At 40.9% G+C, this 57,671-nt stretch carries 59 protein-coding genes, 1 tRNA gene and 1 pseudogene (1 of these 61 running past the window's edge); 29 read left to right on the top strand and 32 right to left on the bottom strand.

Features of this window, described 5'->3' with window-relative positions; all coding sequences use genetic code 11:
- The 15 genes and pseudogenes from PHP90_RS01615 to PHP90_RS01545 form a co-directional block, all read right to left on the bottom strand.
- Positions 1–691 (bottom strand): annotated as a pseudogene (locus PHP90_RS01615) (hypothetical protein); its annotated part reaches 448 nt to the left of the window's first position; the annotation flags it as partial.
- Between the two features lie 144 nt (positions 692–835).
- Positions 836–1,342, bottom strand: a complete 507-nt coding sequence (locus tag PHP90_RS01610) for a FixH family protein (protein ID WP_299924237.1) — start codon at positions 1,340–1,342, stop codon at positions 836–838.
- Positions 1,335–2,036, bottom strand: a complete 702-nt coding sequence (locus PHP90_RS01605) for a 3-dehydroquinate dehydratase (RefSeq protein ID WP_299924234.1) — start codon at positions 2,034–2,036, stop codon at positions 1,335–1,337. Before PHP90_RS01605 ends, PHP90_RS01610 begins: the two co-directional genes overlap by 8 nt.
- A gap of 121 nt (positions 2,037–2,157) precedes the next feature.
- Positions 2,158–2,364, bottom strand: coding sequence for a DUF4006 family protein (locus PHP90_RS01600; protein WP_299924231.1), 207 nt, complete (start codon positions 2,362–2,364; stop codon positions 2,158–2,160).
- Positions 2,365–2,375: 11 nt separating this feature from the next.
- The gene (locus tag PHP90_RS01595; protein WP_299924229.1) at positions 2,376–3,305 is read right to left on the bottom strand and encodes a c-type cytochrome; all 930 of its coding nucleotides are present in this window, start codon (positions 3,303–3,305) and stop codon (positions 2,376–2,378) included.
- A gap of 9 nt (positions 3,306–3,314) precedes the next feature.
- Entirely contained in the window at positions 3,315–3,518 is a 204-nt protein-coding gene (locus PHP90_RS01590; RefSeq protein ID WP_299924227.1) for a cytochrome c oxidase, cbb3-type, CcoQ subunit, read from the bottom strand.
- A gap of 10 nt (positions 3,519–3,528) precedes the next feature.
- Positions 3,529–4,221 (bottom strand): cytochrome-c oxidase, cbb3-type subunit II, encoded by a 693-nt coding sequence (ccoO, locus tag PHP90_RS01585; RefSeq protein ID WP_299924225.1) that lies wholly within the window; start codon positions 4,219–4,221, stop codon positions 3,529–3,531.
- Positions 4,222–4,235: 14 nt separating this feature from the next.
- Complete coding sequence (gene ccoN, locus PHP90_RS01580) at positions 4,236–5,717, bottom strand: cytochrome-c oxidase, cbb3-type subunit I (RefSeq protein WP_299924223.1); 1,482 nt, start codon at positions 5,715–5,717, stop codon at positions 4,236–4,238.
- Between the two features lie 289 nt (positions 5,718–6,006).
- Complete coding sequence (carA, locus tag PHP90_RS01575) at positions 6,007–7,134, bottom strand: glutamine-hydrolyzing carbamoyl-phosphate synthase small subunit (RefSeq protein WP_299924221.1); 1,128 nt, start codon at positions 7,132–7,134, stop codon at positions 6,007–6,009.
- Entirely contained in the window at positions 7,134–7,685 is a 552-nt protein-coding gene (locus tag PHP90_RS01570; RefSeq protein WP_299924219.1) for a DUF507 family protein, read from the bottom strand. Before PHP90_RS01570 ends, carA begins: the two co-directional genes overlap by 1 nt.
- A 74-nt stretch (positions 7,686–7,759) precedes the next feature.
- The gene (locus tag PHP90_RS01565) at positions 7,760–8,284 is read right to left on the bottom strand and encodes a PDP protein (RefSeq protein WP_299924217.1); all 525 of its coding nucleotides are present in this window, start codon (positions 8,282–8,284) and stop codon (positions 7,760–7,762) included.
- Positions 8,281–8,703 (bottom strand): flagellar export protein FliJ, encoded by a 423-nt coding sequence (locus tag PHP90_RS01560; protein WP_299924215.1) that lies wholly within the window; start codon positions 8,701–8,703, stop codon positions 8,281–8,283. Before PHP90_RS01560 ends, PHP90_RS01565 begins: the two co-directional genes overlap by 4 nt.
- A gap of 19 nt (positions 8,704–8,722) precedes the next feature.
- A complete protein-coding gene (locus tag PHP90_RS01555) occupies positions 8,723–9,970 on the bottom strand; it encodes an adenylosuccinate synthase (RefSeq protein WP_299924214.1) in 1,248 nt (415 codons plus the stop codon).
- Positions 9,971–9,987: 17 nt separating this feature from the next.
- A complete protein-coding gene (locus tag PHP90_RS01550; RefSeq protein ID WP_299924212.1) occupies positions 9,988–10,833 on the bottom strand; it encodes an ATP phosphoribosyltransferase regulatory subunit in 846 nt (281 codons plus the stop codon).
- Positions 10,834–10,837: 4 nt separating this feature from the next.
- Positions 10,838–11,941 carry an alanine--glyoxylate aminotransferase family protein gene (locus PHP90_RS01545; RefSeq protein ID WP_299924210.1) on the bottom strand — a complete coding sequence of 368 codons (1,104 nt, stop codon included), beginning with the start codon at positions 11,939–11,941 and terminating at the stop codon, positions 10,838–10,840.
- Positions 11,942–12,055: 114 nt separating this feature from the next.
- Here PHP90_RS01545 and PHP90_RS01540 point away from each other — a divergent pair, with 114 nt between their 5' ends.
- The gene (locus PHP90_RS01540) at positions 12,056–12,835 is read left to right on the top strand and encodes an undecaprenyl-diphosphate phosphatase (protein ID WP_299924208.1); all 780 of its coding nucleotides are present in this window, start codon (positions 12,056–12,058) and stop codon (positions 12,833–12,835) included.
- 41 nt (positions 12,836–12,876) lie between these two features.
- Here PHP90_RS01540 and PHP90_RS01535 read toward each other — a convergent pair whose 3' ends face one another.
- From PHP90_RS01535 to rdgB, 5 genes are all read right to left on the bottom strand, one after another.
- Positions 12,877–13,143, bottom strand: coding sequence for a hypothetical protein (locus PHP90_RS01535; protein WP_299924206.1), 267 nt, complete (start codon positions 13,141–13,143; stop codon positions 12,877–12,879).
- On the bottom strand, positions 13,140–13,439 hold the full coding sequence (locus tag PHP90_RS01530; RefSeq protein ID WP_299924204.1) for a toxin: 300 nt from the start codon (positions 13,437–13,439) through the stop codon (positions 13,140–13,142). Before PHP90_RS01530 ends, PHP90_RS01535 begins: the two co-directional genes overlap by 4 nt.
- 211 nt (positions 13,440–13,650) lie before the next feature.
- Positions 13,651–14,190, bottom strand: coding sequence for a hypothetical protein (locus PHP90_RS01525; RefSeq protein WP_299924201.1), 540 nt, complete (start codon positions 14,188–14,190; stop codon positions 13,651–13,653).
- Entirely contained in the window at positions 14,171–14,731 is a 561-nt protein-coding gene (locus PHP90_RS01520) for a hypothetical protein (protein WP_299924198.1), read from the bottom strand. Before PHP90_RS01520 ends, PHP90_RS01525 begins: the two co-directional genes overlap by 20 nt.
- 206 nt (positions 14,732–14,937) lie before the next feature.
- A complete protein-coding gene (rdgB, locus tag PHP90_RS01515; RefSeq protein ID WP_299924195.1) occupies positions 14,938–15,543 on the bottom strand; it encodes an RdgB/HAM1 family non-canonical purine NTP pyrophosphatase in 606 nt (201 codons plus the stop codon).
- A gap of 100 nt (positions 15,544–15,643) precedes the next feature.
- On the opposite strand from rdgB, the gene PHP90_RS01510 reads away from it, so the two are divergent.
- On the top strand, positions 15,644–16,966 hold the full coding sequence (locus tag PHP90_RS01510; RefSeq protein WP_299924192.1) for an MFS transporter: 1,323 nt from the start codon (positions 15,644–15,646) through the stop codon (positions 16,964–16,966).
- A gap of 1 nt (position 16,967) precedes the next feature.
- On the opposite strand, the gene aat is transcribed toward PHP90_RS01510, so the two are convergent.
- The 4 genes from aat to PHP90_RS01490 form a co-directional block, all read right to left on the bottom strand.
- Positions 16,968–17,852 carry a leucyl/phenylalanyl-tRNA--protein transferase gene (aat, locus tag PHP90_RS01505; protein WP_299924188.1) on the bottom strand — a complete coding sequence of 295 codons (885 nt, stop codon included), beginning with the start codon at positions 17,850–17,852 and terminating at the stop codon, positions 16,968–16,970.
- Between the two features lie 230 nt (positions 17,853–18,082).
- Positions 18,083–19,282, bottom strand: a complete 1,200-nt coding sequence (gene glp / locus PHP90_RS01500) for a gephyrin-like molybdotransferase Glp (protein ID WP_299924185.1) — start codon at positions 19,280–19,282, stop codon at positions 18,083–18,085.
- Positions 19,279–19,725 carry a molybdenum cofactor biosynthesis protein MoaE gene (locus PHP90_RS01495; RefSeq protein WP_299924183.1) on the bottom strand — a complete coding sequence of 149 codons (447 nt, stop codon included), beginning with the start codon at positions 19,723–19,725 and terminating at the stop codon, positions 19,279–19,281. Before PHP90_RS01495 ends, glp begins: the two co-directional genes overlap by 4 nt.
- Before the next feature lie 2 nt (positions 19,726–19,727).
- Entirely contained in the window at positions 19,728–19,949 is a 222-nt protein-coding gene (locus PHP90_RS01490; RefSeq protein ID WP_299924180.1) for a MoaD/ThiS family protein, read from the bottom strand.
- Positions 19,950–20,064: 115 nt separating this feature from the next.
- Here PHP90_RS01490 and PHP90_RS01485 point away from each other — a divergent pair, with 115 nt between their 5' ends.
- Together PHP90_RS01485 and PHP90_RS01480 are read left to right on the top strand one after the other, a co-directional pair.
- Positions 20,065–20,745, top strand: coding sequence for an MqnA/MqnD/SBP family protein (locus tag PHP90_RS01485; protein WP_299924177.1), 681 nt, complete (start codon positions 20,065–20,067; stop codon positions 20,743–20,745).
- Positions 20,746–20,884: 139 nt separating this feature from the next.
- Positions 20,885–24,604 (top strand): restriction endonuclease subunit S, encoded by a 3,720-nt coding sequence (locus PHP90_RS01480; RefSeq protein ID WP_299924174.1) that lies wholly within the window; start codon positions 20,885–20,887, stop codon positions 24,602–24,604.
- 55 nt (positions 24,605–24,659) lie between these two features.
- Here PHP90_RS01480 and gltX read toward each other — a convergent pair whose 3' ends face one another.
- Positions 24,660–26,042: a glutamate--tRNA ligase gene (gene gltX, locus PHP90_RS01475; protein ID WP_299924171.1), complete on the bottom strand. Its 1,383-nt coding sequence runs from the start codon at positions 26,040–26,042 to the stop codon at positions 24,660–24,662.
- 90 nt (positions 26,043–26,132) lie between these two features.
- Between gltX and PHP90_RS01470 the strand changes: the two genes are divergently transcribed.
- The gene (locus PHP90_RS01470) at positions 26,133–26,969 is read left to right on the top strand and encodes a peptidylprolyl isomerase (protein ID WP_299924168.1); all 837 of its coding nucleotides are present in this window, start codon (positions 26,133–26,135) and stop codon (positions 26,967–26,969) included.
- A 39-nt stretch (positions 26,970–27,008) separates the two neighbouring features.
- On the opposite strand, the gene PHP90_RS01465 is transcribed toward PHP90_RS01470, so the two are convergent.
- The 3 genes from PHP90_RS01465 to accB all read right to left on the bottom strand — a co-directional run bounded on the left by PHP90_RS01465 (position 27,009) and on the right by accB (position 31,173).
- Entirely contained in the window at positions 27,009–29,141 is a 2,133-nt protein-coding gene (locus PHP90_RS01465) for a methyl-accepting chemotaxis protein (RefSeq protein WP_299924165.1), read from the bottom strand.
- A 236-nt stretch (positions 29,142–29,377) separates the two neighbouring features.
- Positions 29,378–30,718, bottom strand: coding sequence for an acetyl-CoA carboxylase biotin carboxylase subunit (locus PHP90_RS01460; protein ID WP_299924162.1), 1,341 nt, complete (start codon positions 30,716–30,718; stop codon positions 29,378–29,380).
- A 2-nt stretch (positions 30,719–30,720) separates the two neighbouring features.
- Positions 30,721–31,173, bottom strand: a complete 453-nt coding sequence (gene accB / locus PHP90_RS01455; protein ID WP_299924159.1) for an acetyl-CoA carboxylase biotin carboxyl carrier protein — start codon at positions 31,171–31,173, stop codon at positions 30,721–30,723.
- A gap of 73 nt (positions 31,174–31,246) precedes the next feature.
- Between accB and dcd the strand changes: the two genes are divergently transcribed.
- The 4 genes from dcd (at position 31,247) to PHP90_RS01435 (ending at position 33,214) form a co-directional block, all read left to right on the top strand.
- A complete protein-coding gene (dcd, locus tag PHP90_RS01450) occupies positions 31,247–31,807 on the top strand; it encodes a dCTP deaminase (RefSeq protein ID WP_299924157.1) in 561 nt (186 codons plus the stop codon).
- 42 nt (positions 31,808–31,849) lie between these two features.
- Positions 31,850–32,086, top strand: coding sequence for a DUF465 domain-containing protein (locus tag PHP90_RS01445; protein WP_299924154.1), 237 nt, complete (start codon positions 31,850–31,852; stop codon positions 32,084–32,086).
- A gap of 121 nt (positions 32,087–32,207) precedes the next feature.
- Positions 32,208–32,723: a GAF domain-containing protein gene (locus PHP90_RS01440; RefSeq protein WP_299924151.1), complete on the top strand. Its 516-nt coding sequence runs from the start codon at positions 32,208–32,210 to the stop codon at positions 32,721–32,723.
- Positions 32,720–33,214 carry a GAF domain-containing protein gene (locus PHP90_RS01435; protein ID WP_299924148.1) on the top strand — a complete coding sequence of 165 codons (495 nt, stop codon included), beginning with the start codon at positions 32,720–32,722 and terminating at the stop codon, positions 33,212–33,214. The genes PHP90_RS01440 and PHP90_RS01435 overlap by 4 nt, the downstream gene beginning before the upstream one ends.
- A gap of 2 nt (positions 33,215–33,216) precedes the next feature.
- Here PHP90_RS01435 and asnB read toward each other — a convergent pair whose 3' ends face one another.
- Complete coding sequence (gene asnB, locus PHP90_RS01430) at positions 33,217–35,022, bottom strand: asparagine synthase (glutamine-hydrolyzing) (protein WP_299924145.1); 1,806 nt, start codon at positions 35,020–35,022, stop codon at positions 33,217–33,219.
- A 107-nt stretch (positions 35,023–35,129) separates the two neighbouring features.
- Here asnB and PHP90_RS01425 point away from each other — a divergent pair, with 107 nt between their 5' ends.
- The 19 genes from PHP90_RS01425 (at position 35,130) to PHP90_RS01335 (ending at position 54,474) form a co-directional block, all read left to right on the top strand.
- On the top strand, positions 35,130–35,963 hold the full coding sequence (locus PHP90_RS01425) for a hypothetical protein (protein WP_299924143.1): 834 nt from the start codon (positions 35,130–35,132) through the stop codon (positions 35,961–35,963).
- A gap of 2 nt (positions 35,964–35,965) precedes the next feature.
- Positions 35,966–37,237 (top strand): nucleotide sugar dehydrogenase, encoded by a 1,272-nt coding sequence (locus tag PHP90_RS01420; RefSeq protein WP_299924140.1) that lies wholly within the window; start codon positions 35,966–35,968, stop codon positions 37,235–37,237.
- 3 nt (positions 37,238–37,240) lie between these two features.
- Positions 37,241–38,197: a Gfo/Idh/MocA family oxidoreductase gene (locus PHP90_RS01415; protein WP_299924135.1), complete on the top strand. Its 957-nt coding sequence runs from the start codon at positions 37,241–37,243 to the stop codon at positions 38,195–38,197.
- Complete coding sequence (locus tag PHP90_RS01410; RefSeq protein WP_299924132.1) at positions 38,197–38,772, top strand: N-acetyltransferase; 576 nt, start codon at positions 38,197–38,199, stop codon at positions 38,770–38,772. The genes PHP90_RS01415 and PHP90_RS01410 overlap by 1 nt, the downstream gene beginning before the upstream one ends.
- The gene (locus tag PHP90_RS01405; protein WP_299924129.1) at positions 38,769–39,863 is read left to right on the top strand and encodes a DegT/DnrJ/EryC1/StrS family aminotransferase; all 1,095 of its coding nucleotides are present in this window, start codon (positions 38,769–38,771) and stop codon (positions 39,861–39,863) included. The genes PHP90_RS01410 and PHP90_RS01405 overlap by 4 nt, the downstream gene beginning before the upstream one ends.
- Positions 39,857–40,384 carry a DapH/DapD/GlmU-related protein gene (locus PHP90_RS01400; protein WP_299924126.1) on the top strand — a complete coding sequence of 176 codons (528 nt, stop codon included), beginning with the start codon at positions 39,857–39,859 and terminating at the stop codon, positions 40,382–40,384. Before PHP90_RS01405 ends, PHP90_RS01400 begins: the two co-directional genes overlap by 7 nt.
- Positions 40,385–40,497: 113 nt before the next feature.
- Positions 40,498–41,664: a hypothetical protein gene (locus PHP90_RS01395; protein WP_299924123.1), complete on the top strand. Its 1,167-nt coding sequence runs from the start codon at positions 40,498–40,500 to the stop codon at positions 41,662–41,664.
- Between the two features lie 49 nt (positions 41,665–41,713).
- Positions 41,714–42,253, top strand: a complete 540-nt coding sequence (locus PHP90_RS01390) for an acyltransferase (RefSeq protein WP_299924120.1) — start codon at positions 41,714–41,716, stop codon at positions 42,251–42,253.
- A complete protein-coding gene (locus PHP90_RS01385; protein WP_299924118.1) occupies positions 42,246–43,298 on the top strand; it encodes a glycosyltransferase in 1,053 nt (350 codons plus the stop codon). Before PHP90_RS01390 ends, PHP90_RS01385 begins: the two co-directional genes overlap by 8 nt.
- Positions 43,295–44,014, top strand: coding sequence for a hypothetical protein (locus PHP90_RS01380; RefSeq protein WP_299924116.1), 720 nt, complete (start codon positions 43,295–43,297; stop codon positions 44,012–44,014). Before PHP90_RS01385 ends, PHP90_RS01380 begins: the two co-directional genes overlap by 4 nt.
- Entirely contained in the window at positions 43,995–44,777 is a 783-nt protein-coding gene (locus PHP90_RS01375) for a hypothetical protein (protein ID WP_299924114.1), read from the top strand. Before PHP90_RS01380 ends, PHP90_RS01375 begins: the two co-directional genes overlap by 20 nt.
- The gene (locus PHP90_RS01370) at positions 44,771–45,889 is read left to right on the top strand and encodes a glycosyltransferase family 4 protein (RefSeq protein ID WP_299924112.1); all 1,119 of its coding nucleotides are present in this window, start codon (positions 44,771–44,773) and stop codon (positions 45,887–45,889) included. Before PHP90_RS01375 ends, PHP90_RS01370 begins: the two co-directional genes overlap by 7 nt.
- Entirely contained in the window at positions 45,886–46,731 is an 846-nt protein-coding gene (locus PHP90_RS01365; RefSeq protein ID WP_299924109.1) for a hypothetical protein, read from the top strand. The genes PHP90_RS01370 and PHP90_RS01365 overlap by 4 nt, the downstream gene beginning before the upstream one ends.
- Positions 46,718–47,746, top strand: coding sequence for a glycosyltransferase family 2 protein (locus PHP90_RS01360; RefSeq protein ID WP_299924106.1), 1,029 nt, complete (start codon positions 46,718–46,720; stop codon positions 47,744–47,746). The genes PHP90_RS01365 and PHP90_RS01360 overlap by 14 nt, the downstream gene beginning before the upstream one ends.
- Entirely contained in the window at positions 47,743–49,836 is a 2,094-nt protein-coding gene (locus tag PHP90_RS01355) for an STT3 domain-containing protein (protein ID WP_299924103.1), read from the top strand. Before PHP90_RS01360 ends, PHP90_RS01355 begins: the two co-directional genes overlap by 4 nt.
- Positions 49,836–50,432, top strand: a complete 597-nt coding sequence (locus PHP90_RS01350; RefSeq protein ID WP_299924100.1) for a sugar transferase — start codon at positions 49,836–49,838, stop codon at positions 50,430–50,432. The genes PHP90_RS01355 and PHP90_RS01350 overlap by 1 nt, the downstream gene beginning before the upstream one ends.
- Positions 50,429–51,538: a UDP-N-acetylbacillosamine transaminase gene (pglE, locus tag PHP90_RS01345; RefSeq protein ID WP_299924097.1), complete on the top strand. Its 1,110-nt coding sequence runs from the start codon at positions 50,429–50,431 to the stop codon at positions 51,536–51,538. Before PHP90_RS01350 ends, pglE begins: the two co-directional genes overlap by 4 nt.
- Positions 51,535–53,313 carry a nucleoside-diphosphate sugar epimerase/dehydratase gene (locus tag PHP90_RS01340; RefSeq protein WP_299924094.1) on the top strand — a complete coding sequence of 593 codons (1,779 nt, stop codon included), beginning with the start codon at positions 51,535–51,537 and terminating at the stop codon, positions 53,311–53,313. Before pglE ends, PHP90_RS01340 begins: the two co-directional genes overlap by 4 nt.
- 57 nt (positions 53,314–53,370) lie before the next feature.
- The gene (locus PHP90_RS01335; protein ID WP_299924091.1) at positions 53,371–54,474 is read left to right on the top strand and encodes a GGDEF domain-containing protein; all 1,104 of its coding nucleotides are present in this window, start codon (positions 53,371–53,373) and stop codon (positions 54,472–54,474) included.
- Here PHP90_RS01335 and PHP90_RS01330 read toward each other — a convergent pair.
- From PHP90_RS01330 to ilvD, 3 genes are read right to left on the bottom strand one after another with little or no spacing between them, the layout of a single operon-like run.
- Complete coding sequence (locus tag PHP90_RS01330; RefSeq protein ID WP_299924089.1) at positions 54,452–54,976, bottom strand: hypothetical protein; 525 nt, start codon at positions 54,974–54,976, stop codon at positions 54,452–54,454. The two genes, PHP90_RS01335 and PHP90_RS01330, sit on opposite strands and share 23 nt — an antisense overlap.
- Positions 54,954–55,706, bottom strand: a complete 753-nt coding sequence (locus PHP90_RS01325) for a UDP-2,3-diacylglucosamine diphosphatase (RefSeq protein WP_299924086.1) — start codon at positions 55,704–55,706, stop codon at positions 54,954–54,956. The genes PHP90_RS01330 and PHP90_RS01325 overlap by 23 nt, the downstream gene beginning before the upstream one ends.
- Before the next feature lie 49 nt (positions 55,707–55,755).
- On the bottom strand, positions 55,756–57,444 hold the full coding sequence (gene ilvD / locus PHP90_RS01320) for a dihydroxy-acid dehydratase (RefSeq protein WP_299924083.1): 1,689 nt from the start codon (positions 57,442–57,444) through the stop codon (positions 55,756–55,758).
- A 154-nt stretch (positions 57,445–57,598) separates the two neighbouring features.
- Here ilvD and PHP90_RS01315 point away from each other — a divergent pair.
- Positions 57,599–57,670, top strand: a tRNA-Gly gene (locus PHP90_RS01315).
- Position 57,671 lies beyond the last annotated feature (1 nt).

Below are 57,671 nucleotides of genomic sequence, written 5' to 3'. Positions count from 1 at the left end.
GGTTGATATGGAGTGGTTTTTCCTCTATAATCTGAATGTCACTAAGTGATAGTCGATATTCCATCTCCTCTTTTAATTCAAATCCCATCTCCTCAAACCGCGCCGTCATTTTTCGGTTATATGCCGTTGTGTTGTAGTTGAGAATAACCTTTAAATGGACGGCGCATTCTCGAAGCAGAGCTATCTCATATCGACTTAGATACCCTTCGACGATTATTGTTATCTTCTCAAAGTTTCGCAAAAAATCGTGTTGTATTGTCGTGTGCTCTGAATTGAAAATTCTATCCGCCCACCCTTCACGTGAACAAATATCGCCGTATCGTTCACGCAAGCGTCTGAGTATACTAATATGCTCTTCGTATTCACCGTATACATCAACCGACTGAAGGGTTTCAACGGAAACCTGTTCCGAGCTCAACTCTTCAAAAAAACGAAATAAATATTCCGAATTTTGGATGAAACTAAAAAAATTACGCTCGATGTTAAGTGCACTGAAACCTGAAAAGTCACTCGCTTCGTGCATTGCCAAAAGACGTAAATCCTCATCAGGGACCGTTTTGCCGACTGCCACGTACGCACGGGAGAGAAACTCTCCCATGCTCATCATGTGAGAGAGAAAACATTCATCTAAAACAGTTACCGCTTCACGGATGCATCTCGCAGTAGGATAAACAATACACTCTTTATTCACTGCGATGTTCCCTCTCTTTTTCCTAAAAATACCTACTCACAGTTAATATAAAAAAACGTGTAAATTTTGATTTGTTACGATTGTGAATATTGTAGTAAATTTCCCCTAAAGGGGAGAAGTGATAGTAATTATAAAGCAGTTATATTAAAATTCGAACGTATTCGGGTAGCGTGTATCCGCTTTGAGGTTATAATATCGACTGTCTGCACCGACAGTCACCTTTGCTGTAATATCCCAACGTCCTGCTTTTGGAAGATCCACCGGATTAAAAGCATATCTGCCTTCACTCACAACAGGATTGGTAAGATTGATATCGTGTTGATTCACATCAGGGCGCATAAGAACCGCTTCCACCTTTGCATCATTAACAGCGTTACCCGATTTATCCGTTACCTTATACTCGATAACCGTCCCTTTTTCTGATATCTGAGGGGTTAAAAAAGCAATGTTGTATTTTTTATCAAATGCAATTTTAGCTTCAATAATATCATTGATCCCATGATCGTAATCATGATAGCTGTGCATTTCAAAATTAGACATTTCTACCGGGTTATTAGCTGCAATTTTAAGCGTTACAACTGACATCCCTATTACACCGGCGATCGCAAGTGCAATAATAATAGGCCATTTTGTACCGGGATTTTTAAACATTCTTATCCTTCTTAGGACGAAAAAAACGTCCGTATACGTATCGCGAAATACCATACAGAATAATACCGTAAAAAATTAACCGAATAATATCGATAAAGTTTTTACTTCCGTTTCCGGCAGATGAGCTGAGTGTGACCCCTTGTGCCGCCGCGATTTGATCCGCCGTATCGCTGTATCCGTTAAACATCGCAACTGAATACTTCTTAACGGTTTCACCGTCTTTTGTTTTTTCAGCCAAAATAGGCAAAATAGTACCGCCACGGTTAGTGATTAGTTCTTTTGCTTCGTCATAACTGCGTGCAAACATAATCGCACTGACAACGGAGCCAATGAATGTGGCATTCGGGCTTAGAATTTGAGCTTTATTAAAATGTTCGTATAAAGAGACGGGACGAGCTAAAATATCAACTTCCTGCTGAAGCTCTATAAATGTCATAATCACTGCAGGCTCTTTTACCTGTGCAACTACTTGCTTTTCAAAATCCGCAATACTTTGATTCTCATCTAGGTCCCGTACCATTACAAGATAAAGAGAAACGCCTGTTTTCGCTTTAAGCTCAGTACCGATCGCATTGATTTGTTCCGCAAACTTAGGATTATTAACAACATCGTCTTTATATAAATATTCCGCATGAAGGGAGAAAGAAAAAAGTGTGATAAAGGTGAGGGCCGCTAGCCCTCGTGAGAGTAACAAAAGCTACCCTTACCCGACGAAAAGATGATTAGGTGTAACAACTGCCCACAATGTGACAGCTGCTGATATCACCAAAGCGATGGTGATGAGTTTATCCATGATACTTGCCATACTAAACTCCTTATTTTACATCGATCTTATGAGTAGCATTTTCAGTGCTAATCATTTGGATCTCTTTTTCATTTTGAATTTGGTAAAAATTATTTGCACTACCTTGTTGTACACCCAATCCCCAAACGGTCAAACCGACGAGGATAGAGAGGAGCAATACGGTCGCAATTAACATACCAGTGATACCGTCCAATGCAAAAATACTACGATTTTCCATTATGACTCTCCTTATTTGCTAAGGCCGGTGACATAAGCACCAAGCGCTTTTACTTGAACGTCTGTCAAGTTATTAAATGCCGGCATTTGACCGATTACACCTTTTTTACCGTGTTTCAATACATTCGCAATAAGCGTAGGATTAAATTCAGCAATATTTGGTGCAACCATATCCATACCTTTACCGTCAGGTCCGTGACATGCAGCACAAACGCCTGCAAATACATCAGCACCTGCAGTGCCTTTCATTCCGCCTGCAACATATTTTGCTACAGAGTCAATCTCAGCATCCGTAATCAAAGCACCGGTATTAGCATTCATCAAACCGTTACGATCCGGCATTGGCATTTCCATACCGAGAAGTTGATTGTTTGAACCGTTTTGAATAACGTGCTTGACTGACGCTTCAGCGATACGGTGATTCAAGTTTGCCGCTTTTCCGTCCATACCGTCAGCCTGAAGACCGTGACATGGAGCACATTGTACGATAAAGATTGATCCGCCCATCTCTTTGAGAGTAGCATCGTCCATATTAGCATATTGCGCTTCGAATTTTGCATCGTGCGCCGCTACTTCTTCGTTATATTCACCGATTTGTGAATATGCATTAACCGGATATCCTACAAGGAAATACCAGATCGCCCAAATTACAAGACCAAGAAAAATAATTGCCCAACCAAAAGGTAGTTCGTTTTTATATTCTCCGATGCCGTCCCAGTTTTCATCTGCAAGTTTACCGCTTGCACGGTCAAATTGCATTTGTCGAACATATTTGGTTACTACAAATGCTGTAACAATGACAAGGACAACTGCACCGAGAACGGCGAGTTTGTTAACCCAATCACCTTCACCACCCATACCGCCGGCACCACCGACAGCAACGTAAGTGAAGCCAAGCATTGCAATTACAACTATGATAGCAGCAAGTACTGTCTTATTCATTTATGCCTCCTACTTTTTCTCATCATTCTCTGAGATTTTCTCGATCGGATGATCGTCAATCTCATCATGCAGCGCAAGATCTCCGTACTTTTCGTAATCACGCTTCCCTTTCCACTGTGAACTGTACAAATGATAAATGTACGAATACAGTACTACCACCATAAAGGCCGTAAAGAAAAAGTAAGCATAAGCTTGAAATGTACTAATATCCACGCACTGCTCCTTATTTCAAGCTGTTAAGGTACGCAATTAGCGCAACGATCTCAGGGATATTACCCGCTGCTACCGCATCTTTAACATCTTGATCTTTCATATCTGCTGCAATCACTTTTGCCTCTTCGAGAGCATCCGCATGTGCTTCATCTAATGTAGCTGCCAATTTAACAGTCGATTTTGAACCGTCTGCCATTGGAATTTCTGCATTGTATGGAACAGCAAAAACTTTATTTACGGTTACCTGTTCTGCATACGCAGTATCAATATCCGCACTGTTTTTAAACAACCAGCCATATGCCGGCATAATTGAACCTGGAACAACTGCTGCAGGATCTTTCATGTGGTTTTCATGCCAGTCTGTAGTACGGTAGTTTCCTACACGCATCAAATCCGGACCGGTACGTTTTGAACCCCAAAGGAATGGGCGATCATACGCATATTCACCGCTCAAGCTGTAGTGACCGTAACGGTCAGTTTCAGATTTGAATGGACGAACTAATTGTGAGTGACATGCATTACAGCTGTTTTTGATGTAAACATGTCGACCAGCCAACTCAAGTGTGCTGTAAGGTTTCGTACCGATAACCGGTCGAGACGCTTCCGCAAAGTTTGGCAAAATTTCAATAAGTCCCGCAAACGCGATGGTAACGAATACCGCTACCGCGAAAAAGAACGGGTGTTTTTCTAACCAGTGAAACATATTTCCCCCTTCTGTTATGCGCCCATCGGCGATGCTGATTGAAGCTCTGATTCTTCAACACGACGACCACTTGTCATGGTTTTGTACATGTTGTATGCAAACAAGAACATACCTAGGAGATACAATGTACCACCTACCGCACGAATAGTGAAATATGGGTGCAATACAGCAACTGTATCGATGAACGAGTAAGCTAAGTTACCGAATTCATCATGCGCACGCCACATCATACCTTGTGTAATACCGGCAATCCACATAGAAGTGAAATACAATACAACACCTAGAGTTTGAATCCAGAATTGAGTATTCATCAATGATTTAGAATAAATCTCACGTTTGAATACACGCGGAGCCATATGGAACAATGCAGCCATGATCATGAATGCAACCCATCCAAGAACACCATCATGTACGTGACCTACGATCCAGTCTGTAAAGTGAGCAAGTGCATTAACAGATTTGATCGCTTGGATCGGACCTTCAAGAGTTGAGAACATATAGAATGTAGAAGCCAAGATCATGAATTTGATCAATGGACTTGCAGCAACTTGTTGCCATTCACCCTTCATGGTCAAAAGCATATTGATCGCAGAACCCCATGACGGAAGAATCAATACAACAGAGAATACAGAACCCATTGTTTGCATCCAGTCAGGTACAGTCGAGAACAACAAGTGGTGTCCGCCGGCCCAAAGGTAAACAAACATCAAGCCCCAGAATGCAAGAAGAGACAATTTATATGAATAAACCGCTTGACCTGATTCTTTTGGAAGGAAGTAATAGATCATTGCAACGATAGGTACAGTAAATCCGAACGCAACCGCGTTGTGTCCATACCACCATTGTACCAACGCGTCATTTGTACCGGAGTACATTGAAACAGAGTGATACCATGCACCGATTCCGCCTGATGCGAAATACGTTGGAATTTCCATATTGTTAAATAGATACAACATTGCGATACCCAAGAAAGTAGCAATGTAATACCAAATAGAGATATACAATGATTTTTCACGGCGGATACCGATCAAACCGAAAATTGACATACCCCAAATAACCCAAACCACAACAACTGCGATATCGATAGGCCATTCGAATTCAGCATATTCTTTTGATGTTGTAATCCCCAACAACAATGAAACTACAACTGAAACAACTACTAATAAGTAGAGTCCAAAATGTAATTTACCGAGGAACATCAAGAATTTTGATTCAGCCATCGATACTTTTAATACACGTTGACCAACATAGTACCATGTTGCCCAGATACCGCTAAAGGTAAATCCAAAAATTACTGCATCGGTGTGCAACGGACGAAGACGGCTGAAGTTTGTATATTCTGCCAATCCTGATCCCGCAATTGTATTGACTGCAGGAAATGCCATTTCCCACGCCAAAATAACGCCGACAAGCATCCCGACGATTCCGAGTAACACCGTTGTAAGCATAAACATCTTCGCAACCGTGTAATCATACTCCAATGGACGATTCTCCATTTACGACCTCCTTAAAGATTCAAAGCATAAGAGCCTATTAGGGCACCTCTGACTTCGCAAAACTTGTGAAATCAAAGATGCCCTTAACACTTTTGTAACAAAAGTAGGCTATTAGACACTCTAATGATAGCAATACGAGCTTTTAATCAATCTTAAATTATTAAATGTTTTTCGCTATATGAAAACTTAACGATATATTTAAGTTTATTTACAGAAATAGGGGTAAAAAAGTAACACTAAAGGGTAAATTTTTCGTCAAATCACCCTTTGGGATTCCCAAAGAGTTAATTTAGCGTTGAAGAAGTTGAAGGAATTCGCTGAAGATGTATCGGCTCTCTTTAGGACCCGGGCTGGATTCAGGGTGATGCTGAACCGAGAAAACATGTCCGCTGTTATAGCGAAGCCCTTCGATCGTGTTGTCGAAAAGATTTACATGCGTTACTTCAGCAATCTCACGTACTGATTCAGGAACATTATAATTATGATTTTGTGCAGTAATTTCTACCATTCCAGTCTTAATATTTTTCACCGGATGATTTCCGCCGTGATGACCGAATTTAAGTTTATGCGTGTCGTAACCGTGTGCTATACTCAAAAGCTGGTGTCCCAAACAGATCCCGAATAGCGGTATTTTACGCTCGATGAGTTTTTTTATCTCATCTTGTTCACGTTTTAGAACCAATGGATCTCCTGGACCGTTTGAGAGAAAAACACCGTCAATCTCTTTGGCATCATAACGTCCGATAAGCTCATCTGCACTAAATGAGTTCGGCAAAACTTCGACTTCCAATCCAGCTTCAGTCAATTCATTAAGGATATTGCGTTTGACACCGAAATCGATTGCCGCAATCTTAGCCTTAGGTGCCGGAGCGTCGTTATAACGGAAGTTAAACGGATCATAAATACCGTTCTTATGAACGTATGACGTTTTCGTACTCACTTCTTCGATATAGTTAATCTCTTCAATACGAGGTGAATTCTCAAGAAGTTTTTTGAGTTCCTCTTTGTCACTTACTTTTGTCGAAGCAATCATCATCATTGCCCCCTCGGTTCGCAGCATTTTGGTGATATAGCGGGTATCGATGTCACAAATTCCAATGATTCCGTGTTTTTCTAAAAAAGTGTGTAATGCTTCTTTTCCGCGAAAATTTGAATAATGACTTTGATATTGGCGAACGATTACCCCTTTACAATGGGCTTTAGAACTCTCCATGTCTTCATCATTCACCCCGACATTACCGATCTCAGGCATCGTAAATGTTACAAATTGCCCTGCATATGAAGGGTCGGTAATAATCTCTTGATATCCGCTCATAGAGGTATTAAAAACGATTTCGCCTACAGCAGTTGTGTCTGCTCCGAAACTTTTGGCACTTAGATACGTCCCATTTTCGAGATAAATCCAAACATCACGCATTATGCCATCCCCCGTCTAACCAATTCATCTTTATAGAGTTTTTCATACACGATTTCATATTCATCGGTTCCCGGAATAAGATCACGTTTATAGCTTTTAAGCTTTTGATACACTGCGGATTCAATCTCGCTTGAATCGGCGATAGATCCTGTTATCGCATCATAAATGATATTTTTGATACGATTTTCGCTGACATCGTAATTAATCAAATCTTCTTCGTACAATTCATTGAGAATCTGATGTGCGATGTCTGAATAACGGTCTTCATAGGAAAGAACGACTCCGAATTCCGGTGCCAATTTCTTTTTGATCATAAAAAAGAGTTGTCGCTCATCGGCGAGATAAAAATCGATCTGCTCTTCGTTGGCGTTGACGATCTCTTTAACTTTTTCTTCCAAAGCGATCTCTTTTTTAATGTTTGCAGCCAACACTTTTTCGGCCTCTTTAGCAGTGCTTTCAAGCCCTTTGGTCATGGTAACCAAACCGCTGCGGCTAAGATCGACGGCGATTCGTGTCGCGATGTGGGGTACGTGTGTCAGTGAAACCTTCATTGCCAGCCCTGGAGTGAAATTTTTTGCATTTTACTCTAAAACACCTCTCAAATCGCTTAGAGCAATCTAGATTTCTATTTTACAGGTTCAGGTACTTTTCGCAATTTACTGGTAATATCGGACCCTTTTTTCGGATCCATTTTTGCCAATATCTGTCCGACACCTTTGCTGTTTAGTGTTGTCAATATCGCTGCCGCATCATCAGCTGACATTTCAGAGAGTATCAATGCCGCCGCGGCAGGTTTCATTTTTGCATATGCCTGAGAAACTTTATTTGCTTTGAGCTGTTTCATCTCGTCTAATACTTTTTTATTTTCATCCAGCATCTTTTTAATGGATGCTTCTCTTGATTTGATTTCACTCAACTTTTGATCAACTTTTGTATCTTTCCCCTGAACTAATGCCTCTTTTTTGCGTAAAAGCTCTTCTGTCGCCTTTTTGAGCGTGTCTAGCGATTGGCGCTGTTCATCCAAACGCTCCAACTGCACCAAAAGTTCATTCTTGCGATCTTCAAAAATTTTGGTACATTCATACGATTTCGTATTCTCCGCCCCCTGAAGCCAAACTAGACCTAATATCAATAGCAAAATAAATTTCATAAAACCTCTCTTTTATAGATCATAGTCCCTATTTCGTCGAGCATTTTTGCTTCTTGATCCTTGAGCATTTTAATCTGAGCATTCATCTCTTGGACTTCCAAATATTTGAACTTCTCATACTCAATCATCGCCGCTTTAAAATGGTCCCTCATCTGCTGCTGTTTCATCTGTGCAGCTTGAAACGCTTGCTGGCACTGTTCGATGCTTAAATGTTGCGCATGTATCATAGCCGTTGCTTGGGAAAATTCACTTACCGAACCGTGTGTCGGAAGTGTCATATGTGAAAGGTATTCATAGGCACGATTTAGTTTGTCAGAAGCGGAGGAAAGGGCATTATTGGCACCGATAAGGGCGCGTTCGGCATTGTCTAAACTCTTTTTTTTGAGTTTAACCAAAGGCTCGTAACGCGATTTTCCCATAACGGCTCCTCATGAATGATTATAAAGTAATCGTGTCGTTTCGATCCGGTGATGTTGAAATCATACCGATTTTAGTTTGTGTTAACTCTTCGATAGCACGAAGATATTCTTGAGCTGTTTTCGGAAGATCCTCAAAACGGCGTACACCCTCTGTTTTATCCCAGCCCGGGAATGTTTTGTAGACCGGTTTAACACCATCAAGATCCAGCGGCATATAATCGATCACTTCGCCGTTTACTTCATACGCCACGCACACTTTAATTTCATCAAAACCGTCGAGGACATCGAGTTTCATAATAGAAAGGTCATCACATCCGTTAAGACGGCTCGCATAATGGCATGCTACGGCATCAAACCAGCCGCATCGGCGAGGGCGTCCTGTCGTGGTTCCGAATTCATGCCCTTGCTTGCGGAGACGCTCCCCAATCTCACCGTGATCTTCCGTAGGAAACGGCCCGTTACCGACACGTGTACAGTACGCTTTTACAATCCCCGTCACTTTACCGATATCTTTTGGATTAACCCCTAGACCGGTACATGCCCCTGCTGAAATAGTCGATGAACTTGTCACATACGGATAGGTTCCATGGTCGATGTCCAGCATCGTACCCTGAGCCCCTTCGAGGAGAATTTTCTTTTCATCATCCATCAAATCCCATGCCATTTTCGTCGTGTTGGCCAAAAATGGAACCAATGCTTCCGCAAAAGTACTCAACTCTATTACCAACTCTTCACGAGACGGTAAAGCAATCTCAAGCGCTTCGAAAATTGCTTTATTTTGGTCAAAATATTCCATAACACGGCTTGTCAAAGTCTCAACATCACGCAACTCGCCCAAACGGAAACCGGCACGGGCAATTTTTTCACTGTAAGCCGGCCCGATTCCACGGCCCGTCGTACCGATCGCTTTTTCGCCGCGCAGTTTCTCTTTCGCTTGATCGATCAACGTATGAAACGTTAAAATCATATGTGCAGATTCAGAGACGAACAATCGTCCGAGGAGGTTATCGAACTGTTTCATCTCTTTAATAAGAGCTTCGGGAGAGACAACGACACCGTTTCCGATAATGTTAATCGCTTTAGGATTCAAAATCCCGGATGGAATTAAGTGGAGAGCATGCGTTTTTCCATCGACTACAATGGTATGTCCGGCATTGTGCCCCCCCTGATAACGGGCGACACAATCGTATTTTTGCGCAAGCAAATCGACGATTTTCCCTTTTCCTTCGTCACCCCATTGAATCCCTACTATTAAATCCGCTTTCATAAATAATCCTACTTTAGTTATTGGTGTAATGCGTCAATCAACGCATCGGTGTAAATTGCAAACCCGACTGATACAGTCTCATCACTTTTGTAACGTCCGCCCATCGCGTACATTTCGTTCCCTTCGATTACGCGGAAAAAGAGCTCATCATAATAGAGCATTTTAGCGTAATAAAGGGGAGCTATAACGACATTCGGATATTCCAGCCCCACACAGAGTTCTTTAATCTTCATCAATTCGGGTCTAATGGCATCAGGAACAATCGGCGCAACTTCATCGATTTCATGCACATGCTGCATATAAACCAACCGTGTTAACCAATCGATTTTCAACGATAAGAATTTCTCAATATTGACATGTCGAAAATCGTCTAAATGCAATTCCAGCATTTCAGAAAGGATACGGGGAATGTTGATATTTGAAATTTGCAATAATGGAGCAATTTCCAATTCATTTAAAATCCGTGTCGCTTGTGTAAGTGCATGTGAGAGATTCGGCTCATCAATAATCTCAACACCGATCTGATACTGCTCTTCGGCAGGATAGCGATACACCGGCTGAATATAGAACCATTTTTTGTGTTCGGTATTTCCGCCGAGACGTTTATTGACAATACGTACCACGTCGATCGTTGAATCGGCGCGAAGACTGATCGGGTGATTTTCGCTGTCATTGACACGGATAAGTTCACGCTGATCGCACACGCTCATATGCTGATGATAGGAAAACAACGGCGTTAAAATCTCTTCAAATCCGGCTTCACTCAACAAGGTGCTCGCTTTGGTTTCGATAGTACGCTTCGTTTTTGCCGCACCGGCAAAGTAAAGCTTTGAGCCCTCAGGGATTTCGTGTTCAAATACCATAATATCAGAGTCCGAAATAGACGGTATTAAACACGCGGTTCGCGGTTCCGTCGAAAGAGCGTCGACCCATTTTTGCCAATGCCAATTCTACACTGTTGGCTGCCCAACATGCTTCATACGGAGCAATAAGGCCCATATGGTTGATACGGAAAATCGAATCTTTGATATGGTCTTGTCCGCCGGCCACATTCACATCGAATTCTTTAAGAGTTGAGCGGATTTTTTTCGCTTCGGCGTCTCCTACCGTCGTCATCGAATCGGCAGGAGTTGTCGGATAAATAGAGAGGCCGATTGCCTTCATCGCTTCGCGAGTCGCTTGCGCACGGCGCGCCGTATCGGCGTAGAGCTTATCAAGTCCACCCTCGGCTTTAATACGGTTTAAAACCGATTCCAAACCAATGGTAATTGTCGTTGCTGCAGTCCATGCCGTCGTATTTTTACGCTGATTTTTGATCTCGGTTGCAAGGTTAAAATAATACCCTTTACCGCTTCCGATTTTCTCAATCGCAGCATTCGATAGACCCATGATCGCGAGTCCAGGAGGAAGCATTAATGCTTTTTGGCTTCCTGAGATCAGACAGTCGATATTCGTTACATCGATTTTTTCGACACCGACAGCTGTGATACCGTCAGCAATAACCATAATGGCAGGGTTATACGCTTTTACTGCCGCTGCAATCGCTTCTACATTGTGACGAAGTCCACCTGCTGATTCACAGATTTGAATCGCAAGTGCATCAATATCAGGGTTCGCATTAAGTGCCGCTTGAACTTCCTCAACTGTAGCAGGAGTATCCCATTCATGTTTAATCTCAACATTTGCAATCCCGTGAGCCACGGCAATCTTGCCAAAACGCTCTCCGAATTTTCCCGAATTGATCGAAAGAAGTTTGGAGTGGGCTAGATTAATCACGGCACCTTCCATTGCACCGGTACCCGATGAAGCGAGCATTAATACTTCATCCATCCCCAAAAGTTCAAATAGCAATGTGCGGGTTCGCTCAAAAATTGCCTCAAATTCGGGAGTTCGGTGGTGTAGCGTTTCACCAGCCATGGCAATACGTACCGACTCAGGTACAGGGGTAGGTCCGGGAGTAAAAAGTAGCATTAAAAAATTCCTTGATGGAAAGTGTCACAAATCCGCGAATTTTATCCTATGTGAGGTTAGGGGAGGTTTAAGTTACTTTCGTGTGCTACAATTGCGCCAAAAAAAGAGTTGTATATGACTATATTTGATTCATTGATATTAGGTGCTCTAGAAGGAGTAACCGAGTTTTTACCTATCTCCTCGACGGGTCATCTCATATTGGCTTCACAGCTTTTAGGGCTTCAACAGACTGCCGCACATAAGGCGTTTGAAGTTTCTATTCAACTGGGAAGTATATTAGCCGTACTCTTTTTGTATGCCCAAAGACTTCTACAGGACAAAACCCTTTGGTTTAAAATTGCGGTTGCTTTTCTTCCGACCGGAGCACTGGGCTTTTTATTGTATAAGCACATCAAAGCACTTTTTGGGGTTGAAACAGTCAGTATCATGCTTATAGCCGGAGGGATAATCTTTTTACTCGTCGAATATCTGCGCCGTGACAAAGCGATCGAAGACGGGAAAGATTTGAGCGAACTGACGATGAAAGAAGCTTTTGTTATCGGTATTTTCCAAAGTCTTTCGATGGTTCCCGGAACCAGCCGATCGGGTGCAACGATTATCGGGGGTCTATTTTCAGGACTCAATCGTAAAAGTGCCGCGGAGTTCTCATTTTTATTGGCGATCCCGACGATGTTTATTGCGACCGCATACGATCTGTTTAAACATCGCAGCGAACTCGTCGTAGACGACTGGTCAATGCTGATCATCGCCTTTGTCACCGCATTTATCTTTGCGTTCGCAACCGTCAAAGCATTCGTCGGTTTTGTCAGCCGCCACACCTTTGTCCCATTCGCGATTTACCGAATCATCGTAGGGATTATATTCTTTTATATGGTTACGGAACTTCCGGCATAATTACTACTCGTCATTCCCACTTTATTGGGAATCCAACCTTTTTAGACACTCAATTTGATTTTATTGGTCGCAAATTGATGTATTAACATCTGAATGATATTTTGATAAGGGATTGAGTTTTCTAACGCTTTCTTTTTGAGTTCATAAATATCATTCTCATTGACTCGAATAGAAATCGCTTTTTTGTTTTGATTCTTGATGTAAAATTGCAACGATTTTAATCGCTCATCTACGTTCCCTTTGCTCACCCATTCACCTTTTTCGACACTCTCTAAAAGTTCATTTTCGTATTCGTCCAAAGGAATCATTTTGGGGCTCCTATATTGTATTTTTTGTTCATTTGACGCGATGGGATGATCGTTTTTAAAAAAATTGATTCATCATCCTCTACATAAGGAACCAAATAAACGTACTCTTTTATCTCTACCAAAATAATAAAGATGTTTTGGTTCGGATATTTCTCTTTCTTGGGGTGTTCAATATCATCGAGCAGTCCACCATTCTCTATCGCTAAAAGAACATCCTCAAAACCGATATTTCGTTGTTCTTTCAACAACTCATTTTTCTCTAGGCTGTATCGTATTACTTTCGTTCTAATCATCATACAGCCTTTTTATATATACAATGTATTTTATTCTAATGTGGATTGTTTGTCAATGGCATATTTTCACCGTCATTCCCGACTTGATCGGGAATCCAGCTATCTCCGTTCGCCCTATACTTATCGAAGGGTAGGCGTTCATGGTTCGACAAGCTCACCACGAACGGGGAAACGAGATAATAAAGTAACTTGCCCCCTCCACTTTTTTAGGCCATTATTTATCTTCATATTTCAAGTGAAGCTTGTTTGAAAAAGAAAATTTCCCACTGCATACTTTTTCCCATACAGATGACAAAGATAAATTTGGCCACAGATCAGACACAAAATGAATATGGGGGCCATATTTCCAGTGATTATCATATTTTGATCTATCTTTATCGTCGAAGTAAAATAGGTTCCAATACTTCTGATCAGATGTATAAAACAAATGTGCTGCTGTAATTCTTTGTTGGATTGGAAGCTGAAATATTTTATTTGCGAATTTTTGTGCTTTTCGTGTTTTATACTTGCCCACTCCATTCTTAGAAATTGCTTCGTGTTCTTCTTCAGTGGGCATTAAATGGTCAGGAATGCGTCTATCAAAATAATTTGCATAATTATATGGACTTAATTCGTTATGTTGTGCGGCTAAAATTATTTCAACAAAATCTTGTTGATGAATAATTATATCTTTAGCGAGTTTTTCTAATTCTCTTTTAGAATTACAGTTAAATAAATCAACTAAATTATTGAGATTATCTGTTGGATATTTCATCGTCTTTACTTGCGTTTCTAACCCACTTTATAGCCCAAAATGTTACTCTAAAAAATAAGGTAGAGAGATATAAATAAATAATTGTTTTTATAGGAGTTGGCAATTCATCCCTATTTGTATTCAAAATAGTTATATATACTGTTTCCCTTTCCTTGAAGAACTCATCCATATCTGAAATATCGATTTCCTTAACATTATTTGAATTTAATTTTTTTGAAGATGTAACTTTTTTTTTGATAGTACCATTAAATTGCGCCAATATTTTTGTATTGGTTATTGATTTTTCTGATGGCTGATTAAAAGCTTTTGCTATATCGCTATCTTCATATCCATCTTTACGAATTTGAGCAATATCTACGCCAGTGGCTTCTTGGATGTCTTGATCTGAATATCCATTATCTCTTGCCGTATAGTAATTAAATATCGGCTTAGAAGTTTTATCAAGAACAAATAATCCCAGCGTACTTATTATTACCACCGATAAAATTACTAACCACTCCTTAGCGATAAATGATTTTATTTTATTAGCATTGAGAGTCATAATATCCCTTATTTATTACACGCATCAAAACATTCTGATGATGATCAACAAGTAGTCCATAAAAAAATAAACGCATTAAAAACTCCATAGATTTAGAATAAAATATAGCGATTATTATATCTGATCACAATATAAAATAAAAACATGAATTAATGTTGTTTAAAAAGCTGGATTCCCGCCTACGCGGGAATGACGAAATCAAATAATTATTTTGTCCGTAAAAACTTAATCTGATCGATCAAAATTTTTGCCAGTTCCAATCCTTTAGAACGGTGAGAAAGCCCTTTTTTCACATCGTTTCCCAACTCCCCAAGTGTCTGGTCAAACCCTGCAGGGATAAAGATCGGATCATATCCAAAACCGTTTTCGCCCCGCAGCTCGGTAATGACATCGCCATACATCCATCCGTGAACACAGCTCTCCCCCTCACGAGAAACAATCGCTATCGCCGCCGTATAGTGAGCTGGAGAAGTATCTAGCCCTTTTTCCTTTAACCCTTCGACAAGTTTAAGCAGATTATCCCGATCACTCGCACCCTCTCCGCTGTAACGGGCGCTGTAAATCCCCGGAGCCCCAGAGAGTGCATCCACACTGATACCGCTGTCATCCGCCATTACAATCGCTTCAGGATCACCCAATGCCGTATAAACCGCACGGGCTTTGATCAATGCATTTTCTTTAAACGTATCGCCGTCTTCAACGATCTCGAATCCTTCGATCAGATCGGTATAGGGGAAAACTTCCCGATCGTGTAACAGTTCGATAATCTCACGAACTTTCCCTTTATTCGACGTTGCCAAGACGATTTTCATTTCATTCCTTACAGTAGACTTTAACTATCGGTGTTTACCCGATGTTTCATCTAAGGGTGTAATATAATACTGAAAATTTTAACGTATCTAAGGTTGCACGGTGTTTAAAACGGTTCTCCCACTCTCGGCGATTCTATCGCTCCGCTTTTTCGGTCTATTTTTAGTTCTTCCTGTCCTTTCTGCCTATGCACTCAACCTTCCGGGTGCCACCCCTCTTCTCATCGGTGTCATTGTTGGAGGATATGCGCTGACACAAGCGATCTTTCAAGTACCCTTTGGTGTACTGAGTGATAAAATCGGTCGCAAGCCTACACTTCTTATAGGATTAGTCATCTTTTTGGTCGGATCGATCATCTGTGCGGTAAGCACCGATATCTATACACTGATGGTAGGACGCTTTTTACAAGGTGCCGGAGCGATCGGTGCAGTCATCCCTGCCATGATCAGTGATTTGGTCACTGAAGAAAAACGGGGACATGCGATGGCGCTTATGGGAGGAACCATTGCAATCAGTTTTGCCGCTGCTATGGCTTTGGGACCGGTTATTGCCGCAGGATTCGGATTTTCCTCACTGTTTTGGATTGCCGGAGCTTTATCGATCCTATCAATGATCGTCCTCTTTACCAATGTCCCGACACCTCCGCGTATTCGTCATATCTACCATTCGACAACAACGACCAAAGATATTCTAAAAGATCCGAATCTCCTTAGTATGATTATTACCAACGGTATGCAAAAAGGACTTATGACGGTTTCGTTCGTTCTCATCCCTATCTTTTTGACCAAGCCTGAATACGGCTTTTTGTGGGATAAAAAAGATCTTTGGCAAGCATTTGTACCGGCAATGGTTATGGGGCTGTTGGCTATGGGACCTGCAGCAGTGTTCGGTGAAAAATACAATAAACCGCGTGAAATATTTTTAATTTCCATCGTTTTATTCATCCTCGCATTTACCCTTATGGGCTTTGCAAATAAAGGATGGGAATTTATCATAGGGGTAGTGAGTTTCTTTATGGCATTTAACATGATGGAGCCGCTCGTACAATCGATGATCTCCAAATATGCCAAAGTGCACCAAAAAGGGGCGGCACTCGGTATCGCCAACGGGTTTGCCTACTTTATGACCTTTATCGGCGGAGCTGCTGCGGGTATCGCACTGCAATACTCCACTCGTGAAGTGTTCACCATCGCTTTGCTCGTCATCACTACATTATGGCTTTTGTGGACCTTTAAAATGCAAAATCCGCACCGATATTCCCATCTGTATCTCTCATTGGATCATGTAGATATGGATAAATTAAACGCATTGGAACATGAGCATATCGCGGAATGGTTTATCAACGAAACCGAAAATATCGTCGCAGTAAAATATCGTAAAGATATGGTTGAAGAAGAAGCGATTAAAGCGAAGATCGTAAAATAAGTTATGCTTTCCCCGACCCAATCGGGGAGACCTCTTTATTTTTTTGTGCTAAAGACACATAGTTTTTGATAGCAGATTTAAAATCCCAGTCTTCAAATAAGTTTTCCCAATCTTTGTCGATATTGGGAGTTTTCACACTTTGATCCAGAATTCCAAGAAACTCATCACGCGGAATAATATCTGCGCCAAAACTTTTCAAATGATCAGTTGGCCAAATTCCACAATCACATATCAAATAATTCATTTCCTTCAATCGGATACATAACGCCGTAAAAGCTACTTTTGAGCTGTTTTTCACTCGAGCGAACATTGATTCTCCATAAAAAGATGATCCTAATGCAATCCCAAACAACCCGCCAACCAGTTTTTCACCCTGCCAGACTTCAACAGAGTGAGTAAAACCCAATTCATGCAGTTCAAAAGATGATGTCATCCGTTCAGGAGTAAGCCAGCTATTTCTTGATTCTGAACAAGCTCTGACAACATCATAATAAGCTTTATCTACAGTCAGGCGAAAATTTTCTTTCTTGATAAATTTCTGAACATCGTTGCTAATATGAATGTTTTCCAGAAACAAAACGCAATGAATTTCTGATGTCCACCAAAGAATCGGCTGATCTTTAAAAGATATTTGATAAATTCCATTTTTAAATGCATAGACCATTCGTTCCGGTGTCAGATCTCCTCCTATAGCCAATAATTCTCCTTCCGGTCCCAGTCGTACGCTTTTATTTGAAGAGGTATGCGGAGGAAAATATAAATCCTTGGTTAACACATACGCTTTTCCTCTGTACGCGAAATAACGAGAGTGGAATGCTTTAATATATCCCTTAAAAAAAAGTTCATCTATTTGTAATATTTTCAGTTTAATTTTAGCCAGTATCAATTTAATTCCAATTTTTTCTTACAATTATACACATTCTTACTATCTTAACAATTACAAAGAGTATGTTTAAAAAGATCCTATATTCCAGTCTCTATCGAAAAGGTCCCTAAATGTAAAAGTCTTATTTTTGATAAAACAAAAATATCATAAAGATATGGTTGAAGAAGAAGCGATTAAAGCGAAGATCGTAAAATAAACTTTTGTCATCCCATTTGGGATTGACAAAGCACTTAGAGTTTGATAACTCGAACCAATGTTCCCGCTTCCAAATCTCCATCCTCTTCACCGCAGATCATGAGTCCAGCATTGCCGAGCAGATTGGTTAAAATCGCAGAACTTCCCGTCTTTTTCCCCTCGAAATCGACCCAGTACCGCCCGTCTTCGAAATTCAGATTACACGCGGTAAATTCGCTTTTATTGGAACGTTTGGAAAAAGGGACTTTGAGTGTCGCTTCGATAGGTTCGTAAGGATTCTCACGCCCCATCATTCGCGCTATCAGCGGCGCCACATAGAGGATGAAGGTTACGGCAGAAGAATACGCGAATCCCGGTAATGAAATAATGAATTTCTCTCCCCGCTGCGCCACCATCACGTGCTGACCGGGTTTAATATTGACCCCTTTGAAAATCACTTCGGCACCCAATTTCGGGACGATATGTTTAACGAAATCGTAATCCCCGACACTCACTCCGCCTGTGCTTACAATAATATCGCTTGCGTGCATTGCCGCTTCAAACCGCTCCATAATAGCATTTTTATCATCTCCGACGATTCCCATCTGAACGCTCTCTGCGCCCAAAGAATCGACCAGAGCTTGCAGCGTATAGCTATTGGAACTTCGGATTTGTCCTGCATGACGAGACTCTTCGCCGATATCGAGGATCTCGCTTCCCGTTGCGATGATCGAAACACGGGGACGCTGAGCGACACGTATCATCACGCGGTTCACCCCTGCCAACACTCCAATCTCTGCAAATCCGAGTTTTGTCCCTTTTGGGATCAATACTTCTCCCTCGCGATAACTTTCACCGACCGGACGAACCGCAAACCCTTTTGAAACTGTTTTCTCAATAACTATATACTCACCCTCAACACGGACATTCTCAATCGGAATCAGAGTGTCTGCACCTGAGGGCATCAATGAACCGGTAAAGGTTTTAATGCACATGCCGCTCGTCACTTCCGCGACACTGTCGGCTCCGGCGGGATTATCACCGAAAATCTCGAGCGAATCAAATTGCTCTAAATCACTGTGTACTATGGCATAACCGTCCATAGACGATGTCGGATGCGTCGGGTAATCTTCGCCCGCGATAATATCTTCTGCCAAAATCCGTCCCAAAGAAGCCGTTAAAAAAACCTGTTCACTTCGTGCCTGTCCCATACTTAAAAGGGTAATCATATTTCGGGAAGTCTCGTATGAAATCATGTATTACTCCCTAGTATTCCTGCACCGCTGATCGCAGTTGAACGCTCACGTGCATAAATACGTTCTCCATTTTTAAGATCGTATTTCCAAATCGGGGCAGATGCTTTAAAATCTTCGACAAATTTCTCAATCGTCTCCAAAGCCACACGCCGTTTCGGAGAAAATACCGCCGCGATATAAGAGCTTTCATGTACCAGCACATCGCCACGGCTATGCGCCATTTTCAGCTTTGCACCCAACGGTTCCGCTTTGGCCTGCCACGCTTCAAACCATGCACTGAGAATCGGTTCATACACATCGAAACTAAGTCCCTCGATCCCGTCTTCCTCCCGTACCGTTCCGATAAACGGGATATATGCGCCGTAGTTGTATTGGGCCTCTTCGCTATACCATCGGGTAATAATTTCCGGGACGTTAAGTGCACCGTCATAGAGTTCTAGCATACTCATCCGCCGCACACCGGAGGAAGTAAAGAAACTTTATCCCCTGCTTTCAAAGCAGTATCGAGCGTTGCGACGAGGGTATCATTGACCGCAACTGCACAGTTTTCTAACCATTGTGCCATTTCTGTATCTTGTTTCAATACTTCTGCAACATCACGCAATGATGAAGCTTCCAACGTTAACGGAGCCTTTTGAATCGGCCCTAAAAATTCGATTGTCACCATGACAATTCCCCTTTTTGGGTAGTTATATTGAAGAAAATTATAGCGAAAGAGAACTAACAGTCCCTTGTCAGGGATCAATTAGTATAATGACTTTTATTTTTGCAGAGGAGACAGTTTGATTTTCGGAAAAATAGATTTTTTGAATCTCCTCCCGTTTCATGTTTTTATCAAACGTTATGCACGAAGCACCCAGTTCCAGCAATGCCTCCATTACCACAAAGGGGTTCCCTCGGCGCTTAACCGAGAATTCGCAATGCGACGAATCGATGCGGCATTTGTCTCCAGTATTACAGCACAAAACTGCCGCCATTTCGGTGTCGGGATTGTTGCCCAGAGAGAAGTCCTGAGCGTATTATCGCTCCCTAATGCCAACAAAGACGACAGTGATTCGGCAACCTCCAATCTCCTCGCCCGAATACTCGATATTCACGGAGAGGTATTGATCGGGGATAAAGCACTGCGCTATTACTACAGCGGCGGCAATCACATCGATTTGGGAGAGCTATGGCATGAGCGAACAGGGCTGCCGTTTGTTTTTGCTCTTCTTTCCACGCACAACCATACCGATGAGCTTCATCGATTAAGCCATGCATTTGTCTCAAAAAAGGTCAAAATCCCCTATTATATATTGATGAATGCTTCTCTTAAAAGCGGGCTCACTCCGGCACAAATTATTCACTATCTAAAATTTATCAGTTATAAAGTGGGTGTGAAAGAAATGCAAGGATATAAACGGTTTGTGAGAGAAGCAAAAAAGAGGGGGATAAATCCCTCTTTGAGTAAAATCCGTTATTAAAAACAAAATGACAGGTTATTGCGAATAAACGTAATTGTTTTACTTTATTTTGAAAATTTCATATGACAAATTGTCATATTTTTTAGTAACTTTTCGATACTATAATATTATAGATAAATTTAGGGAGGAGGCTTAAGAGATGGATACAAATTTATTTTTTACTATAGGCTTTCGACCAAAAGAAAATACTACCAATATATACACAAAAACATATCCTAACAACTACTTCATCGATATAGATATAAAAAACCATACCATCAACTATGGTGGTAAAATTAAAGTGTATGATAAATTTACACAAAACATTGTAAAACCAGAAGATTTAGTTGTTTTAGAGTGTGTAAATCGTTTACTTGAAAAAGGATATAAACCTGAAAATATTCAGTTAGAAAAAGTATATCCTGCTGGGCATGGTTTTTCAGGAAGACTGGATATTTGTGTCACTCATGATGATGGAACTGAATACTTATTAATCGAATGCAAAACATACGGCAAAGAGTTTGATAAAGAATTTAACCGTATGAAAAAAGATGGTGGGCAACTTTTTACCTACTTTAAATTTAGCAACAATGCAGATATTATCATGCTTTATGCTTCCGAACTAAAAGCCGATACACTCGTATATAAAAATGAGATTGTAAAAATTGAAGATGACTATAAAACGGGTGATGTAAAAGATTTCTATGACAAATGGAATAAACTTACAAAAGATAATGGAGTATTTGACCCTTGGGTTAACCCTTATAATTTTGAAAGCAAAGCATTAACTATAAATGAACTAGAAGAGATAAGACCTGAAGATAGTAGCTTTATTTTCAATCGTTTTCTTGAAATCCTTCGTCACAATGTCGTTTCAGATAAACCAAATGCTTTTAATAAAATTTTTACACTATTTCTTTGTAAAATTTATGATGAAAAATCAAAACATGATACAGATGAAGAGTTAGATTTTCAATGGATTGAAGGGAAAGATGATAATGTTTCTTTTCAGCTTCGGTTAACTGATTTATATAAAAATGGAATGAAAGATTTTTTAGATAAAAGTGTAACAGACTTTTCAGATGAAGATTTCGATTCAAAGTATGCATCACTCTTTGGTGGAGATGAACAACTAAAAAAATCACTTAAAACTGAGATTGCAAGACTACGTTTAGAAAAAAATAATGAATTTGCTATCAAAGAAGTTTATGATCAAAAATCATTTTTAGAAAATGCAAAAGTTGTCAAAGAAGTAGTGGAACTATTACAAGGGTTCAAAATCCGCTATACTCAAAAACAACAGTATCTATCTGATTTCTTTGAATTACTTTTAACAACCGGACTCAAACAAGAGTCTGGACAATTTTTTACACCTGTTCCTATTGCGCAATTTATTATAAAAAGTTTACCGATTGACAAAATGGTAGAAGAGAAATTGAAATCCGGTAAAAAAGATGATTTACTCCCTTTTATCATAGATTATGCCGCAGGAAGTGGACATTTTCTCACTGAGAGTATGCACGAAATTCAGCGATTACTTTTAAAAATAGATACAACTAAACTCAAATCAGAAGCAAAAAGTTTTATTGATGTTTCCAAGATTAGACATTTTGATTGGGCATCACAATATGTCTATGGTGTAGAAAAAGATTACCGATTAGTAAAAGTTGGGAAAGTTGGTTGTTATCTACATGGAGATGGACTGGCAAACGTGATTCATTCTGATGGATTATCCAATTTCAAACACAGAGATTACAAAGGCAAATTAAACGAAACGGACAAAGACTTCTCCCAAGAAAACAAACAATTTGAAATATTGGTTTCAAATCCCCCTTATTCAGTATCTGCATTTAAAAACACATCACGCGAATACTACAGAGAGAATGATTTTGAGCTATATGATAAACTCACCGACAATAGCTCAGAAATTGAGTGCTTATTTGTTGAGCGAACCAAGCAACTCTTGAAAGACGGTGGTGTGGCTGGTGTGATATTGCCGAGTTCAATTTTGAGTAATACTGGGATTTATGCTAAAACTAGAGAAATAATCTTACAGTATTTTGAAATTGTAGGCATTGCAGAACTCGGGTCTAATACTTTTATGGCAACAGGAACCAATACTGTCACTTTATTTATGCGAAGAAGAAATAACTATGACAGTATCAATCTCAGAATAGCTATCGAAAAGTTTTTTAACGTATATCAAGATGTTACACTGGGTGGTATTGAAAAACCTATAACTAAATATGTAAATCATGTTTGGGAAAATATTTCATTTGATGACTATATATCTATGCTTAAATGCGAGCCAAATGAAAATATAGCTAAACATGATATTTATACCGAATATCGCAAAAAACTAAAAGTTAAAAATGACAAAGAGTTTTGGAATCTATTATTAGAACGAGAAGCTGAAAAACTCTACTATTTCATTCTTACCTACCCACAAAAAGTAGTACTGATAAAAAGTGGTGAAAAAGATGCAGAAAAACGCTTCTTAGGTTATGAATTTAGTAACCGCAGAGGAAGCGAAGGGATTCATCCGATACAAAGAGGCAAAAGCATAGATGAATGCACGCAACTCTTTGACTCTAATGTTTTTGATAATCCAACCAAAGCAAGTACTTATATCTACAAAGCGTTCGAGGGAGATTTTGATACTCCGATAGATAAGACGATGATAAATAATGTAAGTCGTCATCATTTAGTAGATATGCTCACGTTTGACCGTGTGGAATTTGAAAAAAATATTTCGCTTTCGGTTAAAAAAAAACTAAACTTTGAAAAACTTTGGAATAGCCAACAAATTATTTCTCTTGCTGAAATTTCTGAAATAAGAAAAGGAACTTCCATAACAAAGGAAAAAACAAAAGATGGGCATATCCCCGTAGTTGCGGGAGGACAAGAACCAGCTTATTTTCATAATGAATCTAACCGTGATGGAAATATCATAACAATTAGTGCATCAGGTGCATATTCTGGCTTCGTAAATTATTTTGATAAACCAATTTTTGCATCAGATTGCAATACCGTTATTTCTAAAGACGAAAAAAAAATATCAACTAAGTTGATCTATGAATTTCTAAAATCAATTCAAAAAGAAATATATGGTTTGCAACGAGGGCAAGCACAGCCACATGTATATGCAGAAGATATTTCCAAAATCAAAATCCCCCTCCCATCTTCCGATATTCAAAAAAAAATAGTTTCCGAAATAAAAACTTTAGAAGTAAAAGAGAAAAATGCGAAAGACGAAGTTTACGGTTTAAAAAATAATATATCTACATTTTTTATAAATCTTAATTACCAAAAAATGAATTTAGGTTCAATTTCAGATTTTAAAAATGGTCTTAATTACTCAAGAAATAGTTTAGGTGAGTCAATAAATATTGTCGGGGTTAGTGATTTTCAAAACAGATTTTCACCTGATTTAGACATATTAGAAAAAATCCAAATTGATGGTAATATATCTGATGATTATTTATTAAAGAAAAATGACATATTAGTTGTTAGATCTAATGGATCCTCTAATTTAGTCGGTAGATTTTTATTTATTGATGATGTAAAAACAAAAACATCATTTTCAGGTTTTACTATTAGGGTTCGTGTTCAAACCGAAGATGTCAACGCAAAATTTCTTTGCTATTATTTGAAAACAGATTTAGTAAGAAATAAAATCGTAACAGACAGCTCAGGCTCAAATATTAAAAGTTTAAATCAAACTTTATTATCCAATATTAAAGTCCCACTTCCACCTCTTTCCGAACAGCAAAAAATTGTTTCTGAAATAGAAAAGATTGAAACGCAAATAGCTCTTTTGGAGACTCAAATTGCAGAGATTCCAAAACAAAAAGAAGCAGTTTTAAAAAAATATTTGTAAGAAATTTTTGAAATAAAAAGAGGGGGTTGAATCCCTCCCTTTCAAAGATTAGATACTAGTGATTTAACAGTGCATCGATCCGAGCCAACGTCTCTTCTACTCCGATAATGGCCATAACACTATCAAGCCCCGGTCCCGAAAGTTTTCCCATAAGGGCAATTCTGAGCGGTTGACCGATTTTCCCGAATCCGATTTCAAGTTTGGTAACAACCTCTTCCATCACATGATGATAATCACTCGGAAGATGGAGTTCTGTAGCATTTTTAAGTGCTTCCGCAAAGGCTTCCAAGATTGCTTTACTCTCTTCTTTGTACCCTTTTTTAAGTGCCGCTTCATCAAATACTGCAGGACGGGTCAACATCTCAGTAATTAAAGTCGCCATTTCCACAAGTGTTTTCGCACGCTCTTTGATCGCGTCGAGGATAATTTCGCGTTTGTCATGACTGATCAAGACAACACCATGGAATTCGAGAAGCTCACACAATTTTTCATTCGGTGTATTTTTGATATAGTGGCTGTTGAGCCAATCAAGTTTCTCGACGTTATACACTGACGCGGAACGGTTGATATCGCTCGGATCGAAAAGCTCCAACATCTCTTTCATTGAGAATATTTCCTGATCCCCGTGACTCCAACCCAAACGTACCAAGAAGTTGAGCAGTGCTTCAGGAGTATACCCAAGCGTTTTGTACGCCATGACATCCGTTGCACCGTCACGTTTGGAAAGTTTCTTCCCTTCGTGATTATGGATCATCGGTACATGGAAAAACTTCGGTATCGGAAATCCGAGTGCTTGATAGACAACGATTTGTTTCGGAGTATTAGAGAGGTGATCGTCTCCTCGAATAACATCCGTAACCCCCATAAGTGCATCATCAACCGCTACTACGAAGTTATACGTCGGTGTGCCGTCGGCACGGGCGATAATAAAATCATCCAAGATATCGGCAACGTTGAAGACAACGTCCCCTTTGACACCGTCATGTACCGTAATTGATCCCTCTAACGGCGCTTTGATTCGGATAACCGCTTCGCGTCCTTCAGGAGGAGTCCCTGTAAAATCGCGATATCGATTATCGTATTTCGGGCGTTCTTTACGAGCCGTTTGCTCTTCGCGAAGCGCTTCGAGTTCTTCTTTGGACATATAACATTTGTACGCTTTTCCCGAATCGAGCAATTTTTGAGCGTACTCTTGGTAAATCGGCAAACGGTTTGATTGATACTCAATTGTCCCGTCATGTTCCAATCCGACCCATTTAAACGCTTCGACGATTGCGAGAGCCGCAGCTTCATCGTTACGGCTGAAATCGGTATCCTCGATTCGAAGCAAAAATTTTCCGCCGTTACGGCGCGCCCAAAGATAACTCAGCAGTGCGGTGCGCAAACCGCCGATATGTAAATACCCCGTCGGGCTTGGGGCAAATCTGGTGACTACCATGTTGTAAATCCTTTTTGGATGCAATTGCGCAATTTTAGTTAAGGCTATGTTAAAAGCGGGTAAAATAGGAGACTTTTACAAGGAGCTTCGATGCGATCGCTAACCCTTTCTGCTTTATTGGCCACATTCTTATGGAGTGCCCCTATCGGGGGTGTTGCCGTATTAGTCAAAAACAATCCCATTACCCTCTATGAAGTCCAGCAGGAGATGAAACAAAGCGGAACCGATGCACAAACCAGTTCCGATACGCTGATCCGCAAAAAGTTGGAGCAACTTGAGGCGGAAGAGAAAAAAATTACCGTCTCGTCTGCCGAAGTACAAGAAGAGCTTGGTCGGATGGCTGCTCAAAACAAACTGACCGTCGATCAATTGATCAGCGCAATGCAAACGGTTCGCGGATTAAACGAAAAAGATCTTAGAGCCAGAGTCGAAGAGAGTATCAAAGGGCAAAAATTATACAGTGCCATTGCGTTTTCTAAAATGGGACAGCCGACCGCTGATGAAGAAGCCGAATATTATCAGCTCCATATGGATGAGTTTTCACGTCCTGAGAGTTTTGACGTCACCACGTACATAGCATCCTCACAAGAAGCATTAGCCGAAAAAATAGCGGATCCGATGCGCAATGTCCAAAATATCAAATCAAAAGAAGAAAACATCCCTTACAAAGGGATCAATCCTCAACTCGCACAGATTCTCAACAAAATCCCTAACGGGAGCTTCGGCCCCATCCTTCCTAACGGTAAGAACGGTTTTATGAGCTTCTACATGCGCGATAAACAAAATGTCATTACTGAAAACCTGGATTCGGTACGACCTCAGATTGATAATTCGATCATGGGGGAAAAACGCAATCAAGTGTTAAACGATTATTTTACCCGCTTACGCCTCAGTGCCGATATCAAAGTGCTTCGCCTTCCTCAATAAAAAGGAAGGTTAACGCCGTTCCTCGCATTTAGATTTCTATTATCTCACCATCTCAGATAAAATAACAAAGAGCTCTTTACTTGCCTCTTCCGCCGCTCTAAAACATCCGATAATCTCTTTATCGTTAGCAACCGGATCTTTTTTCAGCAATTCCATCGCTTTTCGAATCTCGTCATGCACTTTTTTATGCGGTTCTAACAGTTTTCCGTACGCAGGTAATTGTCCGAAGACGGTTTTACCGTCCCCTTGTTCGTACCAATGCCCAAGGGCGCAGGCATGGTGGTCACTAAATGCACTCCCCTGCTCCACTTTCCCTTCAAATCCAGCCTCATACGCACGTGCTTTAAAAATCATATGATCTATTTTTGCCATATTGGTAAAAATTTCATGACTGATGGCCTGACTGTCTTCTTTTATCTTTTCAACGTTATTGATCAAATGCGCCATAACTTGCTTGAATTCATCCAGACGACGTGTTGAATCAACTGCGTATTCTTCAACACGTTCACTGTTTTCGAGCATGCCGACCGAATTTTGTTTCAATACACTGATGTTGGCTTCCACTTCACTGGTCGCTTTCTGTGTCCGCTCTGCCAATTTACGTACTTCATCGGCAACCACGGCAAACCCACGCCCGTGTTCTCCGGCTCGTGCCGCTTCAATAGCCGCGTTGAGCGCTAACAGATTTGTTTGATCCGAGATATCTTTAATCAGCGTAATGACATTTGAAATCTCGCTCACATTGTGGTTTAGCTGTTCCGAGTTGCTGCGGGAATCATTAATCATTTCAGTAATATTAGTCATACTGCTCATAATTTCATCCGTTTGTACATTAACTTGATCAACAACTTTTCCGGTTTCAGCATTCAGGTCATTCACTTGATGCAAGTTTTGGATGTTACTCTCAAGAGAATTGCGCAAATTTCCCGCATTATCGATTGTTCCGCCAATCATCCCATGCGCAAGCGACAAAGAAATTTCATTTTTACGATTTTGTTCTTCTGTCTTAGCTTTCGCGGAAGATGCTTCTTGTGCTTTCTCCTGCGCTTCAAGGGCAATTTTTTCTACTTTCTCAATAAAGATATTAAAGCTCTCGGCTGCTTTTCCGATTTCGTCTTTGGATGAAATACGGAGCCGTTTACTCAAATCGGCATCGCCACTCGCCAGTTCTTGTGCAATATGATCAAGATTTTTGATCGGTTCGGTTACTGCCCGGCGCACTATAATGATCAATAATATCAAGATGACGATATCCATGGCAGACATAATCACGACTTGTCGTAACAATGAATTTTCCGACTGGCTAATCATCATCTCAACAGCATCCAGCTTTTCTCCGACAAATGCATATCCGACTACAGCTTTCGAAAAATCTCTAATCGCAATTGGAGTTACAAAATAATGTTCGGTTTTGAAAGATCCTTTTTGGGGATCAAACGATGCCTTGACCAACTCTTTAAAAAAATCTTTATCAATGGTGTTCTCTTTGAGTGCCAGTGTATACTTGTCCCCTACTTTTGGAGCATCTTTTAATTCTTTCGCAACATCCAAATAGCCGTTATCAACTGCTACGATCAGGGCAGCTGAATAATTTTGCTGCATATCTTTTACTATCGAATTGAGCCCCTGCATAAACTCAACAGAACCCAAATATTCAGCACCGGAAACAATCGGTGCTATTCCTCTCAATTCCAAACCTGCAACACCCATTTCAATAGCTACAAGAGGCTTGCGGCTCTCTTTTACCGCAAGAATGGTTTTACGAAACCCAGAAAGATCATCACCGTATTTTTCCGGCTTCCAAACCCGAAGAAAGCTATGCACATCTTTATCGTGCACATGAATCTTAATATTGCCGAATTTCGTATTTTCTTTGTACTCATTGGATAGAGATTTTAAACTTTTAAGCGTTGACTCACGATCACCGCTTGCCAAACCGTTAACGATGGCACTGTTTTTGGAAATGCCGATGGCATTTGTAATTCCGACATTCTTTTTTGATTCAATGGCTTCATCAAATGCCGTTGTCATCTCCTTAGATTGCGCGGTATAAACGTCGGAGCGCAATTGATCCACCGATAGCCAATAATTGATCAAGACGATCACAAACCCGATGATAATCGATGCGATTAACGGAACATGTACCTTTTGTGCAATGCTAAGATTATTCACGGTATCCCTCTTCTAAATAATATTTTCCCGATATATTAGGAATGTTGTTTATAAACAGATCATAATAATATAACGTAAATTTGACGTAAAATTTGTGTAAAAAGTAGCTAAGTAATGTAAAATGTAAAAAAACAGGATATATATGTTTATAAGAAATACTTTTAGTAGTATATTGTTATAAAGAAGGTTTGTAGAGTAAAAAAATTGAGGATGATTTCTAGATTATACAGCGGCAATCAGCCACTGTAATTTTCGAGGTATTTAGTATCAAAGTTGTTATTGATAAAATCAGGATTTTGCATCATTTTTAGGTGAAAAGGGATTGTGGTTTTAATACCCGTAATCGTAAATTCACTCAATGCCCGATGCATTCTGGCAATCGCATCATTGCGGTCTGTTCCGTACACAATCAGTTTTCCAATCATCGAATCATACGTCGGTGGAACGATATAACCCCCATGAGCATGCGTATCCACACGAACATTTCTCCCGCCAGGAGAGATCCACTGAGTGATTTTCCCGGGACACGGTAAAAATTTGATCGGATCTTCTGCCGTAATACGGCACTCGATTGAGTGACCGCTGAGTACAACGCTCTCTTGCGGAGGAAGGGCTTCCCCCTCTGCAACACGAATCATCATCTCGATTAGATCCAAACCGCTTACCATTTCAGAAACAGTGTGTTCAACTTGAAGACGGGTATTCATTTCCATAAAATAGAATTTTTTATCCGCATCGAGCAGATACTCAAACGTCCCTGCCCCTTCGTACTTGATGTATTTAGTCGCACGAACCGCTGAAGCATGCAATTCTGCACGGATTTCAGGAGTTAATGCCACCGCAGGAGACTCTTCGATCAACTTTTGGTGACGACGCTGCATCGAACAATCACGTTCACCGATATGCAAGACATTCCCATGAGAATCTGCAATTACCTGCACTTCAATATGACGAGGATTTTTGATGAATTTCTCCATATAAATCGTCCCGTCACCGAATGCACCGATTGCTTCCGCTTCCGCCGCCAAAAAAGCATTTTCAATATAACTCTCATCTTCGACGACACGCATCCCGCGTCCGCCGCCGCCGGCAGCCGCTTTGAGAATAACCGGATAACCGACCTCTTTGGCGCGTACCTTTGCTTCCGCAATGTCTTTGATAGCGCCGTCTGAACCCGGAACAACAGGAACACCTGCTGCGATCATTACATCTTTGGCTTTGGATTTATCCGACATCATCACCATAACTTCAGGAGTCGGTCCGATAAATTTGATCCCGTGATGGGTACAAATCTCAACAAAATGCTGATTTTCACTCAAAAAACCATAACCGGGAAATACCGCATCACATCCGCTGATTTCACATGCCGCGATTATAGAGGGGATATTAAGGTAGCTCTGAGAACTCGGAGCCGCACCGATACAAATAGCTGCATCGGCAAGTTTCAGATAAGAAGCATCTTTATCGGCAGTCGAATAAACTGCAACCGCTTCTTTGCCCATTTCCTTAATCGTTCGGATGGCGCGTAGCGCAATTTCGCCCCGATTAGCGACTAAAATACGTTTAATTTCCGCCATAATTAAAGCTTCTCAACCGCAAAAAGTGGCATATCATACTCGACAGCCTGAGAGTCAGAGACAAGAACACTGAGAATCTTACAATCAAATTCCGCCTCAAGTTCATTCATGATTTTCATCGCTTCCAACACTGCGATCACCTGCCCTTTTTTAACGCGATCACCCACTTTTACAAATGGAGCCGAATCGGGTGACGGAGCCGAATAAAATGTCCCTACCATCGGAGAAAGGATCATATCACCTGAGGGAACAACAGCCGCAGGGGCTGAAGATTCAACTGCTGCCGCTACCGGGGCTGCCACTGCTGCAACAGGTGCAGCGACCATAACAGGTGCAGCGACTGCACCGATATTTTTTTCAAGTTCAATCGAAAAAGCGTCTTGAGTTATTTTTAATTTTGAAAGAGTACTTGCATCAAACTCTTGCAAAAGAGCTTTAATTTGTTTCATATCCATCGGAAAATGCTCCTAAAAGTAGGGTAATAGATGTGTTATACTACCACAAATAAAATTAACAACGGATATGAAGATGGGTCTCAAAAGTGATGGATGGATACGGGAAAAAGCATTAAACGAGGGGATGATCTCCCCGTTTTGCGAAGATCAAGTGGGTGTGGGTGTCGTCAGTTACGGACTTAGCTCTTACGGATATGACATCCGTGTGACGAATGAATTTAAGATTTTTACCAATCTAAACTCCACAGTTGTCGATCCGAAACATTTTGATGACATGAACGTCGTCGACTTTGTCGGTGATGTCTGTATCGTACCGCCAAACTCGTTCGCACTAGCGCGAACTGTGGAGTATTTTAAAATCCCTCGCGACGTCTTGGCGATCTGTTTGGGTAAATCAACCTATGCCCGCTGCGGGATTATCGTCAATGTCACTCCGTTTGAACCCGAATTTGAAGGGCACATCACGATCGAGATTTCAAATACCACTCCTCTCCCGGCTAAAATATATGCTAACGAAGGGATTGCACAAGTACTCTTTTTACAAGGAGATGAAATGTGTGAAACCAGTTATAAAGACAAAAGCGGAAAGTATCAAGGACAAGAAGGGATCACGCTTCCACGGATTTTAAATTAACTAGTGGTACAATTCCGGCAAAATTCCACGCAAGGACATACAATGTTGCACGAATACCGCGATGTTATCACCCATATGAAACAAAATGATGCGGCAAATGCCCACTTTTTGAAAATTTTTGATCGACACAATGATCTTGACACTCAAATCGCCAAAGGTGAAAACGGAGAGCTTCCAATGACCGATCTTGAGCTTGAAAAACTCAAAAAAGAGAAATTGTTGCTCAAAGACGAAGCGTACGCGATGATCATCGAATACAAAAAAGAACACAACCTCTAATTTTTCCTCAATCCCCCATTTGGGGGCTTCATTTGTCACTTTTTTCAACTGAATTGATTTACTTTTTAGCTTTAAGTGGATACGATTTATCTTTTCCTCACACACTTCAAGGGGTACTCTTATGATAACGTCTTACGCTGCTCTGTCCGAATTTGGACGATCCTTGTTAAAACGCCCGACTCTAAGTGAAGGGCTTCCGATTATCTCAGAATATGCGAAACAAGTCAGCGGAGCACAGCGGTGTTCCATCTTTATTTACAATCCGAATATTCAAATGCTTTGGACGACATTAGCAGACGAAACAGAAAAAATTATGGTGCATCAAGACGACGGGATTGTCGGACATACGCTCAAAGAGGCTAAACCGATTATGGTCAACAATCCGTATGATGATCCTCGGTTTTTACACACGATTGACAATAAAACCGGTTTTGTTACCGAAAACATCGCGTCAATACCCATCTTTAATTCAGCCCGCCGTATTATAGGGGTGTTTCAACTGCTGAATAAACCCGGCGGATTTTCAAATGAAGATGTTAAATTTATGATCTTTTTTGCCCACTACATCAGCGGTTATCTCGAACTTGCCATGCTGTTTGATGATGATGCCAAATTACTTGCCAAGGAGACGAAATGAGTCTTGAAATCTATAAACGAATTGCCGATTTTGGAAAACGTCTCTCGGGACTGGATCGCATCGAAGATGCATTGCCGACTATTTCGGAAGAAGCCAAAGCGATTGTAAGTGCTGAACGGTGCTCGATCTTTATTGTCGATCTGCCCGGCAACATGCTTTGGACCAAACTGAGTGACGGAATAGGGAGAATCGCTATCGGACTTGATTCAGGAATTGTCGGAGATACGGTTCGTACCAAAACCGTTAAATTGGTTAATAATCCGTATGAAAATGCCCACTTCTTGCCAAAAATTGATGAAAAAAGCGGTTTTGTCACCCGAAATATTCTGGCAGTACCTATTTTCAATTCCCGTCAAGACGTAATCGGTGTTATTCAGCTGCTCAACAAATACAACGGAGATTTCACCGACAAAGACGAAGGGATCATGAGCTTTTTCGCTAACTATGTCAGCGGAACCTTGGAACTTGCACTCTTGATGGAAAAGAAATAGAACTACAACAATTCTCTGTTAATCCAGTGGCTCAATACGTATAATCCCCATACGTGTTGCTTGAACCGTCCACGGCGAGCCAAATCGAGATACTCTTCTATCACTTCGGGATAAAACAATCCCGTTTTAGTATTCACTTCCCGTATCAGTTCCAGACGCCCTGAGGCAATCAGCCATTCCATATAGGGGTTCGCAAACCCTTTTTTCTTCCGATCGATAATTGCATCACTGAGATAGTTTCGGGCAATCTGCTTTAAGAGTGCTTTTGTCTCTCCATCACCGATACGTAATCTCGGATCGATAGACAATACCGTTTCCGCCAACCGATGATCCAAAAACGGGGTACGGGCTTCAATCGTATGCGCCATCGAAACCCGATCGAGTTTAGCAAGGAAATGTTCTCCGACAAAGAGTTTCAGATCGATCATGCTGTACCACATGCTCGGATCGCTATGGGAGCTTTGTTCAAATATTTGACGATAACCGTTTAAAAATCGGAGCGATTCATTATCCCGAACATTTTGTCGAAAGAGTTTGTTTTGCTGTAAATCGGTAAATTTTTCTCCCGAAGTACGAAACAGGAGCGTATCATCAAAAACCCGTTTATACCATTCCCACTCCCGGTTCATCGAGAAATGGGAATGAAAATATTTTTTGAGCCAATTTTTATGGTGCAAAGAGGCTGCTTTTTCGATATCCAGGTACTCAAAATATTGCCTATACCCTAAGAATAGCTCGTCACTCCCCTCACCGCTCAATACAACCTTATATCCATCCCCCCCGATTTTTTTCATCAGTAAATAGAGCGGTAATGCCGCAGGATCGTTCAACGGCTCATCCATATGGATAAGTAAATCGTCCAGATGTTCGTGGAAATCATCCTGTGAAATAATCACTTCCGTATGTTCCAGCCCCAAATAATCAGCCGTAACGGCAGCATTGGCCCGCTCATCATACGCACCGTACTCGTTGTATCCCAACGTGTATACAGGGAGTTTTTTTCCCTGACGTGCCGCTATGGCACAGATCATAGCACTGTCCAACCCACCTGATAGCAATGCAGCTGTCGGTGCCTCCGTGTTAAGACGTATGGCAATCGAGCGATGAAGCTCTTCCTCTATCCGTCGTTTGGCTTCATTGTTATCCGTAATTTCCGAGGAAGGTGTCTGAAGCACATCATAATAGCGGTATTTGGACAGTTTGTTTTTTTCAAAACAGAGCCACTCACCGCTTTCTAATTTCTCAATTCCTCTATAAAACGTGTGCGGCGGAGTCGGTGCCAAAAAAGAGAGATACGAATGAAGGGCGTCCTTATTCATCTCCACTGAGGTTAAAAAAGGTTTGATCGCTTTTATTTCCGATGCAAATACGAAGGCTTCCTTTCCCTGATGGTAAAAAAGGGGCTTTTTACCGAAGCGATCGCGAACAAGATAAAACTTTTCACCATCCATCAACGCAAAGGCAAACATCCCTTCAAAATGATTGACACACTCGATTCCCCACGCCTCATAGGCGGCCAATATGACTTCGGTATCACTCGCGCTCTCCCATTCGCTCAAGCTTAAACGTTTGCGAAGTTCATTGTGATTATAGATCTCTCCGTTAAAGCTGATCAGCCTCTTTCCTCTGCTCATCGGCTGATGCGATCTGGGATGCGGATCGGTAATGGAGAGACGCTGATGAGCCAAAAACACGCCATCACGTTCTATGATTCCGCAATGATCTCGGCCTCGGTGAAGCAATGTCTTTAGCGCTTCACGTGCTTTATGTGGCGAATAATCACCGATAATTCCAAATACACCGCACACGTGAAACCTTTTTTTTCGCAATTATACGCTATCATAACTCAACCATAAGTACGTGTGAGTGAGCCCAATTGATGATACCGCTTTCTATATCTCAAAAACAAGTAGTTATGAACTTTTTCGCAGAAGATATCAAAATCGTAAAAAAATATTTTAACTCCATCGGTTTTGATTTTGACGAAGAGTTCCGATTTGATGTTTTTAAAGAGTTTATCTACTCCGCAGCCGGTATGTTCAAAGATTTGGACACGACCATTTACAATCAAGAACTTGTTGCCAAGTTCAATACTATACGCTATCTCAGTGAGCGCTACAGTGATTTTGAGCAGCGTACCAGCTATGTTCAAAGAGTCTACACAAAAGACTTCTTGCTTGCACAGGATGGGTATGTTGCCGAAAAACATCAATTTGAACTCCTCAAAGCCGAACTTCAAATGCTGATTACAAAAGAACAAAACCTCACTGCAAGACGGGAAATAATGGAACGTCAGTTTATCGACGAAGCCAATCTTATTTCAGATAAGGTGGCATTTGAACACGAGCTGAAAAAAGTACGCCGTGAACAAGTCGATACGATCCATATGATCGGAAATCATAAACACGAACTGGATGAGCGATTCATTAGCCTCAAAACATTTGAAGATCAGCATCGCGAAGAATTTCTCAAATACTTCAATGAAATCAAAGACAAACTCACCTACCAGTTTACCGAAGCGCTCAATTATTTCGGATATGATTTCAACGAGTCGCTCTTTCGCAACTCCGAACGTTCAAGTTCCATTCAAAGTTTTAAAAAAGAGGCTGGGATACAAGGGGATATCAACCTATGCAAATACGTAGAATATTATCTGCGCAACGTTATCCCCGAAGCTCTCTCGGATAAAGGGCACAAGGAACGGCTCCTTATCGCCAAAAACTATTGTGATCGCGTAGGGAAGAAATAATTATGCATAATTATAAAATTGCTGTTGTCGGTTTAGGATATGTCGGCCTTCCTTTAGCTGGTGCCTTTGCACAAAAATATAATGTAATCGGATTTGACATTAACACTGAACGTGTTCAAGAATTGGTCGAAGGATACGATCGTACGTTGGAATTGTCTTCTTCTGAGCTTTCCCATTTATCTGGTAAAATGAAATTTACATCGGAACTTAATCAGCTCCAATCGTGTAATGTTTTTATTATTACCGTTCCTACCCCAATCGATGAAAGTAATCGTCCAGATCTTACTCCGCTTATCTCTTCTTCTCGTGCCGTCGCTACACTCCTCAAAAAAGATGATATTGTTATCTACGAAAGTACCGTCTATCCGGGGGTAACAGAAGAAGTTTGTGTACCAGAGCTGGAATCTGTTTCCGGTTTACAATTCAATAAAGATTTTTTTTGCGGATACAGCCCGGAACGAATCAATCCTGGAGATAAAGAGCACACTGTTACTAAAATCCTTAAAGTCACTTCAGGAAGTACTCCTGAAATCGCTCAAAAAATCAATAATTTATACAAAAGTGTTATTACAGCCGGAACCCATTTGGCCAGCAGCATTAAAGTTGCCGAGGCTTCTAAAGTCATTGAAAATACACAGCGTGACGTTAATATTGCCTTAATAAATGAGTTAGCACTTATTTTCGACACTATGAAAATCGATACGAATGAAGTTCTTGATGCCGCCGCAACAAAATGGAATTTTATTAACCTTAAACCAGGGCTTGTCGGTGGGCACTGTATCGGGGTAGATCCTTATTATCTCACATACAAAGCCGAAGAACTTGGATACAAACCCAATCTCATTTTGGGTGCACGTCAAATCAATAATAGCATGGGGAAATTTATCGCTGAAAAGACAATTAAAAGTATGATTTCAGCTGATAAAAAAATCAAAAACTCTGCCATATTAGTACTGGGCGTTACCTTTAAAGAGAATTGTCCTGACATGCGCAATACAAAAGTGATTGACATTATAGATGAACTCAAAAGTTACGGGTGCCAAGTAGACGTTTTTGATCCATGGGTTGATCCGAATGAAAATAAAAAACATTATAAACATGGCATTATTGATGACCCATTTCCCCATACTAAGCGATACGATGCCATTATTTTAGCGGTTGCGCATGACCAATTCAGAAAACTGCGGGAAGAAGATTTCCACGCTATATCAACCGATGCACCCGTTATTATCGATGTCAAAGGAATTATTCCGAATGCTACATGGAGACTCTAAAAAATGAAAAACTTTGCCCTTATCGGTGCAGCCGGATATATTGCTCCACGTCATATGAAAGCGATTAAGGAGACAGGAAACAACCTTATTGCAGCATTAGATAAGTATGACGGAATCGGCATTATGGACAGTCATTTTCCTGAAGCTCATTTTTTCACTGAGTTTGAACGCTTTGACCGTTTTATAGATAAATTTCATCGAGAAAATGATAAAAAGATTGAGTATATATCGATAGCAAGTCCCAATTACTTGCACGACAGTCACATCCGTTTTGCCCTAAAAAGTGGAGCACATGCCATCTGCGAAAAACCGCTTGTCCTCAATCCTCACAACATCGATCAGCTCAAAGTGATCGAAGAAGAGACCGGTAAAAAGGTCTATACAATCTTACAGCTTCGCCTGCATGACTCAATCATTGCCCTAAAAGAAAAAATTGCAACCGAACTCGCTGCAAATCCTGATAAAGTTTACGATATTGATTTAACATATCTAACAAGCCGAGGACGTTGGTATTTTGTCAGCTGGAAGGGTGATAATGCTAAATCTGGAGGGATCGCAAGCAATATCGGAGTCCATTTTTTCGATATGCTGAGCTGGATTTTTGGTTCTGTAGAAGAAAATATCGTCCATGTAAAACAACCTGATACAAATGCAGGATTTATGAAATTGAAAAATGCTCGGGTGCGATGGTTTCTTTCCGTCAACTACGATTATATCCCTGATGAGATCAAAACTACCGGCAGTCGAACATACAGAAACATTACAGTTGACAACGATGCATTTGAATTCAGTGAAGGCTTTACTGACCTCCATACGACAAGCTATAAGGACATATTGAAAGGCGGTGGATTCGGATTGGATGAAGCACGCAATTCAATTGAAATTGTTTCGGCTATTCGTAACCTTGAACCGATCGGATTGAGCGGAAACTATCATCCATTTTGTGAGAAAGTTATCTGATGTCTGATTATTTTGTACACGAGAGCGCTTATATCGATGAAGGCGTTTCCATCGGCAACCATACAAAAATATGGCATTTTTGCCATATTCTAAGTGGTACTTGGATTGGAGAAAACGCTTCTTTTGGGCAAAACTGTGTCGTTGGACCGAAAGCAAAAATTGGCAATGGTGTTAAAGTGCAAAATAACGTCAGTGTCTATGAAGGGGTAGAGTGCGAAGATGATGTGTTTTTAGGTCCAAGCATGGTATTCACCAATGTGATCAATCCTAGAGCCTTTATCGTCCGCCGTGATGAGTTTAAAAAAACTCTTCTAAAAAAAGGGTGCAGTATTGGTGCCAATGCAACAATCGTCTGCGGAATCACAATCGGAGAATACGCCCTAATAGGCAGTGGTGCCGTGGTGAATCGTGATGTCAAACCCTATGCGCTTATGGTCGGAGTCCCTGCCCGTCAAATCGGATGGGTCAGCCGTGCAGGCAATACACTTCATTTCGATGATAAGAGCGAAGCGGAAGATACAAGTGACGGAAGCCGGTATAAACTTATCAATGATACCTTGGAAGTAGTCCTATGAACATAGATTTTGCCAATCTCCAAAAACACTATCTCCTTTACAAAAACGAGATCGATGCTGCAATACATGCCGTCATGGATAAATGCAATTTCATTATGGGTGAAGAAGTCATACAACTCGAAAATGATCTTGCACAATATGTAGGAGTCAAACATACCATTACCTGTTCCAGCGGAACTGATGCGCTACAGCTCTCACTTATGGCGATCGATATCGTGCCAGGTGATGAAATAATTACCACGCCTTTCACTTTTATCGCAACCGCGGAAATGATCGCCCATTTGGGTGCCATACCGGTGTTTGTCGACATCGATGAAACAACATACAACATTGATGTTTCAAAAATTGAAGAAAAAATTACCTCAAAAACAAAAGCAATTATCCCGGTTAGCCTTTACGGACAAACTGCCGATATGGATTCGATCAACGTCATTGCTGCCAAACATAGCCTCATTGTTATAGAAGATGCGGCTCAAAGCTTTGGAGCAACGTATAAAGGCCAACGTTCCTGTGCCCTTAGCGATATCGGCTGCACCAGTTTTTTCCCTGCAAAACCGCTTGGGTGTTTCGGTGACGGTGGTGCAGTATTTACCAATAATGAAAAATTGGCCGACAAACTCAGATCTCTCCGTTTGCACGGTCAAACCAAGCGCTACCATCACAAGTACATTGGAATAGGCGGTCGTCTCGATACAATTCAAGCTGCCGTGCTTAATGTCAAATTGAAGCACTACAAAGACGATCTTGCTCTCCGACAGCATGTTGCTGAGTCCTATACAAAAATGCTAAAAGAAAAAAATATAATTTTACCGATCGTTCAACCCGACAGAACTTCCGCATGGGCTCAGTATTCTATCCGAGTACAGAATCGTGACAGTATACAATCCAGACTCAAAGACGAAGGAATCCCAACTGCAGTCCATTATCCTATCCCTCTGCATCTTCAGGAATGTTTTAAATATCTAGGGTACAAGGCAGGTGATTTTCCTGTCTGTGAAAAAATTTCCCATGAGATCATGAGTTTGCCAATGAACCCGTATTTGAGCGATGAAGAGATTCTTTTTGTTGCCGAAAAGCTCACTAAATGTTAAGAGTTCTTTATAAAATTCTCCGTTATTTTGGGTTAAATCTATCTCAAAAACCAAAATATACGATTGGAAATATAAAATCGCATAATTCCCTTATCGATTCATTGGTACCGCAATTTGTCCAAATAGGCGACAACTTTATTTCTGCACCAGGGTCTATCATCCTTGCCCATGACGCAAGCCTCCTTTATCACACCGGACATTATCGTGTTCAAAAAACGATAATCGGTAATAATGTTTTTTTAGGGGCCAATGCGGTTGTCTTGCCGGGTGTTACTATTGGCGATGGAGTGATTGTCGGTGCAGGAAGTGTTGTAACCAAAGACATTCCCGATGGAATGGTTGTTGCCGGAAATCCGGCTAAAATCATCAGCTCGGTTAATGACTACATTGTGAAATGCCGACAACGAAACATTCTTATAAAAGCTCCTGATTCATTCCAAAAAATTTTTGACGGTAAAGATCTGACTCAAGCCGATATCAATATATTTCAAGACATAACATTGAAATTCAACCCTCAATGAACCATCTCTATACAATTATTCAAACAATTCGTACGTTTTACCAAAGAGATGGTTTTTGGGTTGTTATGTCCATTTTAATTGAGCGAATCGGTAGTTTTATTTTTATAGCTATTATGACAAGAGCAATAACCCCTTTTAGTTTCGGTGAATTTACAGCAATACGCACAATTACCAGTATTGCCCAGCCGCTTGCCGGAGGCGGAGGACAATATGCCCTTCTTCATTTTGGGTCAAAACTAAAAACACTTGAAGAAAAAGAGCTTTTAACTTCCAATACGCTTTTGTTTGGGGCTCTGTTATCATTAATCCCGATCGGCGGGCTACTTTGCTGGAATTTTTTTTCTCCTATTCAGCTATCAAAGGAAGGGGAATTTGCTTATGCGATTATTGTTTTCAGTATCATCTCATACAATTTTTATGAAATCATTAAAAATCATTTCCGTCTAATCCACAACAATCGCCAATATGCAATCTTCGGAATTTTTTATTCCGTTCTCATAGTCTTCTTCGGATGGATTTTGTCCGCTAAAGGGATTATCGCTTTTGTCCTAATATTAGCCTTTATTCCAATCTTCGTCATCTCTACAACACTCTATAAAATGCTTGGTATATGGAAAAAAGGAAATGTACCTGATATCTCATATTGGCGTTACGGCCTTTATGTCGGTGCCGGTTCGGTCATCAATCAACTATTTGTTTCTATGGATGTGATTGTGTTGGTCATTCTCAAAGTTGATCCGGCACTTATTGCAGCCTATAAAATTGCGACCATCATTCCGTACAGTTTATTTTTCCTTCCGGGAGCATTTCTAACCGCAGATTTTGTCTATTTGACGCATCATGCAGATAACCGTATGGCACTTATAAAATATCTGCGTTCTTACTTCGTATTATTTGGGTTACTTACTTTTTTGATCGTCATCACTCTTTTTGCCTTTTCAGAACCTCTAATAGCCCTTTGTTTTGGTGACAATTATCCTATTACTCCCCATTTACAAGACATCTTATTAATCGGTGTAGCGGGAACATTCCTCCTTCGAATTCCTTTTGGGAACATACTTCACGCAGTCGGACGGGCAGACTGGAATGCACTGCATGCTACATTTCTTACACCAGTTTCTGCAGCCGTCGTCTATTTCATGGTGGAATGGAAAGGGGTTGAGGGAGCAGCATGGGCAACGTCACTAATGCTTATTGTTTCGGGAGTGATCTGCTTTGGACTGTTTTGGATATATCTGAGAAAACTTCCAAAAGACCAGTTGCATCAGCCTTTGCATTAACCTATAATACTATGCTAGAAACAGTGATATCTAAACAGAAGGGGCATCCATGATAAAAACAATGTTAACCCGTCTGTATACTTTGGCTCTAAAATATCTCTACCCTGGTATCCGAATAGGCGACAAATGCCGGATTGATTACAGGGTAGAATTGAATAAAAAGAGCAATATCATCCTAAAAGACAACACCTCTCTTTATAAAAATATTACGATTTATAAAGATGATTGCGGACGGTTAGAAATCGGCCATTCGTCGCATATTGCGCCCTATGGATATTTTTTAATCGAAGAGCAGCAAATAAGTATTGGAGATAATGCCGCTATTGGACCTTTTTGTTCATTTTTTTGCGTTACAAACCATATTTCCGAAGATCCCAACAAATTACACACCGATACCTATCAAAAAGGCACTATTGTGATCGGGAATAATGTTTTTATTGGAGCGCACTGCGTCATATTGCCAAATACGGTCGTTGAAGACAATGCAGTAATCGCAGCAAACTCTACCGTTAAAGGAGTTATCAAGAATGGATGGCTTTATGGAGGAAATCCGGCACAGCCGTTAAAGGAACTATACAAGAATGGGTAAAAAGCTTCTTGTCATTGCTAGTTCTTCCATACATACGCATAACTTTATTAATCTGGTCAAAGACGGTTTTGATGAAATCATACTTATAACCGATGAGATAAATGAGCGGTTTAATATTCCTGCTTACCAACTGGACTTTTCGTTCAGTTTCCGTCTATTTCAAACAATATCTCGTTTACGAGCACTCTGCAATGATTTTCAACCTTCTATTATTCATATACACCAAGCGAACTCGTACGCATTCTTTACCATATTGGCTCTAAAATCTATGGGTATCCCTATTGTCCTCACTGCATGGGGAAGCGATATTCTGGTCAACCCAAAAAAAAATTTGTTTTTAAAGAAATTGGTTCAATTCGTTTTATGCCGTATTGATGCCCTGACAGCCGATTCTCGTTATGTACTTGACAGTGCGCAGGCATTGGTAGATAAACGGCTGGATATGCATAATATTAATTTCGGGATCGATCCGATTGAATGCACTATGCCGAAAGAAAACATAATCTATTCCAACCGCCTTCATAAAAAATTGTACAATATTGACAAAATCCTGATCTCATTTTCAAAATTTCTTCAGAAAAACAGCGATTGGAAGCTTGTTATTGCCGGCGATGGAGAAGAGCATGAAAGTTTAAAACAATTAGCTTCTCAGCTCGGGCTCACAGATTATGTACAATTCATCGGATTTGTGGATCGAGAAACAAACTACAGTTTTTATTGCCGTTCTAAAATTTATGTTTCTATTCCAAGCAGTGATTCCGTCTCATTGAGCTTAGTCGAGTCAATCGTATCTGACTGTATCCCTTTTGTCTCCGATCTTCCGGCAAATCATGAGCTAATTACGGATGGGCTAAACGGCTTTATCGAACAGGATTTAGAAAATATCGATTTTAATCGATTTGAAACAATCGATCAAGAGACGCTAGGCACAAAAAAATCGGAAACCAAAAAACTTTTTTCCAAGAAATACAATCGACAGCTTTATTTCGATCTGTACCGGAAGCTCTTAAAATCTGAATCCTTCACGCCGCATGAGGTCAAATGAACAAATTGATCAAATTCTTGGCTTTATTGAATGAAATTCGAAAATTGCCGCGTGTTACACTCATATTTATGCCTCGGCTTTATAACAATGAACAAGAAACAAAAACCCTTTTTGATTCTTTTATAAAACCTCATCCAAAATACAAAATAGTCCAAAACAAAGAACTGGGTGTCAGCCTGATTCATTTGCAAACTTTCCGTACATGTGAGGAATATCTGGCCTCTATAAACGGCAAAAACTCTGCATCTTATTATGCGCGAAAAGCGAAAAATCGTCACTACCGCTTCTCTCAAATCGACAGAAATTCCTATCTGAACGATATTTTTGATATCAACACATCCGCACCTGAACGTCAGGGGAAAAAAATGTCCTCTCCCTACTGTCAAAAAAGCGAACACTTAGACGATAAAACAAATTATAAATATTTCGGTGTTATTGATGCGAATGGCAAGCTTCGAAGCTACTGTTATATCGGCTATTATGGAAACTTCGCTATAGTCTCGCAATTACTTGGGCACAAAGAGTATTTGAACGACGGGATCATGTATTTGATGATGAGTGAGATTGTCTGTGAGCTCATCAAAGAACAAAAAGTCCCCTACTTAATGTACGATACTTTTTATGGCGCGGGCGAAGGGTTAAAACTGTTTAAACAAAAACTTGGGTTTGTCCCGTATCGCGTTAGATGGAAATACGATGATCAAAAAACTTTTTAATAGACTTTATGGTGATTACTTGATGCCTTCAAGAATGAAAGAGTATGAAAACATTATCATAGAAACCAAAAATCAGGGATTCACTTTTTTATCCGTAAGGGATGTCTGTACTTTGTCTGCTTCAAACCAATTGCCCGCTCGATATATCGTTTATCGGCACGATATTGACAGTGACCCGATTACGGCCAGAAAAATGTTTGAAATAGAGAAAAAACACAATGTCCGTTCAAGCTATTATTTTCGCTTGTCAACCGTGAACATAGATTTAATGAAAGAGATTGAGATATTCGGCAGCGAAGCGAGCTACCATTTTGAGGAGATTGCGACGTTTGCAAAACAAAAACACATTAAAGCCCCTGATGAGATCATCCAAAAACTTCCTATAATAAAAGAACTCTTTTTTCAAAACCTTACCCGCTTAGAGAACCGATTAGATTATAAAATGACAACCGTAGCGAGTCATGGGGATTTTGCCAACAGAAAACTTAACATTGTCAATTTAGAACTTCTCAAAGATAAAGACTTTCGTGAAAAATGCGGTATTGTCTGCGAATGTTATGATCAAGGCCTAATGCAGCATTTTGATACCCGTATAAATGATGCTCCCTACCCTGTCTATTATGAACCGCTATCGCCCATCAACGCTTTGCAACAAAACAAACAAAAAATTTATTTTCTCGTACATCCCAAACAATGGAGATCCAGTTTTTTTTACAACACGAAAGAAAATTTAACACGATTATATGAAGGTGCCAAATGGTAAAAATCACCCATCTTACCTCTGCTCATCCAAGATATGACACACGTATTTTTGTAAAAATGTGCTGCTCGCTGGCAAGAATCGAAGGTTATAATGTCTCTCTTATCGTTGCCGACGGCAAAGGAGATGAGATAAAGAACGGTGTCTCAATCATCGATATCGGGATTGATAAATCCGGTAGAATAGCACGGATGACGAAAACCGTTCAAAATGTTTACCGCCAAGCCCTGCATCTCGATTCAGATATTTACCATCTGCATGACCCGGAACTTCTTACAATAGCACTCAAATTAAAAAAACAGGGTAAAAAAGTTATTTTTGATTCCCATGAAGATTACCCTAAACAACTCCTAAACAAACCGTATCTGAGCCCTTTTGCGGCTAAAACACTTTCGTTTGTATTTACCCATTATCAGAAATACATCTGTTCCAGAATAGACGCTTTGGTAACTGCGACTCCTTACATCCGAGATCAACTGCTTACTGTCAATTCCAATACTGTCGATATTAATAATTTCCCGATTATCGAGGAGTTCGCTCATCCCATTGCGTGGAATTTCAAAAAAAATGAAGTCGTATACCTCGGAGCTATCGCTGCCGTGCGCGGAATAAAAGAGATGACACTCGCAATGGGTCTTGTTAAAAATGCCAGACTCAATTTAGGCGGGATTGTCCATGAAGACGACACCTACAAAGAAGTTCAATCGTATGATGGATGGAAAAATGTTAATGAACTCGGATTTTTGAACCGAAACGAAGTAGCTCAAATCCTTTCCAATAGTAAAGCGGGATTAGTAACGCTCCATCCTACGAGTAATTATCCAGATGCTTTACCAGTTAAAATGTTTGAATACATGATAGCGGGAATACCGGTCATTGCTTCGAACTTTCCTCTATGGCAAGAGATTGTCGAAGGGAACCAATGCGGTATTTGCGTTAACCCTCTAGACCCCAAAGCGATAGTAGAAGCGATAAATTGGATCATTGATCATCCAATAGAAGCTGAAGCCATGGGGGAAAATGGAATCAATGCCGTCAAAAACCTCTACAACTGGGGAAAAGAAGAAAAAAAACTTTTTGCTTTATATTCAAATCTCTCGAGAAATTTGAAATGACGTTATACCTTGGGGATATTAAATGGTATACCTACCACGGTGCACTGCTGCCCAGTGTTCCGCCTCATCACAACATAACACTTGACAAACAAACACAACAGGAACTTTTAGTAAAAAGCGGTGCTTATTTTATTCGCTGGACAGACCATTTTGATTTACCAAAAGAGAGTTCATTCTGGTATGTTATAAAAGATAAACCTGAATCGCTTGAATCCTATAAAAGCAAAGTCAGAAACCAAATTAAAAAAGGGCTTAATCTCTGCATTGTTGAGCCAGCAAGTGCATATGAAATTTCAGAAACCGGTTATACAGTCTATCGCAAAGCCGTAATCGGTTATCAACACAATGACGAACCGATCCAAGAGAGTCTATTTAAAAATCAGTACTTTGCTCTTCAAAACGATAAAAACCACGAATTTTGGGTTGTGAAAGAACGTGCAAGCGAAAAGGTGATTGCATATGCGCATACCATTTTAGATGGAAATATGTGTTCATATTCCAGTATCAAATTTGATCCGGACTATCTTCATCTGTATGGAGGATATGCCCTGATATTTGCCATGAATACCCACTATCTCAATGAACGTCATTTCAACTATGTCAGTGACGGTGCGCGCAGCATCGCACATTCAACCAATATTCAAGAGTTTCTCATACAAAAATTTCAATTTCGAAAAGCCTTTTGCAATTTACATCTTGCTTATCGAAAAGACATTGGGTATTTAGTAAAGATGCTTTATCCGTTTCGTCATCGGCTGACACATTTTCAGCATCCGCTGCTGCGCAAACTATCCACCCTTTTAATTCAAGAGGAGCTTTGCAGAACCCATGAACGGTCATAATTTTCCCGTCTCTCAGCCAAAACTCTCCGTCGTCATTCCCAGCCGCAATGAAGAACGCTACATTGCGCAATGCCTAAACTCACTTTTAGAGATGACGTATCCGAAAGAGTCGGTTGAAATTTTAGTTGTTGACGGAATGAGTGAAGATTCCACTCGACAAATTGTTACTGATTACAGTCAAAAATATCCGTTCATACGGATCTTGGATAATCCTAAAAAAATCACACCAACAGCACTTAATACCGGTGTAACAGCAGCATCCGGAGAGTTTATTATTATCCTTTCAGCGCATGCCGATTATCCGAAAGAGTATTGTTTCCGGCTCGTCGAAGAAGCCATTCGACTCAATGCCAGCTGTGTCGGCGGAGTTATGAGAACCAAATCATCAAAAACCGACACAACATCCCAATCCATCATCAACGTATTAAGCGATCGTTTCGGTACTGCAAGTCAATTTCGAAGCGGTACAGATAAAATCATAGAGGTAGACACCGTCGCTTTCGGATGCTACCCGAGAGATATTTTTACTCGTTTCGGCCTTTTTGATGAATGTCTTGTTCGCAATCAAGACATTGAACTGAATAAACGAATCATCCGAGGCGGAGGCAAAATTTATCTGATTCCCAGTGTCGAATGCAGCTATTATGCCCGTGAAACGTATCGGGAACTGGCAAAAAATAATTTTTTGAATGGTTATTGGAACATTCTCACCCCTTATTATTCAGGGAGTTTGCGATCCTTGAGCCTACGGCATTTCATCCCGTTATTGTTCATGCTGTCTCTTATTATTCCTCTATTCTTTTCCATTTTGGATTTTCACTTTTTATGGATAAGTGCCGGATTGTTTTTTCTCTATCTTACAATCATAACTGTTCGGAGTTATAAAATCAAAAAAAATACCACATGGCTTCATCAAATAGCCGCTTTTATTGTCTTGCACTTTAGTTACGGCATTGGTGGAATCAACGGTATAATAGCGCTCATTAAAAAAATCTTATTTCGGAAAACTCAATGAATTTCTCTCTGCCTAATGAAAAACACACAGCCCTGCATCTCATTATCTTACTCATTATCGCATATACCTTTAGTGTAGGTTTACGTCTTATTTGGATACACTGGGCATCAGGTATTCCGGAGTTTTCATGGAACCATCAAATCATGATTAATACCAATGACGGATATTATTTTGCGGCCTCTGCACAAAATGCACTGACGCAAATCTACGGTAATAATCCCCGAATAGATAATGAATGGGCTACCGCAACCGTTGCTATAACTGCTCTTTTATCCAAAGTCATGCCAATAGAAACAATCATTTTATATCTCCCCATTTTTATCTCATCATTAGTCGTGATTCCTCTTATTTTGATCGGACGATTGTATAACGCCCCATATTTTGGATTTTTCTCGGCACTTTTAGCCTCCATTGGCTGGAGTTATTACAACCGAACGATGGCCGGTTATTATGATACCGATATGTTCTCTGCGATGGCTCCAATGTTGATCGTTTATTTTTTAATGGCTACAACCATCAAAGAAAATATTCTTTGGGTACTGCTTAGTGCATTCTCTATAATGCTCTATCCATTTTTGTATGATCAAGGTCTCTCAATTGTCTATGCGATCAGCCTTTTCTATATGGCTTATATGGTGATTTTTCACCGTCGAGAAGCATTTACCTATTTTTCTATTGCCATTATCGCTATTGCACTGTTTTCTTTCTCTCCTCTAATCAAAATACCTTTAATAGCATCCTTGAGTATCGCATACCAAAAAGAGCGACTCAATTTTCGTTTGCTTCTCATTCTTTCGATATTGGCATTTGCCCTCTTTTTATTCAACGGCAATGTTCTCTCTCTAATCCTAGCCAAAATAACCGGGTATACAGCCAAAGGAACCGAAAATGAAGCTCTTCACTTTTTTCAGGTAGCACAAACGGTTCGTGAAGCAGGTAAAATCCCCTTTAGCGAGATTGCCAATCGTATCAGTGGGAGTATGTTGACATTTTTTATCGCATTTATCGGCTACGGGGCATTAGTAATCCGACATCGTGCTTTCATACTTGCCCTCCCGCTAATCGGAATCGGTTTGTTTTCTTTTTGGGGCGGATTGCGTTTTACGATTTATGCAGTTCCTGTAGCTGCATTAGGCGCCTTATATTTTGCCTATCTTATCAGTGAAACAATTGCAAACAAAACACTCAAATATAGTTTGATTACGATCTTAACCGCATTAATGATCTATCCAAATATTGCCCATATTATAGAATACAAGACACCAACCGTACTCACTGCCAAAGAGGTAGCCTCTCTCGAAAAATTAAAAAATGTTTCACAAACCAAAGACTATACCATCGGATGGTGGGATTACGGTTATCCGATATGGTTCTATACCCATACAAATACCCTCATCGATGGAGGGAAACATGATCATGATAATTTTTTAGTTTCAGAAATACTGACCACATCATCACAAATTGAAGCAGCAAGATTAGCTCGAATCGTTACAGAAACGTATATTTCATCAGGATATAAAGAGATCGCCGACACTCTCTTCTATGACAAAAACACCTCAGCAATCAATGTGTCAGACTATCTTGATACCCTACGATATGAAGACTCCATACCATTACCGCTAAAAACGCGTGATATCTATTTTTATCTTCCATGGCGCATGATCGATATTTTTCCAACCGTTGCCTTATTTGGCAATCTCGATCTCAATCATCCTGATAATCGGCAGCAACCTTTCTTTTTCTCTTCTTCTTCAATGCAGGACACCGGCCAGACGATTGAATTAGGGAATGGCTTATCCATAAATAAAGCAAAAAGTACTTTAAAAATTGGGCAACAGGATATTCCTATTAAAAAGTTTTATCAGGTTGGCTACGATCAAAATAATCACTTACAGGTTAATGAACAAACTTTTGCTTCCGATGGACTAAACGTCATCTATCTTGAAAGCTATGGACGCTTTTTGGTAATGGACGATTATTATCTTAATTCAACTTACATCCAGATGTTTATATTTGAACACTATGATAAAAATCTCTTTGAGCCGGTTTCTCTCGATCCGATGACTAAATTGTATAGGCTTAAAATTTAATGACTCTTAGACAACGATTTCTTAAACGCGTGTTTGATATCGTTGCCTCTTTGTGCGGGTTAATTTTAGTATGGTGGCTAATTGTGATTGCTTTCATAATTGCGACGATTGAAACACGCAGTAACGGTTTTTTTGTTCAAAAACGGGTGGGCAAAGACGGACGCCTTTTTTCTCTCTTTAAGATCAAAACAATGCACCAAAGCAAAACATTAACAACAACCATTACGACAGCTGACGATCCTCGTATCACAGTAAGCGGAGCCCTATTCCGACGAACTAAAATTGATGAACTGCCACAACTCATTAATGTTTTAATCGGGGACATGAGTTTAGTAGGTCCTCGTCCGGATGTGCCTGGCTACGCAGACAAACTCAGTGGAGACAATACCTCTATTTTAACCCTACGCCCTGGAATTACAGGGCCTGCAACACTCAAATATAAAAATGAAGAAGCATTGTTAGCAGCACAAAAAGATCCAAAACAGTACAATAATGAAATTATTTGGCCGGACAAAGTCCGTATAAATCGTCAATATTTGGAAGAATGGACATTTTGGACCGATCTTATTTATCTTTGGAGAACACTATCAAAATGAATCAGCAGCGCCTTTTTCTCTCCCCTCCGCATATGAGCGGAAAAGAACAAATCTATATTGCCGAAGCGTTTGAGAGCAACTACATCGCTCCGCTTGGGCCAATGGTTGAGCGGTTTGAGCAAAGCATCCGTGATCTAACTCTTACCCCGCATGCACTTGCACTCAGCAGTGCTACTGCGGCATTGCATTTGGCCCTGCGCATTCTCGGAGTAGGAGCAGGCGATATCGTTTTAACCTCATCCTTTACGTTTATCGGCGGAGTCGCACCGATTCTCTATCAAAATGCGACTCCTGTTTTTATAGACAGCGATTCTGTGAGCTGGAATCTCGATCCTGCCCTTCTTGAAAAAGCCATAATCGAATCGCCGCTAAAACCGAAAGCACTCATTCTCGCCCATCTCTACGGACAATGTGCCGATTTGGAAAAAATCATTGCACTTTGCGCCCATTACGGCATTCCTATTATCGAAGATGCTGCCGAAAGTCTGGGAGCCACCTATAATAATCAACAAACCGGAACATTTGGAACCTTCGGCATCTACAGTTTCAACGGAAACAAAATACTCACTACCTCCGGCGGAGGGATGCTGATCTCGAAAAATAAAGAACTCATCGACAAAGCCCGTTTTTATTCAACCCAAGCCCGCGACGATGCACCCCATTATGAGCATACCGACTACGGGTACAATTACCGAATGAGCAATATTTTAGCCGCTATCGGCGTAGCACAAATGGAAGTCTTGCAGGAGCGAATAGCGGCCAGACGGCAGATTTTTGAGTGGTATCGAGAAGTTTTGGAACCTATCGAAGAGATAACCTTTATGCCGGAACTCTCAAATACACAAGGAAATCGGTGGCTTACCACACTCACATTCGAGCACTCTGATCCGACCCGTATCCGCCTTGCTCTCGAAGAAGAAAACATAGAGAGTCGCCCTCTTTGGAAACCGATGCACATGCAACCGCTCTTCAAAGATTCACTTTGTTTCCAAAACGGCACAGCCCAAAGTCTTTTTGAAAAAGGGCTTTGTCTCCCAAGCGGAACCCAAATGAATCGTAACGATGTCGATCGCGTCTGTGACATCCTTAAAAAGGCTCTACGATGATCGGATGGCTCCGTCCGAGCAATGCCAAACGGATCGCTTTTTTTCTCGTTTCCGATATTTTTTTATCTCTCATAAGTCTTTATGTCTCTTATCTTCTACGGTTCAACTTTGATATACCGGATCCGTTTTTAGTTCCGTTTTTCTGGGTTGCGGTAACCTTGATTTCGATTAAATTGTTTTTTATCCATTGGTTTAAAAACTATACGATAATCTGGCGTTTTTACGGCTTGCAAGAGGCCAAAAATCTGTTTTTTGCCCATCTTGTCACGTATGGGATTTTTGCACTGATCCATACCGGATTCCCTACCTTGTTTTTTCCGTTTCCCAGAAGTGTCATCGTTATCGATCTTTTGCTTTCCTTTATTTTTTTAGGAGGTCTTCGCCTCTTAAAACGTTCCATCCTCGAAATCGGTGCGCCTCGTTCCGATCTGAAACCTACTTTGCTTATCGGAGTTTCTCCTAATAGTGCCAATCTGATTAAAAGTATGTTGGAAGATTCCAGCGAATACTATCCGCTGGGGATCATTGTACTCCAAGAAAAAAACCACAATATGATCGGCTCCTATCTCAACAACATAAAAATATTCGGGATAGACGATATACCTGCACTCATCGGATCGAAATCGATCACCGCTGCAATCATTGACGGCTCATTGCCGAATGACTATTTGCGTGAAGCCTATCAGGTCCTCAGTGATGCAGGGGTACGTGAAATCAAACGTTCACGTTTACTGGATGATGCCCACAATCGTATCGAAGCCCTCTCGATCGAAGAGCTTCTCGCCCGCCATCCCAAAGATCTCAATACCGGAACTATCAGAGACTTTATTCGCGGCAAAACCGTCTTGATCACCGGTGCAGGCGGGAGTATCGGAAGCGAAATCGCGATCCAATGTCACCGATTCGGAGCAGTAAATCTGATTTTGATCGATCACAGCGAATACAATCTCTACCAGATCGGAGAGATACTTCCCTCAGCCACTTTACGATTGTGCAATATTCTGGAACGCTCAACCCTTGAAAGCATTATTAAAGACGTGAATCCCGATATTCTTATCCATGCCGCGGCCTATAAACATGTACCGCTGTGCGAAGCCAACATCAATGCTGCGATCATGAACAATATCATCGGCAGCCAAAATGTGATTGACAGTGCCATTAAATTTAATGTCCCGAAAATTGTCATTATCTCTACCGATAAAGCGGTACGACCTACTAATGTGATGGGTGCTACAAAGCGAATTGTCGAACTCTATGCCCAAAACGTCGATCCTCACAACAGCGAAATCGTCGCTGTCCGCTTCGGAAACGTTTTGGGCTCCAGCGGAAGCGTCATACCGAAATTCAAATCCCAAATCGAGTCCGGCGGTCCAATTACAATAACGCATCCGGATGTCGAGCGCTATTTTATGCTCATCAGCGAAGCGTGTCAGCTTGTTCTGCAGGCTGCTTCGATTGCCAGAGGCGGAGAACTCTTTATTCTGGATATGGGAAATCCCGTTAAAATCATTGATCTTGCCCATACCATGATACGTCTTTACGCAACCCATCCGATCGAGATTGTCACCACAGGTCTGCGAAACGGAGAAAAACTCTTTGAGGAGTTATTGATCGATGAAAGTGAGCAAAAAACGGCTTTTGATTCCATTCTCATTGCAGGGACAACACACTACGATATTGATCAACTAAAATCGCAAATTGCTCTTCTCACCGAGAGTTCAGAGCCTAAAATGCTTCTGCAAAAAATCGTTCCCGAATATACTCCGATGGATTGATGTAGATTTTAGCTATAAGTTTATACAATAAGCCACAAGCACAAAAGAGGTTAATGGGTGTTAAAAGAATATGTTTATCATTTTTTAACCGCCGGCATCGTTGTAACAGATTTGACGAAGCGGCGGGCACTAATGATGAGCAATGCTTTTTTATTCATCGAAACTATTATTTTTATCATCTTTTCGTACGTCAATCCGATCTTTTTTAATTCTCCGATCATCGGTATATTGGATGGGATTTCTGCGATCGCATCCTTTATCGCATTAATCGATTTGCAACGCAACAAAAAAATAAATCGTGCTGTCATTGTCGGAACGGCAACCCTCTTTTTCTTTTTTATCTCATATGCCCTTAGCAACCAAAATCACGATTTTGGATTGATTTGGACCATCTTTTTCCCTATTTTTGTCATTACATTGATGGGACACAAACGGGGAGGTTTTGTTGTTGTACTTTTTTATGCCATTCTTTTTATCCTTGCCTATATCGGTATAGGCGTATGGGATAATGGGACGTGGAATCTCCATAGCTTCATACGCTTCAGTTTGGCTTCCAGTGTTTTAACATATGTTGTTTATCTGTATGAAGAAACTCTCTATCGTTCCAATATGGAATTGGCTCTTACACGTGAGAACGAGGCAAAATACCTCGAAGAGCTCCACCGTCTCTCTGCTACGGACTCCCTTACCGAGTTATATAATCGACGCCGTATGAATGAGCTGCTCCAAGAGCATATCGATCTAAGCAACCGCTATAACACTCCCTTTTCGCTTATCCTATTTGATATTGATGATTTTAAACTCATCAACGATCATCATGGGCACAATGTAGGCGATCAGGTGTTGATATTTATTTCCGATATTGCCAAGCGTGTATTGCGCAAAACCGACCATATCAGCCGATGGGGAGGGGAAGAATTTCTTATCCTTTTACCGAATACATTGAGTGAAGAAGCGGCGGCTATTGCCGAAAAATTGCGTCAAACAGTTGAAGAAACCGACTATCCCCATAATACAAAAGTTACCTGCAGTTTCGGAATCGTTCAAAGCTGTCAAAATACCGATACAGAGATGATTGTCGACCGCGCTGACAGTGCCCTCTACAAAGCAAAAAAAAGCGGTAAAAACTGCATATGTGTCAATACATATGAGAATGAATAATATTCTGAATCACGGAATAAAGCTGTTTTGGAGAAAAATTCTGCGGTGACATTTCACCGAAGACACTAAAACGCTCCACATACGAACCATATTGCTCTTTTTTACTCCGCTGCATCAACCGATACGCATACGCTAAATCATCCGCATTGCTTTTGGAACAAAACCACCGCTTTTTGTCGTGATACCCCAATCGAAAAATCTGTGAAAAAATGATTCCGATCCAGTCGTACTTTGTCCCGTTTTTACGCAGTTGCCGACGCTCGACCCTCTCAATGATTTCACTGGGCAATTCGATCTCACAAACTTCCCAATCCAGAGGATCAATCTCCAGCGTGTGAGTACGGGATATAAAGCGAAAGCGGTCATTGGAATGGTACAAGCCGTCACTCCGCCCGAATTCACAGTGTGCATAGGGGCTGGACGTCCAGAGACGCACCAGCTTTTCCCCCAACGTTCCCGGGCCTTTGTAGAAGATAATACTAACCGTTTTTGTGGTGTTCATAAATCTCAAACCTCCCGTCATGATGCTCGACAATCGCCGTACACGATTCCACCCAATCTCCGCAATTGAGATATTCGATATCATTTATGATTCGCATCTCGGCATGGTGGATATGTCCGCAAATGACACCGTCAAACCCCTTTTCATCCGCATGAGACGAGAGAACATCTTCATAATCGGTAATAAAGCTGACAGCCTGCTTGACACTTTGTTTGGCCATTTTAGAGAGCGACCAATAATGATATATTCCGAACCATCGGCGTACCGTATTGATCGGGCGATTCAGTCTCAACATAAAAAGATAACATCGATCCCCTAGATGGGCAACCCATTTTTTCGTCATTGTTACCGCATCAAACATATCACCGTGAACGACCAAATAGCGTTTTCCGTTCACACCGTAATGGATTTTTTCATGTGCGATGGTAATATTATCCCCCATCACCATTGGTAAAAATGGGCGTAAAAACTCATCATGATTGCCGATGATATAATAGACTTTCGTCCCTTTTCTGGCTTTTCGGAGGATTTTTTGGAGGACATCGGATTGTGCTTGACTCCAGCGCCAATTACGGCGAAGTTCCCAGCCATCGATAATATCACCCACAAGATAGAGATTTTCACACTCAACGTCACGGATAAAGTCTAAAAGATGATCCGATTGAGCGTCGCGAGTTCCCAAATGGAGGTCAGAGATAAACACACTTCGGTAACGTAATGATTCATTCATGAAGAAAGTGTAACCCCGAAGGATTACGATTTGGTGACAGAAAAGAGATTTATAGTTCTGTTTTTAAAGCAGCACCGTTAGAAGCATTTGAGACGAGAAGGCTGTAGCGTTTGAGCCATTTGGACGTAATCTCTTTTTTGACCGGTTTCCAATGGAGTCGTCGTTGTTCGAGAACTTCATAGCTCACATTGAGTTGTAAAAGATGAGAATCAACATCGAGTTCGATCTCATCACCGTCTTCGATCAAAGCAATCAGACCACCCTCAGCCGCTTCAGGGCTGACATGCCCGATAGAGGCTCCGCGGGTTGCACCGGAAAAACGTCCATCAGTGATAAGAGCAACGCTCTCACCCAATCCCATACCCATGATGAGGGATGTAGGTGCAAGCATCTCCTGCATTCCCGGTCCGCCTTTTGGCCCTTCGTAACGGATGACAACAACATCACCCGCTTTGACTTTATGACTCATAATCCCGGCAATGGCTTCGTTTTGAGAGTTAAAACAAACTGCAGAGCCTTTAAACTTGCGCATATTCGGGGTAATTCCCGCTGTTTTTACAACGGCTCCCTCTTCGGCAAGATTACCGAAAAGGATTGAAAGACCGCCGACCGGAGAATAGGCATTTTCATTCGTATGGATGATCGTTGTATCTTTGATCACCGCGTCTTTGATACGCTCGCCCAACGTCTCGCCTGTAATCGTCATTGCATCGAGTTCGAGAACACCGCCGCGACGGCTCACCTCTTTCATAACGGCATTAACACCGCCGGCACGGTTGATATCGTCCATATGAACCGTTGAAAGGGATGGAGATATTTTCGCGATATGGGCTACTTTTTCAGAGATTTCATTGATCTTGGTAATATCAAAATCAACCTCTGCTTCTTTGGCAATGCTCAACAAATGCAATACGGTATTGGAACTTCCCCCCATTGCCATATCAATAACAAATGCATTATGGATCGCTTTATCGTTCAAAATATTGCGCATATTCCATTTTTCGGCATTTTTATCTTTGACCATCTCGACGATACGGCGTGCCGCCGTTTTGACCATCTCGATACGTTCCGGTGTCATCGCCAAAACCGTACCGTTCCCCGGCAAGGCAACCCCCATCGCTTCACAAAGGGTATTCATCGAGTTAGCCGTAAACATACCAGAGCAGCTTCCGCCGCTCGGACACGCTTCACACTCGATCTCATACAGCTCTTCATCGCTCATTTTACCGTCAGCATGCTTGCCGACCGCTTCGAACGCCGTTGCCAAATCGATCGGGGTACCGTCTTTTTTATGCCCTGCTTTCATCGGTCCACCGGAAACAAAAATCGTCGGGACGTTAACACGCAACGCACCCATCAACATCCCCGGAACGATCTTGTCACAGTTAGGGATACAGATGAGACCATCGAGTTTATGGGCATTCATCACTGTCTCAATACAATCAGCGATCAATTCACGGCTCGGAAGCGAATAAAGCATCCCGTCATGTCCCATAGCGATTCCGTCATCAACCCCGATGGTATTAAACTCAAACGGAACCCCGCCCGCTTCACGAATTGCCTCTTTGACGATTCTGCCGTACTCTTGGAGGAAAAAATGTCCCGGAATAATATCAATATGGGAGTTGGCTACGCCGATAAAAGGTTTATCAAAATCTTCATCTTTAAGTCCGGTTGCACGGAGCAAACTACGGTGAGGGGTTTTATCAAATCCACGTTTAATGGTATCACTACGCATGGGATTCCTTTAGTATAATATAGTTTTTAATTGACGCGATTATAGCGCAGTGGAACTCTAAAAAAGATATGCCACAAAAAAAATAGCAAAAATTAAAACCAAACTCTTTACACGCCATATTTTTTTTGCTATACTTCCAGTCCACAAAAACAATGCGGGAATAGCTCAGTGGTAGAGCACAACCTTGCCAAGGTTGGGGTCGCGAGTTCGAACCTCGTTTCCCGCTC

Source organism: Sulfuricurvum sp., assembly GCF_028712165.1.
In the GTDB taxonomy this organism is placed as follows: Bacteria; Campylobacterota; Campylobacteria; order Campylobacterales; family Sulfurimonadaceae; genus Sulfuricurvum.
The sequence above is the reverse complement of the archived record's forward strand: the minus strand, read 5'-3'. Positions and strand labels throughout refer to the sequence as shown.

Coding starts and splice junctions, on each gene's coding strand:
- PHP90_RS01325 (WP_299924086.1), bottom strand. CDS start 55,706: ATGAATGAATCATTACGTTACCGAAGTGTGTTTATCTCTGACCTCCAT.
- PHP90_RS01565 (WP_299924217.1), bottom strand. CDS start 8,284: ATGAAATTTATTTTGCTATTGATATTAGGTCTAGTTTGGCTTCAGGGG.
- PHP90_RS01540 (WP_299924208.1), top strand. CDS start 12,056: ATGACTATATTTGATTCATTGATATTAGGTGCTCTAGAAGGAGTAACC.
- accB (WP_299924159.1), bottom strand. CDS start 31,173: ATGGATATGAAACAAATTAAAGCTCTTTTGCAAGAGTTTGATGCAAGT.
- PHP90_RS01370 (WP_299924112.1), top strand. CDS start 44,771: ATGGTAAAAATCACCCATCTTACCTCTGCTCATCCAAGATATGACACA.
- PHP90_RS01445 (WP_299924154.1), top strand. CDS start 31,850: ATGTTGCACGAATACCGCGATGTTATCACCCATATGAAACAAAATGAT.
- PHP90_RS01435 (WP_299924148.1), top strand. CDS start 32,720: ATGAGTCTTGAAATCTATAAACGAATTGCCGATTTTGGAAAACGTCTC.
- PHP90_RS01550 (WP_299924212.1), bottom strand. CDS start 10,833: ATGGTATTTGAACACGAAATCCCTGAGGGCTCAAAGCTTTACTTTGCC.
- PHP90_RS01555 (WP_299924214.1), bottom strand. CDS start 9,970: ATGAAAGCGGATTTAATAGTAGGGATTCAATGGGGTGACGAAGGAAAA.
- PHP90_RS01470 (WP_299924168.1), top strand. CDS start 26,133: ATGCGATCGCTAACCCTTTCTGCTTTATTGGCCACATTCTTATGGAGT.
- PHP90_RS01570 (WP_299924219.1), bottom strand. CDS start 7,685: ATGAAGGTTTCACTGACACACGTACCCCACATCGCGACACGAATCGCC.
- PHP90_RS01385 (WP_299924118.1), top strand. CDS start 42,246: ATGGGTAAAAAGCTTCTTGTCATTGCTAGTTCTTCCATACATACGCAT.
- PHP90_RS01425 (WP_299924143.1), top strand. CDS start 35,130: ATGAACTTTTTCGCAGAAGATATCAAAATCGTAAAAAAATATTTTAAC.
- PHP90_RS01375 (WP_299924114.1), top strand. CDS start 43,995: ATGATCAAAAAACTTTTTAATAGACTTTATGGTGATTACTTGATGCCT.
- PHP90_RS01440 (WP_299924151.1), top strand. CDS start 32,208: ATGATAACGTCTTACGCTGCTCTGTCCGAATTTGGACGATCCTTGTTA.
- PHP90_RS01330 (WP_299924089.1), bottom strand. CDS start 54,976: ATGAACACCACAAAAACGGTTAGTATTATCTTCTACAAAGGCCCGGGA.
- carA (WP_299924221.1), bottom strand. CDS start 7,134: ATGCGTGATGTTTGGATTTATCTCGAAAATGGGACGTATCTAAGTGCC.
- PHP90_RS01340 (WP_299924094.1), top strand. CDS start 51,535: ATGATCGGATGGCTCCGTCCGAGCAATGCCAAACGGATCGCTTTTTTT.
- PHP90_RS01380 (WP_299924116.1), top strand. CDS start 43,295: ATGAACAAATTGATCAAATTCTTGGCTTTATTGAATGAAATTCGAAAA.
- PHP90_RS01410 (WP_299924132.1), top strand. CDS start 38,197: ATGTCTGATTATTTTGTACACGAGAGCGCTTATATCGATGAAGGCGTT.
- PHP90_RS01535 (WP_299924206.1), bottom strand. CDS start 13,143: ATGATTCCTTTGGACGAATACGAAAATGAACTTTTAGAGAGTGTCGAA.
- PHP90_RS01525 (WP_299924201.1), bottom strand. CDS start 14,190: ATGAAATATCCAACAGATAATCTCAATAATTTAGTTGATTTATTTAAC.
- PHP90_RS01530 (WP_299924204.1), bottom strand. CDS start 13,439: ATGATGATTAGAACGAAAGTAATACGATACAGCCTAGAGAAAAATGAG.
- PHP90_RS01610 (WP_299924237.1), bottom strand. CDS start 1,342: ATGTTTAAAAATCCCGGTACAAAATGGCCTATTATTATTGCACTTGCG.
- PHP90_RS01545 (WP_299924210.1), bottom strand. CDS start 11,941: ATGCTACTTTTTACTCCCGGACCTACCCCTGTACCTGAGTCGGTACGT.
- PHP90_RS01480 (WP_299924174.1), top strand. CDS start 20,885: ATGGATACAAATTTATTTTTTACTATAGGCTTTCGACCAAAAGAAAAT.
- PHP90_RS01400 (WP_299924126.1), top strand. CDS start 39,857: ATGTTAAGAGTTCTTTATAAAATTCTCCGTTATTTTGGGTTAAATCTA.
- PHP90_RS01350 (WP_299924100.1), top strand. CDS start 49,836: ATGACTCTTAGACAACGATTTCTTAAACGCGTGTTTGATATCGTTGCC.
- PHP90_RS01360 (WP_299924106.1), top strand. CDS start 46,718: ATGAACGGTCATAATTTTCCCGTCTCTCAGCCAAAACTCTCCGTCGTC.
- PHP90_RS01460 (WP_299924162.1), bottom strand. CDS start 30,718: ATGGCGGAAATTAAACGTATTTTAGTCGCTAATCGGGGCGAAATTGCG.
- PHP90_RS01365 (WP_299924109.1), top strand. CDS start 45,886: ATGACGTTATACCTTGGGGATATTAAATGGTATACCTACCACGGTGCA.
- gltX (WP_299924171.1), bottom strand. CDS start 26,042: ATGGTAGTCACCAGATTTGCCCCAAGCCCGACGGGGTATTTACATATC.
- PHP90_RS01355 (WP_299924103.1), top strand. CDS start 47,743: ATGAATTTCTCTCTGCCTAATGAAAAACACACAGCCCTGCATCTCATT.
- PHP90_RS01495 (WP_299924183.1), bottom strand. CDS start 19,725: ATGCTAGAACTCTATGACGGTGCACTTAACGTCCCGGAAATTATTACC.
- PHP90_RS01390 (WP_299924120.1), top strand. CDS start 41,714: ATGATAAAAACAATGTTAACCCGTCTGTATACTTTGGCTCTAAAATAT.
- glp (WP_299924185.1), bottom strand. CDS start 19,282: ATGATTTCATACGAGACTTCCCGAAATATGATTACCCTTTTAAGTATG.
- ilvD (WP_299924083.1), bottom strand. CDS start 57,444: ATGCGTAGTGATACCATTAAACGTGGATTTGATAAAACCCCTCACCGT.
- dcd (WP_299924157.1), top strand. CDS start 31,247: ATGGGTCTCAAAAGTGATGGATGGATACGGGAAAAAGCATTAAACGAG.
- PHP90_RS01595 (WP_299924229.1), bottom strand. CDS start 3,305: ATGAATAAGACAGTACTTGCTGCTATCATAGTTGTAATTGCAATGCTT.
- PHP90_RS01560 (WP_299924215.1), bottom strand. CDS start 8,703: ATGGGAAAATCGCGTTACGAGCCTTTGGTTAAACTCAAAAAAAAGAGT.
- pglE (WP_299924097.1), top strand. CDS start 50,429: ATGAATCAGCAGCGCCTTTTTCTCTCCCCTCCGCATATGAGCGGAAAA.
- PHP90_RS01520 (WP_299924198.1), bottom strand. CDS start 14,731: ATGACTCTCAATGCTAATAAAATAAAATCATTTATCGCTAAGGAGTGG.
- PHP90_RS01415 (WP_299924135.1), top strand. CDS start 37,241: ATGAAAAACTTTGCCCTTATCGGTGCAGCCGGATATATTGCTCCACGT.
- ccoO (WP_299924225.1), bottom strand. CDS start 4,221: ATGTTTCACTGGTTAGAAAAACACCCGTTCTTTTTCGCGGTAGCGGTA.
- ccoN (WP_299924223.1), bottom strand. CDS start 5,717: ATGGAGAATCGTCCATTGGAGTATGATTACACGGTTGCGAAGATGTTT.
- PHP90_RS01490 (WP_299924180.1), bottom strand. CDS start 19,949: ATGGTGACAATCGAATTTTTAGGGCCGATTCAAAAGGCTCCGTTAACG.
- rdgB (WP_299924195.1), bottom strand. CDS start 15,543: ATGAAAATCGTCTTGGCAACGTCGAATAAAGGGAAAGTTCGTGAGATT.
- PHP90_RS01395 (WP_299924123.1), top strand. CDS start 40,498: ATGACAAGAGCAATAACCCCTTTTAGTTTCGGTGAATTTACAGCAATA.
- PHP90_RS01420 (WP_299924140.1), top strand. CDS start 35,966: ATGCATAATTATAAAATTGCTGTTGTCGGTTTAGGATATGTCGGCCTT.
- PHP90_RS01600 (WP_299924231.1), bottom strand. CDS start 2,364: ATGGAAAATCGTAGTATTTTTGCATTGGACGGTATCACTGGTATGTTA.
- PHP90_RS01405 (WP_299924129.1), top strand. CDS start 38,769: ATGAACATAGATTTTGCCAATCTCCAAAAACACTATCTCCTTTACAAA.